The organism is Paenibacillus sp. FSL H7-689, assembly GCF_000517905.1.
Lineage (GTDB): Bacteria > Bacillota > Bacilli > Paenibacillales > Paenibacillaceae > Paenibacillus > Paenibacillus amylolyticus.
Map to the genome: position 1 here is coordinate 173,014 of NZ_ASPU01000016.1, position 57,671 is coordinate 230,684.

Below are 57,671 nucleotides of genomic sequence, written 5' to 3' on the forward strand. Positions count from 1 at the left end.
TCCTTCAAGTAACCGGACAGACTGCTCATCTGGTCTTCGGATATCCGTACCGTCATCGTGGACGTTTTTCCAGTCGTCTGCGCGCCGTTACCAGCCGCCATCGCTTGGTTCTGCATTATGCTTGTACCCATGAATCCAGCAGAGGTAGGCTGGCCTACCTTGCTGTTCATATATGCGGCTGGGCCTGTCATAGTCAGTGCCGGTGGCATATAGGCAGGGGCCATCTGGGGGCCTGTTGCAACTGGAGACGGTGCGGCCACCGTTGCTGCCGAGATCGTCTTCTCTTCTTTTTTGGAACCAAAACCAAAGAAGTTGGATATGCCATCGGTGATTTTTTTTGTTTTCTCAGAGACGTAATCGGCTGCACCTGACAATGCATCACCTACACCTTCGGTAGCACTAGACATAAAGTTTCCAATATCCTTCGCTTTGTCTCCAATCCAGCCACCTGCTGTACTTCCGGCCCAACCACCTACTGCACCACCAACCCATGTCCCGATGCCAGGCAAAAGAACGCTACCGATGGCGCTACCAATCGCAGTACCTGCTGTGCCGCCAATCATCGAACCCACCGCTCGGCCACGCTCTTCCGGAGGTGCTGTCGCTACATTCGCTACATCAGCAAGCATGCTGATAGGTCCAAGCAACCTTTTTGCTCCTTTGGCAAAGCCACTACTTAAATTATCCATCAATCCATTACCAGCCAGCATGTCAGTTAAAGATCCCAATCCACCATCCGCAAATCCTAATCTACCGCTTCCTCGTATTCTTCTACCGCCTCCCCTATTACGGTTGCGATCGGCCGGAGGAGTCGGAGTATCAGGTACAGGATTGGGTACTGGTGATGGGCCCCGGTTCGAACGATTACTAGACCTTCTACCACTTCGGTAATTTCGTCTTCCACGATCTGATCCACCACCATCCGCATTCGGTGAACGAACTCTACGGTTCTTGCCCATCTTTCCACCTGTACAACAGCAGCATTTGGATGCTGGACTTCTGGTTGGATCTGATGCAGGACTTTCTTCTTTTTTCTTTTTGAACAATTTAAAAATATCTCCTACATTAAAGGCTGCATCCTTCAAATCATTGAATGCTTGGACCGCTGCAAGTACGTTTTCCCACCACTTTTTAGGTTCTTCTTCCTTCGTATTGTTAGTAATGTTTTTGTTGTTCTGGATCATGACAGCCATAGTTGGGCCAGTTGGCCCACCTTTGCCCATCGCCACTTCGATCTTCTGCCGAACCTCAAGCGATACTGTGCCCGAAGCCGTAACCATCTGGTCCCTGAAACTGTTCAGTTTCGCCCATGCGCGATCCAACGCTGGACTGAGCTTATCAATCAACCCAATCGTCGGTGTAATTCGCAGCCTGCTGATTCGCACAGCCATACTATAAATATGCTCCAACCTGCGTCCTGTCGTTCTCAGTTCATTGTTCACCTTAATCAGACTCTGATAACGAACTCTGCCCAGACGTTCGGTTGAGCGTTGGATCTGATCTAGGTATCGAAGGGTTGTCCGCATTTCCGCATTAGATTTGGATAAACCTACAATCATTTCTGCCATTTTTTCACCTCCTAGCCTATTTCGTTATCGATTCATTTGCGAAGTTATCGCTGACATTTCCTCTTCCGAGAACGCAATTAACAGCGAGCGCTCCCCACGTGGCAAAGACCAGAACTCTCCGGGCCGGAGATGATGACGTACCCACATGTGATACAGGAACGTGGTCATCCCGCCGGAGTGAATCAGTTTTTTAGGTCTTCAATCTCCACACCGAAGCCGGACAGCTCCAGCACTTTATCACCTACGGCATCCAATTCACCAGCCAGCAACATACGACGTACCGCCTGTTCGCCACCAGATAGCTTCATACGGCCAGTAATACGGGTATCCCCCCAGCCGGACAATTCCAGGCTGCGGACTTTTAATTTCACCGTTGCTTCAGAAATGAGCAGCGCGTTAAACGTTTCGGTATCCACCTTTTCCTCGGTGCGGCCTTTGGTCGTTTTTCGAATCGTACAGCGTTCGCGAATGTGATCCACTTTGGAAGACGTCAGTCCACGCAAAGTCAACAGCAGATCCAGACGCTGAATGCGCACATTCTCCTCTGGCAGACGTTCTGCTGCTTCAAACAACTGATCCAAGATCTGTTCTTCGGACATATTTTCATTCATACTCATCGGGCGTTATCTCCTTCTTATTTCACAAATGGGTTCATCTATGCCAGCTTCCAAGCCTGTAGAGACAACAAAGAGACCGAGATCATCTCGGCCCGCATTGGTGTCCATATTAATATGAAGTAACTATGCAACCAAGCTTAAGCAACTAACTCAATCACTTGCCTATTTCAAAGTTTAGTTCGCCACAATCGGATTCAGCAATTCAAATCCTTCAAACGTAAAGCCTGTTTCTTCCGGTACTTCTTCGCCAGCTGTCCAGTTGGCAAGCTGGATTTTGTCCACCATGCAACCTCTCAGCAATACACTCTCATGTCCATACGATTCTGGGTCGTTCAGCTTGGAAATAATCTCGAATTTGGTGAAGCCGCGCTGGATCATATCGGAAGTGACTTTGTAGCCCGTCATCGTGCCTGTTCCTTTTTTCGCGCCGTTTTTGTGCACCTTCCAGTCGTTACCGACCAGGTTCAGCTCACGCTTTTCAATCTCCACACTCGCTTCCAACTTGTTAATGTTTGTCTGCCACACACCATCGATATGCAACTGACCATGGGTACCGAGAATTACTCTTGACGCATCCAACATATATTTTCCTCCTTAAAATTAAAAAATCGCGTTTTCCTTTCACACAACCTTATTGCACGTAAAATGTGCCAAACAACTGCTCCATCACATCCGTCAGCTTCACGTTCCATTGCAGGAATACCTGATCCGCTTCCGGTTTGAGAACTGGAGCAGTGCCATAATACGCCGGATCAAGAATGACATCGTAACCGTCAGCTTCAATCACATTACTCTGTGCGAGCAACGCCAAATAGGCCTTCATGGCACTAATCAGTGCTTGACGACCCTCTTCAGTATTGTTCACTTTACCGATATACGTATCTTCCGCGGAGCGCTGCAAATCCGTGTTGATCGCATCCAAAACACGAATGGAACGGATTTTTTTCCACGCATTATTCTGTCCAGCGGCTGGCGTTACCAGTGTGTTTACACCACGAAGTGCTTTCACCTGGCGTCCATCATGGAAGAAAATAAATACGCCATTCTGTACCGCCTGCTCCTGTTCTGCACGCGTCCAGCGACGTGTCACATCATCGAACGGAGTAGCTGCATAGGTTGTGGATTGGTTCAGACGTTGTCCGGCGATCAGACCTGCAACATAGGCGGATGTTTCCGCCGAGCTGTAGAATGCATCTCCAAGGCGTACGCCTGTACCGACATTAATCACACCTTCATGGTTGAGCGCAAGCGAACGTGCTGCCGCTTTTTGTGCTGCTGTAGCAGAAGTGTCATCCGCTGAGGAACCGCCAAATACAGCCACCACCGGTTTACCTTCACTACGCACACGTTTCACCCATGCCGCAAAACTCGCAAGCAGAGGTGCATCAGCCGCCTGATCCAAAGCCAAGACGTCGAATTGCTCCCCTTCCAGCGCGCCCTGTACAGCAATGTACTCTGCATTGGTCAGGTCATCGTTGCCACTTACGCCGCCTTTGAATGCCGCACCCGCAATTGTTGCAACTACACCTGCATCATCGCCAATCGCCTGAGCCGTTAACCAGACATTTTGTTCATCCGCGTTGATCTCTTTTGCCAGAGAAGCTGCTGTAATATCCGCTGTCAGGAGCGCATACAACATCCGGTTGCCTTCAAAAAGGCGCACTTCATGCTTCGTATTATCAATCACACCTGGCTGGATGGTGACGTAGAATCTATTTGCACGATCTCCCGGATACTTCGCATCCAGTTGCAGAACATTGGCATCACTGCTGTCCTTCAAAGTAAGCGTGGCTGCTTTGGCCGCAGCACTTGCTACCCGATAAGCGAGCAACTTCTTCGGCCCACCCAACAGGGCGAGCTTCAAGGAAGTATAAGCCGTACCGTTATCCAGCACATTCGCCGCATAGATACGTTCAATCGCCGCTTCGCTCCCTACTTCAACAAAAGTCCCCACAGGACCCCAGTTGGCCTTGATTGGTACCACGACCGTTCCCCGCGTACCTGCCTGAATGGCCGAGGAGGCTGCCGCCTGAAAATTCATATATAAGCCCGGAAGGACCGGACGATTCGTTTGCTCCCAATTTCCACCTGCCATTATCCCTTCACCTTCGCTTTCATAAATTGGTTAATTCGTTCTTGCGTTTCTTCAATGGAAAACGTCTCTTGCGCCGCTTCGTACAGCGCACCGTACAGCACCTCTGCCTTAACGGCAAAGAGGGCTTCTGCATGATTCATCAATTCTGCCCGTGTATACCGCGGGGCTGTCTGTTTGCTTTTTTTCACTGAGCTTGCCATTGCCATCTCACCTCATTTGTTGGACTACTAATTTCGTGAAACGATGATCTTTAAGCTTGATCTATGAATTTTTGATCCTATGAATATGAAGCTATAATATTGAAGCCACATCTATCATTTCAAAGCTATAATCTGGAACCACTCTTAAAAGTGCATGTTCAAAAAGATCGGTTTTCAGTACCGAGAAGATGGGATGAAGTTAGAAATGGAGTAGCAGAGCGTATGGAAAACTACGTGAGCAACTACATGTTTCAGAAGGAAACAATCATCGTAAGCATATGCTTTTTCGGCTGAATTCCATATTCGATGCTGATGATGCCGTTAGGCATCCTTTGTAATCAAAAGCGGGCTTTTTGAACAACCTCTAATAGAAGGTTCCTCTCGACTAACGTTTACTCCATACCTTTGCTATGGTGAATCTCACGAATCAAAGGTACATTCGTACCCGGACGGCGAATCCGCTGCTGTAGTGTCAGACGAATCTGTCCATTCAGATACGCATCGGTCTGCAGATCTGCTGTGACTTCATCCACTGTGATATATCGCGTGTTACCTTCGTGCTCTTCGCCACCCGTTTCAGTGACGGCAAGACGAGATTGCACTGCAAGTTGCTCTACCAACCGAGTAACAGTCTGGCGTGTTAGCACCGAATGATCGGTGAGCACATGCCCAATCCACTGTTGTCGAACCTCCAATGTAGAAGTCCCCGCGACAGAAGTGCTGCATCCGGCCAATCGCCATAACACAGACGGCATATCGTATCCACCGGGCCAGACATCCCCATATACCGAGAAGCCCGAACCAAGTTCCGACTGTGTCCAGTCTTGAAGCGCAGCTAACCACGCGTCCCCTGTTTCAGCGAGGACGACTCCCGAGTCTTCGGGAACATACACTCCGAACCGCAGACTCCGCGTAACCATGCCAGACCCTGCATCCACCCGGTCACTATCTGAAGAACCCAAATAGATGCAAGTGAAGGCCTCACCTGCTTCATCCACCAGCCTTACTTGATGCAACCCTTCGATTAGATCAGCTGACCAAGCTTCTACCTTTTCAGCGCCACCATCTTCCGGACGAGCGTATGGTGAGATTTTAATAATCCTTCGATATCCCGTCCAAGCAGACTTCGGCACCTCTTCGGCAAACGCAGCCACGGCACAAGGCCCAGCCAACACTTCGCCTGGCCCAGGTACATCCAGCACACGACCGCCCCAATCTGGAACAAGTACCGCGAGCTTCTGTTTCAGCGTTTTTTTAATGAGCGTACTCATTTTACTGGTGCTCATGTCAGTGTTAATCTCATTTCTCATAGACACATTCATTTCGCCCCCTTTGGCTGCAAGTTTGAGATCTGCCCACACGATGCAGCGACAGTGCAGCAGCAGTAGACTCCCCCTTTTAACTCAGAGTCTGTATTGCTATCGAACCAGTACCGGGACTACATTCACCGCATCAAAAAGACCGGCCACCTGGCCGGTCTGTACATTAGCGTATGTGCTTTCGGTGCGTCCCTTGTTATTGATCCGATAATACAATCTTACACCCTTTCATCCCTAGCGCGGATGGTGTTCCGTACGACTTCGGTGCGATTAAGGGAGACGTTCGGGTGGAAAAAAGACGATTATGGAATCATCATTTTAAAGAATACCTAAGTAAGCTTTAAGATCAATTAATTGATAAATTTATCCAAATATATTAATATTTTATTATCTAATTCATTGTGGCTTACGTAAAAGAAGGAGAAATACCTATGAGTAAAACATTCAAGATCACTTCACTTGTCATCTTAGCATTTATACTCGGGATATCCTGCTGGGCTTACTTCGGACTGCTTGGTAATCCGCTCAAGAAAAATGATGCTGAACAACAGGTAACCACTTACCTGATTGAACAGAAAGGTTACTCACCCGAACAGCTTATCGAAGTACAAGGTAATTACTCCTCAAAAAGTTCTGAAGCACCTTACGGTGCCTCAGTAACATTCGCGGATGAACTCGAAGCGAAGTACCAATATGTCATTTTCAACAACGGCGAGATTAAGCAGTACAGTCATACCAGTGATGATCCCAAACATGAGGAGCCCATGGTAAGATAACAGTTTAGTTCAGCGTAACTTGCGGGTTCAACGTAATCTCAAATGCACGGCCCCAGATGAAATCGGGATTTCCATATTCCAGCAGCGCACTGCCATACGTCGCATAGGACAATTCGTCATTACAGATCTGCTTAATCGCCACATTACCTGTCTGGAAGGCTGTTTTATTCGCAAGTGCCGTTGTGTAAGTTTGCATCAAGTCACGGAGCAATGTTTGCAAATGGGCATAGTCTTCCTCCGAGTTGAACAGCAACATATTTTGATCCGAAAGGGTAGCCACGTTGGTATAAAGCGCATGAGCTCGGGAATATGTGCGGATGTCCGCAATCGCTACCGCTTTGTAGTAATAATCCTTCAGAAAACGCTTAAACAACAGCGAGCCATGCGCATTCATAGCATCTCGCAACTTATGCTCATGCTTCTCTGTTGTGATCAATGCGTACCTCGACTGCCCCATACCTACAGCAATACCGATCTTGTTACCTGGTGTATTCCATGCACTATAACCCAGAACCCGTCCGGTATATGGACTGTTGAGCAATGCTTCGGCAACATCAACATTGGCTGGTCCTTTACCCACAAAATCAATCAACACCGAAGGCAGACCTTGCTCCCCATTCAGCGTCAATTGCTCCAACGCAGCCTGCACCTGATCCAGAGCCGTAATGGCGATAATCTCAATGTCGATGCCTGTGTTCTCTCCGGAATTTCCCGGATGACCCTTGGTCATACGATCCAGTTCGGAGGTCATGTCAAACGGGACAACTTGATCGGCTGCTACAGCCACTAGCTGTTCATTTTCCAAGCCAGCACCCACATCCGTCACCACCTCCGGTTCAGGATATGCCGAATCCGCTACAAGCACACCACCTACAATATCCACATGACGAACCACATTCTCGTGTACATCCATGTATTCATACGTGTTAATGATGGAGTTTCCGTGAGGACCAAAATATTTCACTGCGTAACGTGTCCTCGCCCCGCCTCGGAACAACTGGTTAGCCATGCGAGCGACCAAAGCGTGCCCCAAACCATCTGCATCCGGCAAGATGATAGCACGATCCGGATTTTGCCCATTGGTTCCACCCAGCCATTCATTGATCCGCGCTTCTACATATTTGATTTCATTGATCTGAACACCCTGCGTGTTGGCATCGTCGACTCCAACCGCGAGGAAATCGATATAACCTGTGCGAGCCAGCTGATCCAGAATGTACAGATTGGTTTTGAATTTATGCTGTCTTGTATTGTAATACTGTTCTTTATCAAAATAGGTCGTTGTCCCATATTCCACTCCATCCGGGGACAGGTTATAACCTTCGATAATATCCTCAAACTCAGTGTTTGTCTGACGTGGCTGCTGCATCAACGCACGGGACTCATTATATGCATCAAGCGCCAAGCCATCTGCAAACGAGGTTGTAGCCAAACGCATGATGGTATCCATTACAAATACGGGTTTGCGTGGATATTTCTGCTTGATCACACGAATCACATCCAGCAAACGCGTCGTTTCATCATCGTATTCTGGATAGGCGCCTCCTCCATCTTCACGGAGCTGACGACTGCCAATCAGACCGCCATAAGCGAGCATATCGGATGAGATTATGAATCCGTCGACCTTGGCAGCATGTTTCAGAATAAAGTCGTGAATCTTGGACGGTTTGCCATAAACCGGCGTGGAGGTGCCGAGCAGCGTTGTGCCATCTACGGTTTTCTCCGAGTCGAGACGATTCTTAATATCACTCAGGTTCGGGGTAACGATATGGATACCGGATGCTTTCCCTTGCACAATCACATCATCCAGATTCGCTGGACGATCATCGAGTGGAACATACAATACTGTTTTCATATCACGTAGCCTCCTGTTATCTGTTTAGTCTTTAATACCCGATCAGGGCAAGGATGCAATCACCGAATTAAAAAACCGGCCCCATGGCCGGCTGTACGTTAGCGTATGAGCTGTCGGTATGTCTTCCTTGCTGCTGATCCGATAATACCATTTTACTGCCTTTTCCCACTCGCGCTGATGGTAATCGGGATGAAATACGCCTGAATGTAGTCGTGTCCGGGGCGGATAATTGTCGGTTTTAATCTGGATAAAACTAATGTGTGCATTTCAATTCAAACAAGCTATACGATGATGGATTTTAGAATGATGGGTGCCCGTGTCCAAAAAGCTTGAAGTCCCAGCCCGCTAATTCTGGCGAATGGATAGAGGATTTTCTAAGGAACGTGGGACGTCTTATTTGGCATTCAGGTTCTCTTTTTAAATGATAAGGAACATCAGACACCCTATTTTCTAAAAAACCTGACATTAACGCTGAAAATGGCTGTTTATTCTAATATAACGTGTCTCAGATTCCTCATATTTCTGTAGACGCTTCAAATCCTTGAATAAGACGCCTCCGATTCGTTAGCTCTCACTCCTCTAGGCTTTGCTCCAACCGCAAACCGGAGGGGAGACCTCGAATCCGTCTGGAGCAGAGCTCTGCATGAGAAGGGAGACAATCCGCCTCTTACGATATCACGAGCGTTTCTCGCACATGAAGGACATGGGCTCGTAAATGAAGGGTGCGTTCTCGAACATGCAGCGAATGGTCTCGCAGATTCAGGATACAGTGCGCTTGCCGACTCCGGACAAATTAGGATCCGCTTCGGCTTTCAGTAGCTTGGAATATTAACGCTAGAAAACCAAAAAGCACCTGCCATCTTTGGCAAGTGCTCTTCATTTTGATTCTATACCGTTGGTTCCATATCCTTCGTTCTATATCGTTTGTTCCATATTGTTGGCTCTATCTCACGCGATGATATAACGAAAGTTCTCCCATGTTTCCGGTATAGGTTCCCCGTTCTTCGCATGGTGATAGAAGCTGAACGGGAATTTGAATACATGACCTCCGTTCCAGTCACGGGAACGTCTGTCGGTGAGCCAATATTCCAGCTCATGAGGGAGCGCCACTGATCGTTCCGCTCGTTCCAGTGGCAGCAGATCTACGGGTGATTGCAATGTCGGCATCTCCTGTTCAATATCCACATCTCGGCTTAAGCGTAGTGCCTTCACCATGGTAAGGAAAGGCGGAATGCCTTTGTGGAATAATGCCGGATAACCTAATTCATATAATATGTTAAGCGCATGTCCATAGGTGAGCATATGACCGATTAGATCATGATGCGCTTCCGCGTGATATATGGTCTGGAACGCACCAAGCTCATCCAGAATCAGGCGTGACAACTGTGTTGGATCTTCGATCTCGGGGAAACCATCGCTTTTCTCCGGCTTCAGACTGCGAATTTCTTTCATCGTTGTGTTCATCCAAGATCTTCCCGGGATGGTTCGATCGAATGAATCGATCAGTTCAACCAGCCGACCAATATCCTCCGCAGTGCCCCATCCATCCAGTTCACGAATGGCTTTCAGACTGATTGCCCCGTAGATGGCCTGGTGTCCAACCCAATGCAGCTCTCCAATCGTTCGATCCAATGCGTCCGTAATACACGCCTCGGCATCTTCCCTGGGCATCATCTCACCAATCGGAGAGGTCTGACCACGGCTGATTCCATGCTGGCGAAGCATGGCTTTTGCTTCGGCCATAACACTGCCGGCGGCAAGGGCAGTGAGACGATTTTCCCGCAACCAAAAATATGCCGCAATCGCACCCGCCCCATAATGGGCGTGCCACAGATCTCCTGTACGTTCCCGACTGGAAACGATAATCGCTAGTCCATCTTCCAACAAACGTCGATCCAAGCTTGCCACCACCCTTCATCATATGTAAACCCATCAGAGAAACTATATAAGTTGAACTAAGATCTGTCCTCTCTGTTATCGTGTAAATTTAGTTCAACTTATATATCCTAATTAATAAATAGAGCGCTTACTTCTATAACATGATGGAAATGCTCCACATATGCCCGTTTTGCCCTGGAATGCAAAGTTTAGCCGATTCGAAGCCTGCCCACGTCACGAATGGACACTTCCAACGGATAGATCTCTGCTTTTTGCGTAGAGAAAAACCACGTCCGATCCTTCTTCACCACAATAAACAGACCGTCCACATCTCCTACAGGAGCAAAGGTATCACTAACCTCACCCCAGCGCGTGAGTCCAATCTGCTGAAGCTCATTCACCGTAGACAGAACATCCTCCGTCACCAGTCCAACTTCACACACCTGTAATATATCTTGAGTCGAGAAGTCATGGTCACTCTCGTTCTGAATACGATGATGAGCAATCAGCTCAATAATATTGCCTGCCGGATCTTCGAAATAGAGAGAATGAGAGTTCCAGTTAGTAGAGTACGTCTCATCCCGATCTCCTTCTCTGCTTAAAACAACACGTGATGCAGCCCACTTCTTCGCTTGCTTGAACCGATTCGTCGGAATCGACCAGGCCACATGATAAAAGGGCTCACGATCTGTTTCACACGGTTTGAAAATCATCTTTGTCCCTCCAACCTGCAGGTTGAAGGCCTGATCCGTGGCATTGGAGACCTCCATTCCCAACGTATCACGATAAAAATGCTTGAGGTCCTCCAGCCGTGTTGTATATAACTGTAATTCTTCAATCATCATACGGTCTTCTCCTGCATCTCCTCCCACTGACTCCACGGCACCATGCCAAGTTCAGGCTTCGCTTCATCCGGGAGCATGGCGATGAATTCAAGCATATGACCATCCGGATCGTTAAAATATACAGATACCGCAGGCATCCAGCCAAAGACGTACAGTTCACCGATATCATCATTCAGGAAGTTCTGTGTCTTGATCCCTTTGTTCTCCAAGTGAGCCACCGCATGTTTCATATCCTCCAGAGATACATGAAAAGCAAAGTGCTGACGTTTCACCTCGGAAGGTTCCTTTTGCCACAATCCCAGCATGGCATTGCCTTTTCCACCAATCCAGTAGAAGGAGTTCCCACGTTCTTTCTGCCCGTAGGCATGAGGTAAACCCAGGACCGTTTCATAGAAATGATGGGATCTCTCCAGATCCGTCACGTTTAAATGTGTTTCAAATATGCCTGTAATCATAATGCTCAACCTCTTTTCCTTTTCCGATTTTTCATCTTCCTTGGTTCTCAACTCATGGTAGAATTCCGCGCATTCGTTAACGTCTGGGCCAGATTTAAAAACGATCCAATGACCCGCTGCACCCGGTCCTCTATATCCTGACTGCCTTCATACTCCTCGTATCCGTCAAATGTCGCTTCAAATCGTCTGCGTTGCGCACCACCAATGGATATCCACTCCTGGGCATTAATGCCATGCAGATTGCGAACAATCGCTTGCAGTTGTAAAAGTGAACTTACCCCCACCGCTCCACCAGAGGAGCTGATGGACAGGACGGGCTTGCCGCTGAAATGAGCCTGACTCAGGTGATCCAATGCATTTTTGAGCACACCGCTAATACTGCCGTGATACTCTGGTGTAGACAAGATGATCGCATCAGCCGCGAGCATACGTGTATTCAGATCTGCCAGATGTTCATGATCCGCTTGTTTTTCATCTGGTGCATAGAATGGGAGTGGTGTCTGATACAGATCAAACAGGCTGGCCTGATGTCCCTGACCTCGAATAATCTCCACAGCATACTCTCCCAGACGTGTACTGGTTGCATTGTTCCGATTACTGCCTGCCAAAATAACGATATTCATAAAGTCACTCTCCTTGGTTTTTTAATAATTCAAACTCTCATGTTTCAACCGATCTGTTATTTCTACTCTTATCTTACCTTTCTTTTGCATCCAAATCGTCAGCAGATAGACTTAACTTGAAATGCCAAAAAACTCAACCTTTAGGTTGAGTTTATACGACTTAAGTATGAACATATGTCGGAATTGGTCACACGACCCAGCCATTTCTTACGGCATGAAGAGCCGCTTGCGTCCGATCCGCCAGTCCCAGTTTGTCGAGCAGATGACTGACATGGGTTTTGACCGTTTTTTCGGTGATGACCAATTGAACTGCAATTTCCTTGTTGCTCAATCCTTGAGCAATCAGCCCCAAGACTTCTTGTTCACGGCGAGTGAGCATATCCAGTCCGCCAAGAGACGCTTCAGTTGATTTACCCTTCTGCTTTGGCTCCTGATGTTGACTGTCTGCTGACTGATCTGTCGGTATATCCTGTGGTTGCTGTTCATTTATAGACCAATCGGATGAAGCCATCACATGCATCAATTGACCTGCTGCGGCGGGATGCAATTCCACCTGACCTGCATGCACATTACGAATGGCTACGGCCAGATCCTCCGGTTCAATATCCTTGAGCAGATATCCTTTCACCCCTGCGCGAACAGCAGGAACGACATGATCCTGATCCGAAAACGAGGTGAGCACAATGATTCGCGTTGCCGGCAATAACGTGCGCAGCCTTCTGGCTGTTTCAATTCCGTCCATGATCGGCATATGCAGATCCATTAATACCACGTCAGGTTTTAACGCTTCCGCCTGAGCCAGTGCTTCCTGTCCGTTCGATGCTTCGCCCACAACCTTCATGTCTTGCTGTGTCGTCAAAAAAACGTGCAGCCCCCGTCTCACCATCGCATGATCGTCTGCGAGCAAAATCGTAATCGGCATCTCTTCTTCCCCCTGACTTTATACAGATTCGAACGGAAGTGGAATGACTGCCGTTATTGTCGTTCCCTTGCGGGAATAACTCACTATTTCTAAGCTGCCACCGAGCGATTGAGCCCGTTCCTTCATAATGGACAGGCCAAGGGAGCTTCCAGACGACGCTTTTGGCCTGTTCGCACCACCTTTTCCCTGATCTGTGACGGTGAACACCACTTCATGATCACTTAACTTGAGGGTGACCTCAGCAGAAGGAACATCCGCGTGTTTTCTTACATTATTCAGCGCTTCCTGTCCGATTCGCCACAATGCTTCTTCTATATTACGCGGTAAAGACCGCATTCCCGTCCGGTTCATCATCACTTGAAGCCCCTGGCTGGTACCGTATTCCTGTAGCGCATGGAGCAGCCCTGCTTCCAGTCCCGCGGGACGGAGCTGCATAATCAATGCGCGCATTTCCTTGAGAGCCTCCTGAGACAAAGCCCGAATATCCTTCATCGCTTCCGCTGCCGGGTGCAACTGCTCGGAGTCGGATAACATACTTTCCGCGCCTTTAGCTGTTAACGATAGTGAAAATAAAATCTGATTAACCGAATCATGCAGATCGCGAGCCAACCGGTTTCTCTCTTCCAGTCGTGCAAGTTCGCGGCGATTCTCCGCCAGCTTCAGACTCTCCCATGAGGCCGCAATATGTTCGGCCAATGCCTCCAGCACTTCACGGTCTGCCTGCGCAGGACCTGATGTTCCTATTCCGATCACCAGAATTCCCGTTTCCCCTGGCGTATGGTACGGAAGTGGAGCAGCAATTCCCGAGGCAATGGAATTCGCAGTCTGGTCAGGCTTGCACAGGGTAAATATCTCAGCGATCTCTGTCCCAGACAGAGATGTTACACGATGACTATTGATTATATGGTTAATGTGGCTCGTCACTTCTGAAGATAACGGAGTACTTGATAACGCTCGAACCTTATCATCTGCATGGGCTGCCTGCACAACGAACAATCCATTTTTCTGCTGAATGATTGTAGCAAAAGGCCAATCATAATGCTGCCCAAGCAGCTGTACAACTTTTAAACAAAAAGCATCAGAATTGCTGCATTCGTTCACTGCAAGACCCAAAGCCGTGCTGAACTCCCCCAGCTTGGCATACAGATCAGCTCGTCGCTGCTCCGCACGATACAATCTCATCCGTTCTACCGCACTCCCAATCTGGTACGCCACGCCCTGTAACAGCGCCAGCTCACTGTCGCTGAATTGTTCCTTGGCTGGCGCAGCCACGTTGAGCAGGCCTAGCATCTTCTCCCCTGACCTTAACGGGACGGTTGCATGGTGGGTAATATCATGGGTATCTCCCCATTGGAATTCAACGGCATCCTCCAGCCGTTTACAGTTAATGATGTTGACCGCATGATTGAGCTGACCGTCCTTAAAGCGGTTCACACACCAGCAGGTACCCGTTCGCATGGGCTCTTTATCTTCACGCAGTAATGCCGGGGGCAGATTATAATCCGAAACACAGGTATAGTCTCCACGTTCATTAATCAGAAACATCCAGCCTGCCGTTAATCCGGTCAACTCCAGTAATTTGCCGACCACGGTATCCAGCATTAAGTTCAGATCATTGGACGTATTGAGCGTTTCCGCGATTATCTTCAACGTGACCATTTCCTGCATTCCGACTTCTTCCGACATCGCAGAATTCTCTCCTTTGGCTGTACCAACTGTGGTTTGTTCAACTATTGTAACCAATCCACCTTGGATATTAAAGGATCAACTTCTTCAATCGCTCACTCAGCCCAGCTTCTGTCGCTCTTTGCGGGACACAGACAAAGGCTCCATATTAATCAGACCTCGATCTGACAGAGCCAGCGCCATTTTGTAGAAAGCACGTGTACGAATCTTCGTATACGTATCCTTGCTGACAGGCGGATCAAACACATGGTTATACACTTTATAGTCAAACACATCATCGTCTTTCAGATATCGTTCACAGACGAGTACACGTTCCTTTTCACTCAGCCGGGACACAACAAAATCAATCGTATCGCAGTATGCTTGACGCGCGCGCTGCACGTCCACATTGTAGATCGCCGTTCTCGCCGTGGAATCCCCTGTCACATTGGTTGCACCGTGGAAACGCTCGACATAACTTGCCGTCACCATAACCTCTCGTTCTTCAAATGCAATGGTTTTATAGATTCGGTATTTTTCCAGCGCAGCTTCAACAGCTGTTTGCGTTTTGCGTCGGTCCAATTCGGGTAGCATCAATTCCATATTTATCTTCCTCCTTTAGTATTCTTCATATCACTCACTCTATCGTTCACGTCATGTTGTTTTGCAATCGTTCTTTGCACGATGGCAAAACGCTCTTATTCATAGAGTTGTCCAGTTTTCCAAAAAAGTAACGACATTTTTTTAATTTCCCCCTGTTGCCTTTTGGAATCACTCCAAACTGCTATAATCCGGGGAATTCAACTTTTCAGAAGGTGATTACAAAACACACGCTCTGCCTCGACTTTACATTTTGTTCGTATAGTGTTCGTATTTCTATTTGAGGATACCACTTTCTGGAGATCGGAGTAAACCTTCATTTTGGATCGTTTTGACGATAAAATAAAACCTTCGCTCTCATTTCCTATGCCTTTTGGCATAATTGTTTCATATCTCTTTACCTAATGGTATATATACGTTATAGTACTGTTTAATTAATGAACTTCCGTATAAGTCATTTGATTTTTATAAGTTAAGATTTGGATTAGATATGCACGTTAACGGAGAGGACAGAAAGAACCTGAAGAAGCGAAGCGTTCGCCTTTATCACCGAAATTCTACCTATGAAGATATACATTCAGGAAATTCGGGGATAACAGCGATCGGAAGGTTGTTCTGTCATCGGAGTGATCTGTGCAGCACGAGCTCTCTTAATTTATAATTCAAGTACTTGTACGAATCGAAGGAGTTGGCATAATTGTGGAGCACGCTTTTGGTCCTTATATGAAACAACTGCGCGAGCAACAGGGATACAGCATCAATCAGCTCGCCGAAGCAGCCGGAATAAGCAACTCACAGATTTCACGTATTGAGAATGGGATCCGGGGTGTGCCAAAACCAGCGACCATCCGCAAGATTTCAGATGCACTCTCGGTGCCCTACACAGAGATGATGAAGCAGGCCGGTTATATTGAACCAGGGAGTGCTGCTGAACTTCAGGACGTACCGGAATGGGCTACATACAAAGACCGTCGTGATTTTAAAAAGATGCTGGAGGACGATGATGATCTGATGTTTGACGGCATTCCACTCGATGAAGAGGACAAGAAACGAATCAAGGATGTGCTGACAGGTCTGTTCTGGGAAGCCAAACAGATGAACAAACGCAAAAAGACAGACGAATCGGACAATCGCCCATGAGGCATGACCCACTGAATTTAATAAGGCAGCAGGTGAGATCATATGGATGACATCGTAACAAAGCTGATTCGAAAACACCGGACCAACTGCCCGTTCAGCATTGCCCGCGCGGTTGGAATACAGATTCGTTTCACCAATTTGGGGAAGTCCACCAAGGGACTGTACTTTCGCAAGCTCCGGCGCAGGTTTATCGTCATACACAATGATTTGCCGCCGGAGTGGCAACGGTTCGTGTGCGCCCATGAGCTTGGACACGACCGACTTCATAAAGGGATTAATCGATTCTTTCTGGAGGAACATTCCTATTTTGCTCCAGGCAAGCTGGAAAGACAGGCTAACCGTTTTGCCATTCAATTACTGACCTCCGGAGTGATGCCTGAACCGGATGAATCTTTGGAGAAATTTTGTTTGCGTACCGGACTGCCGCGTGAAGCGCAGCATTTTTTTTACACTCTTTAAGAACATACGTTCTTTCCGAAGATTATATTTTCCAACAGCAGATTTACATGTCACTTTCAGGTTACTTATTTTTACGTAATTCGCGAGATTTCCTAATAATAGTCTGTTAAAATACTATTTGAGCTGTGTAAACGCTCAAGTAGATTATTATTTTGGGAGGTTTCGGATTCATATGAAAATCTGGAAGAATTACGTTTCACTTCTGCTAACGGTCTGTTTGCTGTTTGGCAGTGTAGGTATTGCCGCAGCTGCAACGGATACCACTCCGGGCACAGGTAAACACATTACCATTCTACATACGAATGATACGCATGCCCGTGCAGTTGAATCTTCACCTGCTATGGGTTTTGCCAAAGTAGCTGGAATCGCTGACAAATATCGTAGCGAAAACCCGAACACACTCTTGCTCGATGCTGGAGATGCTGTGCATGGTACAACATTTGCCACTCTCGTGAATGGTGAGAGCATCGTAAAAGTCATGAATGAAATGGGATACCAAGCCATCGTACCGGGTAACCACGAATTCAACTATGGTTCAGATCGCCTGATCGAACTGGCGGACATGATGAACTTCCCCATGCTGAGTGCCAACGTGAAGAAAAAAGACGGAACACGTCTCTTCGATCCTTACCTCATTAAAGAGGTGGATGGCGTGAAGATTGGTATCATCGCTTTGACTACACCGGAAACGTTGTACAAAACGAATCCTAAAAACGTAGAAGGTCTTGATATTACAGATCCATCTGCAGAAGCTAAAGTTCTGGTAAACGAAATCCGCAGCAAAGTAGATGTTGTTGTGGTATTGGGACACCTTGGACAAGATGCATCCAGCACGGATACTAGCTTTAAAGTTGTTAAAGAAGTTCCTGGCATCGACGTATTCATCGATGGTCACAGCCATACTGTACTGCAAGATGGACTTGTATCCGATAACGGAACATTGATTGCAAGTGCAGGAGAATACACTAACTACGTAGGTGTCATCGATCTATGGGTAGATGGTGGTAAAGTAACGAAGAAACAAGCAACATTAATTGATGAAACGGAAGCAAAAGACATCAAACCAAATGAGAAAGTCGCGACTCTCGTAAACTCCATTCAAAAAGAACAAGAACCTATCTTGAAAGAAGAAGTAGCCAATACAGCTATTCTGCTGGATGGTAAACGTGAACAGGTACGTGCAGGTGAAACTAACCTGGGTGACCTGCTTGCAGATGCCATTCGTGATGTCAGCAAAGCCGATATTGCACTGACTAACGGTGGTGGTATCCGTGCTTCCATCGAAAAAGGGATCGTAACCAAAGGTGATATCATCACAGTGCTTCCTTTTGGTAATCAAGTGGTAACGCTTGAAGTGAAAGGGTCCGATATTCTGGCAGCCCTTGAAGTCGGTGTAGCTTCCTACCCGGAACCAAGCGGTGGATTCCCGCAAGTATCTGGTATCAAGTTCAAAATCGATACTTCCGCTGCAGAAGGTAGCCGTGTACATTCCGTAACCGTGGGCGATAAAGCCCTTGATCCGGAAGCAACGTATACACTGGCAACCAATGATTTCACAGCTGTTGGTGGTGACGAATACACCATGTTTGCCAAATATCCAACTACGGGTATGTATGGCGCGCTGGACGAAGCATTGATTAATTACATGCAGAAGCTCGGCGCTGTAGACATCAAAACAGATGGTCGGATCAGTGAAGCGGTAAAACCTGCAGTAGAGCCGGAAACTCCGGCAACAGAAACACCAGCTCCAACCAAGCCAAAACCAGAAACACCAAAACCGGAAAAACCGTCCAAACCAACACCAAGTAAACCTGCTCCAGCCAAACTACATGTTGTGAAATCCGGAGACTCCCTGTACTCTATCTCCAAACAATACGGCACAACTTGGCAGGCATTGCAGAAGCTGAACAATATCAAAAATCCACACTGGATTTATCCAGGTCAACAATTGAAATTGCCTGCAGCTTCTTAAGCTCAGCAAAGCAAAGTGCATATAGGCATGACCGCTTATAGTGCATCAGCATACCGATCTATCTTGTCATAACTAAAAGGGTGTCCCCAAAGCCAGATTACTGGTTAAGGGGACACCCTTTTGTATCTCCGTTCTTAAACATCAATCCACATCAGATACTTGAACATTTCCTGTGGACATATCCTGCTGATCCTGACAATCATCTGAGGCAAAAATAAATCCCAGCCTGGCCTTTACGGACCAACTTTATCATGTGCCTTCGACACCGAACTATATAAAAACTCTCAGGAATGACCGTGTTCATGCGTTTATTGTACATTTAATTTCGACATCTCTATCTTCTCAAAATTGCATACTTGCACATAAATCCGCCTGAGTATGATCATCTTCAGATCCTTAATCATAAAAGCATTTGTATACTGAATACAACTATCCAAATTTAGTTATTTCGTATGATATTACTCATAAAACCCTATCAATTTATATGCCTATAGCCCTCTTTTTCATGCTCTCATTGGAATTTCAGCAATCAAAATCAGCTACCGCATCATATTCGGTACTATTATATGAACTCATATAATTAGCGATTCCCCTGAATTTAAGAAGTGAACTGTTCCTTCACATAAAGCACAGCCTCCTGTGCAGTCAACCCTATTCGTTTCGATTCACCTGTTGCTGCAAGTGCGTGTGATCCCAGTTCGACCTGTCCTTCGGCTGCTCCTCGGCCAATAACGATCTGCACAGGCAATCCGATCAGCTCCGCATCCTTGAATTTCACACCTGGACGTTCATCCCGGTCATCAACCAATACCGTGTAACCGCCATCGATCAATTGTTGTTCCAGTTCGAGGGTGAGCTGACGCTGCTGCTCATCCTTCCAACTTACTGTAACCAGATGCACATCATAAGGCGCAACAGCGGCAGGCCATCTTATGCCTTCATCTCCTGCATACTGCTCAGCTATAGCGGCCATCAGGCGGGATACGCCAATGCCGTAACACCCCATGACTGGCACACACTGGCGACCATTACGATCCAGGAATGAAGCGCCCATGGCATCACTATATTTCGTCCCCAATTTGAAAATATGGCCAACCTCAATACCTTTGGTAAACACAAGTGGTGATCCACATGTTGGACAAGCATCCCCTTCCGCAGCAAAGCGGATTCGTTCTACTCGCTCCAATGCAAAATCAACCCCTGGGCGTACACCGGAAACATGCACATCCACTTCATTGGCTCCTGTAATTGCACTCTTCATCACTGCCACGTCAGCGTCCACCACCATCGGCAGATTTAGTCCAATCGGACCCAGGAATCCTACCTTCAGATTTGGATGAGCCGCAATGGCTGCATCGTCTGCAAGGATCAGTTCCTCTGCCCCCAACACCTGCTTCAATGCGATGTCATTCAGTTCATGATCTCCACGCACAAGCGCAGCGATGAGCTGACCATCCGCCACATAAAGCAGCGTTTTGATCATATGTTCAGCACCTTTGCCCACAAAAGTGGTTAACTCTGCGATCGTACGAACGCCAGGTGTCGAGATACGTACTACGTTTTCCACTCCTGAATGTTGATCCGTTTGAAGCGCGGAGTCTGCACTCGCAGAATCAGCTGGAACTTCCAAGCTTCCTTCTTTTTTCTCCATATCTCCAGAAGTCTGATAATCCGCTTTCTCCAGATTTGCAGCATATCCACAATGTTTGCAGGTTACAATTGTGTCCTCACCCACATCAGCAAGAGCCATGAACTCATGTGTTTCTCCTTGACCGCCAATGGTTCCTGCGTCCGCCTCAACACGGATATAGTCCAGACCACAACGCTCCAGAATGCGACTATACGCCGTGTTCATCGCCTGATAAGTCCGATCAAGCTCTTCCCAGTCCGAAGCAAAAGAGTACGCATCCTTCATGATGAACTCACGTCCACGCAGCAATCCAAATCGAGGACGGCGCTCATCCCGGAACTTGGTTCCGATCTGGTACAGGGTGAATGGCAGCTTACGATACGAGCTCACCTCGTCCCGCGCTAAAGCGGTTACGACTTCCTCATGTGTTGGTCCAAGAGCAAATTCCCGTGCATGACGATCCTTCAGACGCATCAATTCGGGACCATACTGTGTGTATCTTCCGGATTCTTCCCACAACTCCGCAGGCTGCATAATCGGCAGTAACACTTCCTGACATCCAGCACGATCCATCTCTTCACGAACGATCCGTTCAACATTTAACAATATACGCCGTCCAAGGGGCAGGTAACTGTATATCCCTGCTGCCAGTTGGCGAATCATGCCGGAACGCAGTAACCAGCGATGTCCCGCTGCATCTGCCTCCGCTGGCGCTTCACGTAATGTTGGGACAAGCATTTCACTTTGACGCATCATAACACACTCCTAATCTTCCTTTTTTGTTATCAAATACGGCGCATAAACAGCAAAAAGACACATCCGTCAAGGGACGAATGTGTCGTGGTACCACCCTTATTTAACTGCAAATTAATTCGTTCGCAACCTATGCGATCTGTAACATGCAGTCCTACGGGGCATAACGGGCCCTGCCGGCGGAGGTTGCAACCCTGTATGGGCATTCTCTTCCGCAGCTCGCGAGGTAGGAATTTATGAAACAGCTACAGGAACCTTGCACCACACTGTTCCCTCTCTGTTGAAGCTGGCTTGCACAATCATGTCCTCGTTATAACACTGTTATCATTTTTGACCACATTAGTTCATTTACAAGTAATTGTCAACCAATTAGTCGAATACAACTCCAGAATAATACTCCACTACATCACGAATGAGCATAAACGCATCCCCATTGGTAAGATTGTTCTTGTCAGCAATGCCAGCAAGCGTGTCGGCACTTATAAAGTTTTGTGTTTGCAAATGAGCAAGTGCCTGTTCAAGTGAAGTTTCCGTTTCTGAAGATCCCATTGCCAGACATAACATATACGCAGCCTGATCCAACGTTAAAGGTAGGGTTACGGCATTCTCCATATTTGCTAGAGCTTGGTCGGCACTGCCTGTGTAGGCTTCTGGAAACATCGCTTGCATTCTTTTCAATTTACTTAAAAATCGTTCTGGATTCATTCCTTTATCCAGTTCCCAACCATCGTTATTATAATTGCCTGAAGTCATATACATACTCGCTGCAGCCAGCAATCCCTTGTAATCCTTATGCTCCATATAATCAGGCTGTTCGAAACGATGTACTTTCAGATCCATCCCCTGATTCTCCAGCATCTTACGTAGTTCAGATGCTCGCTCTTCGGAAGTTGAGAGTTCGCGGAAGGACTCCTTATGGATATATGCCAGCTTGACCGCCGCTCCTGCTGCTTCTCCCTCTGCCATTCCCAGTGGGACAACTCTTGCACTACCGTGTGGGATTGTATCAAAACTTGCTGCACGTCCAACGACGAGCAAACCATCAACCTTTAGCGGTACAAGCGAGCGAAAAGGTACACCATATTGAATCGGACTCAACATAATCGTGCCGGGATTTCCAACACTCGTGCTCTGAATATCAATATCGTATGAGCCGTATCCAATGGCATCCCAATGATCACGATTTTCCATGACATCAGCTAATGTTAATCGGTACTCGCCATAGATATGACGTGATTCTCTCACGTAAAGCTCGTCTGCTGTTCCAGCATATTTTAACCCTGCAAATTCATCATAATTTTTCTTCAGAAAATCAACAATTAGTGGGGCTTCTTTACGCCCGATTTCCAGACCTTTTTTCACAGATATCGGATCTAACGGATCTACCCCAAAGATTTGCATCGTATTAATCAAGATTGTATCATCATTTTGTCTTCCGATATTCAGACTTCGAATCTTAATATGTTGTGGATTGGAGGATTCATATTTTCTAGCATCACCGTACCCCCAAGCACTCATCTTATCAACCCCGGTTCCCTCTCTTTCCCTAAACTTTTGCCATACCTCATCAGTAACACCGCTTAACTTGAATACAAGCGTAGAGACCATTTTGGATTTACCATCTCCAATATCTTGTCTACCTATGGAGTATGGAACTCCTGCAGCGGCTGCAATATCCGCATCTTGCGTTGCATCAATGATGGAGCGGGTTGAAATCTGAACAGTTGTTCCATCTTCTTTAGTTATGCTCATACCCGTTATTGTCGTGTGATCTCCCGTAGATTGTTCAGTAAGAGGGACTAATTCCTTAACATTCATCAACAGGTCAATATTAGGTTCAGAACGAACCATCCGATAGAAAATGTTAGCCGCTGTGTTGGTATCAAATGAACTACCCTCGATCTGGTCAAACCATTCCTGGAAAATGCCTTTGTTCAAAAAGTCAGGCTGCCGCAAACTACTCAATAACTGCGGTTGTTCAGGGGAATAATTTAGATCCAGCGTATTAAGACCTCCCTCGGTCAACAATCCTCCCAACATGTTGCGATCTCTTGCTTCCACCAGCAATACACGCATCCCATTACGAGCAGCTGATAAGGCAGCAGTAATACCTTCCGGATCCGTTCCAGCTACAATAACGTTATAGGAATCTTTCAGGTTTAGTGTAGATTGCACGTCCTCCAAAGGCTGCCATACATAATTATTATTAAATTTATAATTCTTGTTCCAGATATAGAATGCACCATATGCAGCGCTCATTAAAACAATAAACACAATGGCTATAATTGCTGTTATTTTCAATTTTCTACTAATCAAAGAAACAAACCTCCATATGTACTTTAAATTCAATAATACTAACTCGTGAAGTAGTTTTATTACTGTTATACCAACAACCGACTAACTTTTCCTCCTTTCCTACATGAGTATGCTATAAATAATAAAAAACTCCCCAACACTTCAAACCGTGTTAGGAAGTTTTGATAATAAGACGGAAAATTCTACTTTTATGTTGCCATAAATACAAACAAAACACAGGAAAGTCCCTAACTTTCCTCATTATAACGACCACTTTTTGCGAAGTAAAGACTTACCAAAACCGGAAATGGATCAGAAAGATCATTAAACACTCAGACTGTTCGTTCATCCTGACTACAATGAATTCTCTGGCGATGGCTGACATGGCAGCACGTTCCCTGTAATATAGAGAAATAGAAATCTATCACAGGTATTAATCGATAAAGGAGCTTGTCCTATGCCATATATCATATATGATCTTGAATTCACGGTAAGCCGCAATACTCGCTATTCTTCTGAAATTATTGATATCGGTGCCGTCAAAGTTACGGAAAGTGCCGATGGATTGGTCGTAACGGATACGTTCCATACGTATGTTCGTCCTTCCAATAAGTCTGTTCTTTCCACTGACACGATTCAGTTTACAGGTATCACGCAGAAAGATATTGATGCAGCCCCACTTTTTCCGGCAGCACTGAATCAATTCATCGCCTGGATGGGAAGTGACCCCTATTACATGTGTTCCTGGGGACCCGATGACCGCAGCAAACTGATCTCTCATTGTCGCACCCATCAACTTGATGTGGCCTGGATCACCAATCATAACGATCTCCAGCAACAATGGTCCCGCACCGTTCGTAAAGAAGGCAAGTTCCGTCAACTCGGACTCGCTCAGGCTCTTGAAATCTGCGGAATTGAATTTGATGGTACCCAGCATCGTGCCTTGGATGATGCCATCAATACAGCCAAGGTGTTTATGCATCAATTTGACCGTTTCACTCTGGAAAACAACTGTGCAGCCGATGATGAGGGCATTACATCCAAGGTGGTTTATTCCAGCTCCACAGAAGATGAAGAAAAAGAATCTCCATTTGGCAATCTGGCAAGCCTTTTCAAAACCAAAGAGTAACCGTCCACAGCACAGTACTTAATCGTGTTTTGGCTTAGGATAGGTGGCATTCTAATCTCAACTTTTATTGTACATTTGTTGCCAATAGTTTAGACGTTCTTTCATCTTGATGCGGCAGATCTCCGGTTCGAGAATTTCCGCATCAGGTCCATATTTAGATATCCATACAAGAAATTCGTCAACATCACTTAATATGGCTTCAAATAACAGGCTACCTTCCGGTTCAATGGTTAGGATGGGTCGTAAAAAAAATTGCTCCTGCATCACACGCTCCACAGCATGGGGTGCAAATCGAATTTTGAACGCAGTCCACTCCGTACTTCCCTCGTATGCCCAAGGAATGCGGAAGTGCGATTGCATCAGATAATCCTCTTTGCGAAACGTGCGTGGCAATATTCGTATCTTTTGTAGCCGGCTCACCTGAAATATTCGAAGCTTCTCCGACAGGTGACAATACCCTAACAGCTCAAATCTGTATTCACGAGGGATAAGACAGTAAGGATCTATACGTACGATCCCTTTTTTACCTTGAGACAGATACTCCCCTTCAATGGTGTTCTGTGAAATGCCAGCCTGAAGCAGGGTAATCATGGATTGATTCTGCGAATCGTTGTTTTCATTTTGCCATGCGGGCAATCCCGCTTTGAACAATCCACTAATTTGCTCCGACCATTCCACTCGTTCTGTTTTGTTTTTCTGACTCGCAGCAACCACTTTCTCATAAGCGCTCTCAAAAGCAGGTTTCAGCAAAGGACGAATATTCTCCATAACTTCAGTAAGATGCATGAAGGCTTGGGCTTCTTCATCAGACCAATTTAGCGGATACATGGCAAATTGGCTGATAAACATGTACCCTTGCCCGTGTCCCATATTGGCGATCGGGATATGCATTGCACTGAGGGCCTCCATGTCGCGGTATATCGTCCTTTCCGTCGTCTCGCATCGCTGGGCGAGCTCACGTGCCAGTATGCCTGGCTTCGCCTGCACCAGCGTTATAATGCGCATTAATCGGATTAGTCGGTCTGTCATTTTGCCGGACCCTCCACGATGTTGTTTCAATAAATTTGATACAACTCCATCCATTGTTTAATATGATATTGATACATACATTCGACCTTCTCCTAAACTTCACCTTCAAATATGTAGACTCTCTCTATACCGTTACCACCTGAAATCAACCCTATTCCCCTAATATCTTTTTTTCACGATCATGATATCCTGTTGTAAACGTGATCTCATAGTGATAACGCAACTTTTCAACGATCTCGGCTTCCGCGTAATAGTCCAGATCTTGCTTCCGCGCAGCTTCAATTAACAAGGCATCAGCATGACGACGTAACATATTACTTCCCTCTTGAACCCGGCCTCTTTCGTAGGCGCGCAGGGCTTGTTTGATCAGGGGCACGGTTTCACTTAATTTGATCGTCTTCTCCACCTTGGGATCTTCCGGCTGTCGCAGCATGCCCAGATGACTGGTGTACTGAATATACAACTGTTCTCTTCGTAACAATACACGTTGACTTTGCTTCAACTTCCTTGTGCTCCAGTAGGCTGAACATACGGCAGCTTTTCCTGATACACGGGGTCCCATGACGAATTCAAGCAAAATTTGTTTACTTTCTCCCTTGTACATATCCCCAAGCCTCAACAACCAGCCAATATCCGTTTCCTTGGAACGACATCCATAAATGCCTTTTAGCTGTACTCCATATTCCGGTTTGAGCAAAAGTTCCAAATCTCTTGATACAATTTTGGGTGCTATTTTCCTAAGTCTTTTGGCAGGGGCACCGTTACGCCACTCTACCATCATATATACGGGGTCGGCTCCCCCTGTCGGTATGGCCTCTTTATTCCACGAATAAGATACTTCAAAGACTGAGTTCACTGGTAGTCTCTCCCCCGATTTATGTGTATTATCTTCTAAGTTATCAGGGTGAATGGACACTATATTGTCACGGAACACATGTTCTCATTAAATTTTTCCAATATATTAGTTTTATATCCCTAAATCCGTCTCAATACGACAATAAACGACGAAAAAGCCTGGCACTAGGCCAAGCTTATCAATCACTTATCTATGACAAGTCCCAAATTAAACAGTAGGATGATCGATTCCCATTTTGTGTAAATATTGTACACCATCTACTTCGTTTACCGGTGCATAGGTGACACTGTCAATGACCAGCTTACGCCCTACTGGCTCTCCATTAACAGTGATCATAATCGTTTTGGTTGATGTGTTCTGATCTGCTGTATACATAATGTTTCTACTCCTTCATGTTCACGATCTTATATTCAATCGGATATATTGGTATCGTTCATTAAATTGCGCATTTGTGAATAGCATGCACCCGGAACTGAAGTAAAAGATCTGTAAAACGGTCCGGTGTGCTTGCCTATCGTTCTATTACCCCGCAGATTTGTAAGCTAAACAACCCCTGTGCCTAAATAATTTTATATATTTCGGGTAATAAAACGATATCATCTTGAACCCATCGTCCCGGTTTTGACGTATAATGTAAGAGCCGTATTTCAACAATAGACGACGAATTCGGCGATTGATCTATCTAACCGAAGAAAGAGGTGTTAACGATGCCAAAATCCATTCAGGGTTATTTCATTCGGGTGTTATTCACCACATGCATTCTATTTACCGTTTCGATCGCTTCGACAGTAAGTGCAGCCAGTGCCAATATTTTTACGGATATATACAGCGGATGGGAGCGAGTCTCCGAACTGCCCGGAGAAGTGAACGCTCTGCAGGAAAGTTATAAGCAAACGATGGAGCAATTAAATCAAACGTCTGCTCAGTTGGGACAAGCCCAGGCCAATGTCGAAGCATTTAAGACCCAGAACGAACAACTACTGGCTCAGAACCAGAAACTAACTGAAATGGTAAGTAAATTACAGGACGACCAGAATGCCAAAGCAGCTACCACCAAACGAATTCAGACGACGATCATCACTGTCGTTTCTCTCATATTGGGTTACTTTGTTCTGATTCGTGTGATGCGCTGGGGAATGCGTCGCCGTTCGGGCCGAGTATAAAAGAACAGGAGCAACTGCATGAACATACACCTGAACAATGCTGAAGCAAGCGGAGCAGGACAAGTCGTCACATTTTCACTGATTAAAGATGACCGCCTTCATATTTTGCATCCGCAGCAGATTGTGGCCTTCCGCGGTCCAAGTGGGAGTCGCAATGATAAATTCATGAATATCACGGGCATATATCGCAAAAAAAAGCTGATTAAATCCGAAATCACCGGACCTTGCCAATTTGTGGCTGCCCTGCCTCCCGGATTCACGATGAAGGAAGTGGAGCTAACGGAGGACAGTGATCTGCTCTATGACTTCCGCCACCTGTTCTTCTACTCTGATGGTGTAACCATGCATACCAAAATTCAGAAAATCAAAAACATGCTGATCACCCGTGATGCAGTGAAAATGAAATTTTCCGGCAAAGGCAAAATCGGATTGCTCACTCAAGGTCAGGTCTGCCAACAGGAACTTCACCCAACAGCGCCGCTCTATGTGGATGCTGGTAGCATTATTGCCTATCCCGAAAATGCACATCTGGAACTCACCGTATATGGTAACAACCTTGCCAGTCAGCATATGAATTATCATTGGAAGATGACAGGACATGGATCTGTACTCTTTCAGGCGGGACGTGAGAATCACCGCTTGGAACAGGATCTTAACGATGAGGGACTGTTCAAACGAATTCTGAAAGAAGTGATCCCTTTCGGCAATGTATTGATCAAATAAACTGATCAAATAAGCTGTTAGTTGATGGAGCCGACCAATTAGCTGCCACTATGCTCCAGTGGGGTGGTCACCACACCGTTTCATGTTATAATGGTTCAGACAATTGAAGAAGAAAATCCATGCCTGTGGCATGGGAGAGGTTCGCGAACTCCCTCTATAAGACTTGACCATGTGATGGTCAGTATAAGTCTTGCGTACACGTTGCGGTCACCATGCAATCATGTACGTAAAAAACTAAGGACACTTACTCTTGCCTGCTTTTTTGAAGCGGTTATCGAGAAGGTGTGTTTTTTGATGGATGCCAGTTCATGAACTTCTCTGTTCTTCCGACACTCTATGCCTATGTGCATGGTTTGATCTCAAGAAGATAGAGAGGTTTTTTTATGTTGAACGAAGAAAAAGCAGTCGTTGTATTCAGCGGCGGTCAGGATAGTACCACGTGTCTGTTCTGGGCCAAACAACAGTTTGCCGAAGTAGAGGTCGTCACGTTTGATTATGGTCAGCGCCACAAGTTAGAGATTCAATGTGCAACAGAGATCGCACGTGATCTGGGCGTACAGCAAACGGTACTGGATATGAGTCTGTTAAATCAGCTTGCCCCCAATGCGCTCACTCGCACGGATGTCGAGATTACGCATGAAGAAGGCGAACTGCCGAGTACATTTGTGGATGGACGGAATCTACTGTTCCTCAGTTTTGCAGCCATTATGGCCAAGCAAAAAGGAGCACGTCACCTGGTTACAGGTGTATGCGAGACGGATTTCAGCGGATACCCGGATTGCCGGGATTCATTTGTGAAGTCGATGAATGTGACGCTTAACCTGTCCATGGACTATCCATTTGTCATTCATACCCCGCTCATGTGGCTGGACAAAGCCCAAACGTGGAAGATGGCCGATGACCTTGGTGCTTTTGATTATGTCCGTGAGCGTACTCTGACCTGTTATAACGGCGTGATCGGCGATGGATGCGGAGATTGCCCCGCTTGCAAACTGCGCAAAGCCGGACTGGATCGCTATGTACAGCAACGTACTGCTGCTGAATCGGCGGGAGTGGATGTACGATGAGAGAGCCTGGAACATTCCGTATTGTAGAGCATCTGCAACGCATCGGAGAAGATATTCTGCCCACCCAGCTGCGCTACCACCGCAAACGTGTGCTTGTAAGCAAAGAATTCACCTTTGACGCAGCACATCACCTGCATTGTTATGAAGGCAAGTGCAAGAACCTGCACGGTCATACGTATAAAGTTATTTTTGGCATCAGCGGTTATCCGGGTGAAACCGGGCTGACAGTTGATTTTGGACATATCAAAGATATATGGAAAACTCAAATTGAGGGATATCTGGATCATCAGTACCTTAACGAGACACTTCCTTTAATGAATACAACAGCCGAGAATATGGTCGTTTGGCTGTTCGAACAGATGGAACATGCGCTCCAGACGGAACCCTATGCGGGGCTGACCGATGGTGGGCGGACAGAGTTTGTCCGACTCTTCGAGACACCCACCAGTTACGCGGAAGCGAGACGGGAGTGGATGATCGATGAGTAGTGTGACACAGCAGGTGAATGAGAAGGGATCTCGTAAAGAGGCTCGTATTCCCGTGATGGAGATTTTTGGTCCGACGGTTCAAGGCGAAGGCATGGTCATCGGACAAAAAACGATGTTTGTTCGTACCGCCGGCTGCGATTATCGCTGCTCCTGGTGCGACTCGGCCTTTACCTGGGACGGCAGTGGCAAGGACCTGATTCGTATGATTACGCCAGAGGATGTATGGGAAGAATTGCGCCGCGTTGGCGGCACCCGTTTCTCCCATGTTACTATCTCTGGCGGTAATCCCGCCCTGCTCGCTTCGCTGGGCGGGTTGGTTGCCCTGCTGCGGGAGAACGGCATCCGCACTGCGGTGGAGACACAGGGCTCCCGCTGGCAGCCTTGGCTGGCGAACATTGACGAAGTCACCGTCTCGCCCAAGCCACCGAGCTCCGGCATGGACACCGATTGGGCCGTGCTGGATGATCTGATCAAACGGCTGGCCGCTGGCCCGGTAGAACGAAGTCACAGTCTGAAGATCGTGATCTTCGATGAGACAGACCTGGACTATGCCCGCCGTGTGCATGCACGGTATCCGGGCACGGATTTATTTTTACAAACCGGGAACCCGGATGTGAATTCCGCTGAAACGCCAGATCTGGTGTCCTCACTGCTTGCTCGTTATGAGTGGCTGATTGACCAAGTCAGTGCCTCCGATGACCTGAACAACGTTCGTGTGCTTCCACAGCTTCATACGTTGGTATGGGGCAACAAACGCGGCGTGTGATGGGCAGGATAGGTGGAATGGGCGGCTAATGTAGGATGAGGACGAAATGTCCTCAGACAATGAAGAGAATTATACAGGCAAAATTGCCTATTTATATATACCGCGAGGCTTCGGGCTTTGACGGAAACAAGGAGCGTTTAATAACCGATGAGACAACCTGATGAGATGCAAGATGTGACGTTGCTGGGCAACCAGAACGTTAACTATACGTTTGAATATGATCCGGGAATCTTGGAGAACTTTGATAACAAACATCCGTACCGCGATTATTTTGTGAAATTCAACTGCCCGGAGTTCACCAGTCTGTGCCCGATTACGGGTCAGCCGGACTTTGCAACGATCTATATCAGCTACATTCCCGATGTGAAAATGGTCGAGAGTAAATCACTCAAGCTGTACCTGTTCAGCTTCCGTAACCATGGTGATTTCCACGAGGACTGCGTGAACATCATCATGAACGACCTGATCAAGCTGATGGACCCCCGCTACATCGAAGTATGGGGCAAATTCACACCGCGCGGCGGCATCTCCATTGACCCGTATACGAACTATGGTAAGCCTGGAACAAAGTACGAGCAGATGGCCGACCATCGTATGATGAATCATGATATGTATCCGGAAACGATTGATAATCGTTAAACTGGCGGGTAAATAAACTCTGCTATAAATAAAATCAAATTATAGGACACAAAAAAGCCGAACTCTTCAAAACCTGAAGAGATCCGGCTTTTTCTTTGGTTAGTATACACCTGTATGAGACTAAGTGTCTCAACGCAATTGGATCGCAGCGCATTCAAGTAGACTGATCTTCCTTTAGTTCTCTGACTTTTTTGACGTAATGTCTCAACATCAGCACACCAATCGATTGAAAAATGATAAATATGACGATGGCAGCAGATAGAGATTTTGGTGCAACATAGACAGCCTGAAACGTTATTACAACCATATACAAAATAGTCATCACCAACTCACGTTTGGCGGATTCATAAGGTGATAAGGATTTCATATCCATCCCTCCTCTATCCTTCTTACACATAAATATAGGTCTTCTTACAGTATACGCTAAAGTAATACGTTTTTTTTGTAAATGTACGTTTTCTCATGTTCCCCTTGTCGGTCCAATCAATCTATCCTATTATGTAACAATATGCTTACACGCATATATTACAACATCAGGCGCTGATCCCTCGTGACCGCGACCAAAGGAGAATTGTACATGTCTACTCAATCCACTTTAACCAAGGACGCCGCAGCGCGTTCGAAAGCCCCACCCGGATCGGATGCCCAAAGCACCGTTTACCGGATACTCATTGCCATTAGTTTGGTTCATCTCTTCAATGATTCGATCCAGTCGGTTATTCCAGCCATTTTTCCGATTTTGAAAGATTCCATGCATCTCACGTATACTCAGATCGGATGGATCTCATTTGCTATTAACTTTACCGCATCCATTATGCAGCCTGTCGTAGGCTGGTTTGCTGATAAAAAACCGACACCATCTATCCTGCCCATTGGCATGGGTTTTACATTTACCGGCATGTTGCTGTTGGCTTTCGCTGACAGTTATATGGCTGTCCTGATCTCCGTTATCTTTGTCGGTCTAGGTTCCGCCGCTTTCCATCCGGAAGGTTCACGGGTATCCCATATGGCTGCTGGTCAACGCCGTGGACTGGCACAGTCCATCTTCCAGGTTGGTGGTAACGCTGGGCAATCCCTTGCCCCATTGCTTACACGCTGGATCTTTATCCCGTTTGGACTGTTCGGTGCCATTGGATTTACAGGCATTGCTGCCATGGGAATTGCAGTTCAGATCTACATTGCCCGTTGGTATGGACGTATGCTGCAATCGGGAGGATACCTGCGTAGACAGGCTGCTGCCCGTCGTGCACCCAATCCTGCTTTACGTAAAAAGATTACTGCCGCCATTACGCTATTGATCTTGCTTGTCTTTGTTCGTTCCTGGTATATCGCTTCCATTGGCAGCTTCTATGCGTTTAATCTGAAAGATACCTTTGGATTGTCCACAGAAGACGCGCAGATCTATATCTTCCTGTTCCTGGCTGCTGGAGCACTTGGTACGTTCTTCGGAGGCCCCTTGGCGGACCGATTCGGCAAACGTAACCTGATCTTCCTGTCCATGGCTGGAGCTGCTCCACTGGCTCTGTTGCTGCCCTATGCGAATCTGTTCTGGACAGGCGTACTGCTAACCATTATTGGTTTTATCATGTTATCCAGCTTCTCGGTTACTGTTGTATACGCGCAAATGCTGATTCCAGGCAAAATCGGAACGGTTTCTGGTCTAATTACTGGTCTGGCATTTGGTATGGGAGGCCTGGGCGCACTCGTGCTGGGGAACTGGATTGACGTCTTCGGCGTATCACCGGTAATGCAGATGTGCAGCTTCCTACCCCTGCTCGGGATTTTCACATTCCTGCTTCCATCCGATAAATTACTCAATATCTGGGCGAAGGAAAATGGTAGTGAGGAATAAAGAATACATCAACAGATGTCCACTTTTTATTCTATATTAGATCCATTCCTTACGTGGCAGCATCGCCTTATAAGACGTTATCTTGCGCTAACGAACCTGACAGCACTTATTTGAACGAATACTGCCGGTTTCGCAATCTAAAGAATCTGAGCAACGCTATTCCCGAGAAAAAGGCCGTAAACGTTGGAATGTGCGTGTGAGATGCAGAAATAACGTGTCTGAGATTCTTTAGAAATCGGGATTAGTGAAATATCGCCCAGTAGTGTCTGCTGAGTTCGTTAGATTTCACTTTAGTCACCTACATTTGCAGTCTAAATAAAATGTTTGAACCATAACAAAAGGGTTCTTGCCAACTCTGTATTCACAGACTGGCAGGAACCCTTTTTTATATTTGTTGTTCTCGATTTAGCTTCAACCGTTTATTCCACGTCACACATGACAACGTTGCTACCTTGAGCTGTAATTAGTTCCTTCACATCTTCAAATTCAAGGAATACCGTCGCCGTATTTTCCATGGGATGAATTCCAATTTTCTGACCAACTAAATCCTTGTCAAAAACTACGGTCACGTTTTTCTGAATATTATTGAGAACCCCCATAGGGTTGACGTGCCCTTTTTCCAATCCGAGGAATTCCAACAAATCCTTTTCACTGGCAAAACTTAATTTGCGGCTAGGTATCTTTTCGCTTAAACTTCTCAAATCAACGGACTTCGTCCCAGCAATCGTCACCAGATAATAGTTGCGCTTCTTATCATCACGCAGAAACAGATTTTTAACGATATGTTCTGTATGCGGAATCTGATAAGAGAATATTTCCTCCATCGTGTATACTGCGGGATGTTCAATACTTTCGTAAACGATATTATTTCGATCTAAAAGATCATAGAAACCCTGTCTGTTTAACATATCAAATTCAACTCTTTCAATATAAATATTCTTCTATAATATAACTTCTTCTGTAATATTACTTCAAACGCTGAAGGATCAGCCGTTTTTTGTACAGCATTTTGCCTGCTTCAGCTACATCTCGAATTGTATTTTTGTTGCTCACCGAACCAAACACCATGCCTGCAATCGGCACGAGTTGGAACAGCTTCTTCCAGCCAAAAGATTCACTGTAGGAGTTAAACACTTCCCGCCACCCCTGCATCTGCGATACCACTTCAATTGGCTTGTCCGGATCGTCGTAAACGGCCAGTTCTTCAATGATCGCTTTCTTGCCTACAATATCAGCGGAAGAGAATTGCAGACATTTGACAATAAAGATGCGCTCCAGCGGCTCATCTGGATCATAACCGTAACATAGAGCCATCTCTTGCAGTACCTTCAAGGAAAGCCCCATCACCATCGGAATATCTGCCGCAATGGTTACAATGCCTCCAAAACCTGTAGCTGCTCCCTGAGCCGCGGCAAACTTGGTTCGACTCTCGGTGATGTTATCAGCCACCTGGTCCAGCACCTGAAGTGGCAGATTCTCTACACTATGAATCTTCGCTGTCCCCTCCGCTTCAGCATCCTGCTCCAGACGATAGGTCGTGTCCATCATGGAATAACCGGACCTCTCAGCTTCCTCTTGCAGCAGCTTGGCTACTTTTTTCTTTTGTACGAGGAACTTGCCCCCATTCTGCACATACTGACCCACGTCGTTCAGGGAATCTCCGATCTTCTGTTTCAGAGCTTTAGGCATCACTTTATCCAACATCGCAAAGGGCAAACGCCCGATTTTATCCCAAATAAACAAGTCTTTCTGTTGTTTCTCCCATTTTAAAATCTGTTCAAGTTCCTTGTCCAACGTCTCGCGTGAATCCATATGTGATCCTCCTAATAGGTTCTGCATCGTAATCTGTATCTTTCTCATACGCAGAAATCATCGTTGTGGTTGCTTTGTTTTGTGTCCAGGACACATATGTTCAGACCACTCTATCTTATCGTTTACATACAGAAGAGCCCCTAATCAGCATCACTCGCTAACTAAGGGCTCTCGTATGAAAGGTTACACGACCTCTTATTTTGCTTCTGCTACTGCTTTTCCATCTGGAACCGGAACACCGAAGTCAGGTGTGCCATCTTCACGCCAACGAATCACCTGAGCACGGGCGTGACGGTTCGGATCATACAAGGGATCACCCTCAATGTCTTTGTAATTACGCGCATGATAAATCAGAATATCGGTCTTGCCATCCGGCGACACCGTAAAGCTGTTATGGCCAGGACCGTATTGGCCGTTCGCTTCACAAGTCTGGAATACCGGCTCGGGTGATTTCACCCAGCTGGCCGGATCAAGCAAGTCGGCATTTTCATCTGCGGTGAGTAGACCCATACAATAATTGTAATCAGTCGCGCTTGCCGAGTAGCCGATAAACAAGCGCCCATTCCGATGCATCACGGCTGGGCCTTCATTCACCTTAAAGCCGATGATTTCCCAATCGTACTCAGGCGTAGAGATCATGACCTGTTCGCCGCGCAGCGTCCATGGGTTTTCCATTTCGGCAATGTACAGGTTCGAGTTCCCCACAATATCAGGATCTTTCTGCGCCCAGACCAGATAGCGAATCCCCTTATGTTCAAAGGTTGTTGCATCCAGCGCGAATGATTCCCACCGTGTGTGTATCTGTCCCTTTTCTACCCACTCTCCTTCGAGTGGATTCGCGGAATCGTTCTCCAGGACATACATACGGTGATCGAACAGACCTTCGTTGGTCTCACTGGTGTGAGCCGCAGCATAATGTATGTACCATTTGCCATCAATAAAATGAATCTCCGGTGCCCAGATGTTGGCACTCATGGGCCCTGTGTCACGCTTCGTCCAAGCCGTTACCGGTTCAGCATCTCTTAACTCTTCCAAAGTCTCTGCTCGCCGGATCTCAATCCGGTCAAAAGCTGGCACGGAAGCGGAGAAATAATAGTAACCGTCTGTATGACGGTACACCCACGGATCAGCGCGCTGCTCCAGAATGGGATTAGTAAATGTAATGGAATCAGTCATGGGAATGCTCCCCTTTCAAATGTTGTTTGGCTCGAAGTTTGGGGATGTAACCCAATTGCGAAAAAGCGAAAACCCTTTTGGGGTGGTGCACAGCGGACGTTCGGGGGTGGCAGGGCCTTGGTGCTCTCTTGGCATCCGATTTCTCTTTCCACCGCTCTTGGCGGTTGAAATCGGATGCCAAACTCGCTCCTGCGGCTCCTTCCTCCCCCTCACTGCTTGTGCACCCTCAGAGCGGTAGCTCGCTCTTACCGCGCTCGCTGGGTTACAACCTCACTTCGAGCCTTTTTGGTGGCTCGGTCTTATGGGGTTGACCACTTCGCAGGGTCAACTCTCCCCATATTCAGTAAACGATTGGCCTCAGACATAGTCCAGCACAGATGAATCTTGAGTGTCTAAAAGCTGCAACACCTTGGCGTTAGCGCACCTTAACATGCCAACTTTGTCATGCACAGCGGACGTTCGGGGGTGGTAGGGCCTTGGTGCTCTCTTGTCCTCCGATTTCTTTTGCCCACCGCTCTTGCGGTTGAAATCGGATGCCAAACTCGCTCCTGCGGCTCCTCCCTCCCCCTCACTGCTTGCGCACCTGCCCGCTCTTACAGCGCTCGCTGCTCGCCCCTTACTCCTCCGCTGCGCTGATCTGCTTGCCCCAGACCGCCACACCGTGGTCATCGAGGCCTGTCACCACAAGCGTGGGCTGGCTTCGCTCCCAGTCCCAGGACGGGAGCAGCTTCAGCTCTTCTATGGAGGCTCCGCCCCATGGGCTTTCTTTCCACTTCAACGTCAGTGTTCGTTTGTCATCAAAGGTCCAGGTTCCTGAACCTTTTTCGCTTTTAATTTTACCGTTGCTTGTTAGGGTATAAGGCACGGCTTGAATCTGCCCGTCCACGGACGGATCAAGCGCCATACCTTCCCACTCCCCCGCAATCATGGACTTCGGAATGTCCTGTGCAGTCTCACCTGCATAACGTTCAGGTGAAACGACAGGCCAGCCGTCCTTGGTCCATAACATTTTGCGTACATGCAGATATGGCCAGTTTTTATCCGTCTCGCCCCGTGCATGATGCACGATGTAATAATCGTCTCCGTCCTTCAGAACGGAGTTATGTCCAGGCGCAACCCAGCCCTCACCTTCCGTGAAGCGATAACCGCCGAGAATTTTGGTGCCGATCTCATATTGCGGCAGGTACTCTGTATCCAGCATGTTATTGCCGTTTATGTCCGTGTACGGTCCTGTGATTGAATCAGCACGCGCAACCCGCACGTTATAATCTTCGAACAAGGAATCATACGAGACGAACAGATAATACTTTTTGAATTCCGGGTTATACACAATGTATGGACCTTCCACTGCGCCCTCTTCGGTAGCACGATCACGAGCGGCAATACGGGTACCATAACCCTCTTCCTTGAATTTCCCCGTGTCCGGATCAAGTGGCGCAATATAGATGCCGTCAAAGAATGAACCATATACCATCCACGAATTGCCCTCAGCATCTACGATGGGATTAGCATCAATGGCATTTAATTTGTCCTGTTCATTCGCAGAAGTTTTCACAACCAGTCCTTCATCAGTCCATGGACCTTCGGGAGATGAGGATGTCTGAAGACCAATAGCCGACTGGGTACTGCCAAAAGAAGAAGCCGAATAATACATCCGATAGGTATCACCAGCCTGAATCACATCCGGTGCCCACAGATTGACTGCACCTGTCCAATCCAGCGCTTCTTGCGGAATGCCCGGCAGAGCCTGACCTACCCACTTCCAGTGGATCAGATCATCTGATTTACGTACCATGACGCCGGGTTTCGCTTCTCCTGCTACACGAACGTCTGTGGAATAGACGTAGTATCCCTGGTCTGTTTTGATAATGGCCGGATCATGCGCATTGTTCACCGTCCAGCGTGATTCATCGTCCAAAATGGAAGTGTCATACAACTGAGTATCTTGAGGAGCTTCAGGAAAGACGGGACGGGACACCGTTTCTCCTGCTCCAGAACAACCAGTAGCTCCAACAACCAACAATAACAACATGGAAGCAACCACTCCTTTTCCTGAATTCGACCACCGTCGGAATTTCTTCCGCTGGTTCATCCCTTCACTCCCGAAATCGCAACCGACTCAATAATCTGTTTCTGGAAGATCAGGAAGATGATTAATACAGGTAACAGAGCCACAATCGACGCCGCCATAATAAGCGGGTAATCGGTTTGAATCGCATACGTAGCATTAAAGTTCGCTATAACGAGCTGTAACGTCTGCTTCTCCGGTGAATTCAGATAAATAATCGGTGCCAGATAGTCGTTCCAGATGCCCATGAACCAGAGAATCAGCTGTGCAGCAATCGCTGGTTTGATAAGCGGGAACGTAATACTGGAGTACAACCGAAAGTAGGAACTACCATCAATCTTGGCCGCCTCAATAATCGCATCAGGTACACTAAGCAGGTATTGGCGCAGGAAGAAGATCATGATTACGTTACCGAACAGGCCAGGAACGATCAGTGGCAACAGCGTATCCACCCAGCCCAGCTTTGCAAACATGATGAATTGCGGGATCATGACTGTTGGATAAGGAATCATCATGGATGCCAGCAACGCGAGAAACAGTTTGTTTTTGTGCGGGAATCTTAACTTGGCAAAAGCAAAGGCAGCGATACTGGACGTAAACGTACCCACCACCGTTACACTCACCGCAACGATGAGGCTGTTTTTGATCCCGCTGAGTAGGGGACCGGCTTCCCAGATTTCTTTATACTTACCAAATTGGAACACTTCAGGTATCCATACAGGCGGAAGCGCGAACACATCCTGCTTCTCCTTCAATGACGTGGACAACATCCAGATCAGTGGTGCAATCATCGCAATCGCCCCAATCGCGAGTACGATAAAGATGATCGAGTTTGTTAATTTCCTCTTTTGACTGTAAGACATCTCCGGTTCACTCCTTTCCTTGACAATCAATCCCCATCATAGGCTGATTTTTCGTTCATTTTGAATTGCACCAGGGTAATGACAAAAATGAAAATACCAAGAATCATGGCCATCGCTGAGGCATAACCCATCTGCAAGTTACTGAAGGCTTTCTGCCAGATGTAGAAAACGATCGATGCCGAAGAATATTCAGGACCACCCGTAGGTGTCATAATGTTCATCTCGGTGAAGATTTGGGAACCGCCAATGATATTTGTAACAATGAGGAAAAAGGTAACCGGCTTCACCATAGGCCAGGTGATATTGCGGAAGATTTGGAACCCGTTCGCTCCATCCAGCTCAGCCGCTTCGTAGTATGTACGTGATACACTTTGCAGTGCCGCCAAGTACAATAACATTGTGTATCCCAGACCCTTCCACACCGTCATAATAATCAGAGCCGGTTTGACCGTGTCTTTGTTCGCGAGCCAGTTAGGCCCTTTAATCCCAAACAGATCAAGGAACTGGTTCACCAGACCGTAATCTCCGTTATACGCCCAGTTCCACATGATGGACACCGCAGCGAGGGAAGAAATAACTGGAATGTAATAGATCACACGGAATGTCGTTGTGCCGGGAATTTTACGATTCAGACCCATTGCCAGCAACAATGCGAGCAACAATCCAATCGGAATACCAAGCATCAGGAAGAATGTATTAAACATCGCTTTGTAGAAGAGGTCATCCGTGAGCAAATCCTTGAAGTTGGCCAAACCGATAAAGTTCATCTGTCCCAGTCCGTCCCAATCCGTAAAGGAACCATAAAGGGAGTAGAGGAACGGGAACATGACAAAGATCAGCAATCCAAGAATCGGAGGTAAAATAAACAGATATCCGTACAGCATCTCTTTGCGATACAAACTCGATTTCGTAATCACGGCGTTCACCCCTGTTTCTAGTATCAGCATGTGGCATTCTTCGATTGAACCTTGTCGATCAACGAATGCCACATGCCCGTATGGAATCCAATAAGTTCCAATACGAATGATGCCAGCAGCATGATTGCAGGCTGCCGGCATCACCCTTTCCTATCTACTATTTCTGAGATTTCTTTTCTTGTTCAACCGCTTTGTCGAGCAGTTTTTGCATTTTCGGTTGTTGCTGCTTCACATAGTCTGCGGCTGTAATCTTGCCATCCAATACCGGCTGGATGTCCGTGAAGAACAGGTCATACCATTCCGCATTGTACGTGTAGTTACCTGGCAGAGCCCGGCCGTAATCTTCAACAATATCAATGAATTCCTGTTTGTTGGCTGGTTTCGTGGATGTATCTTTGGCCCACTCGTCTGCCATATCAAGCAAGTTCGGAATTTGTACCTTGGCATCTACCAGTTGCTGCATGCCTTCCTTCGAAGCCGTAAGGTAGTTCACCAATGCTGCTGCTTCTTCTGGATGTTTCGTTTTCGCGGATACTCCGATTCCCAGAGATCCAATCCACGTTGCCGATTTGCCAGTCGACCCCGCAGGGAAAGGCAGCAAATCATAATCGAAAGGTAATTTCTCAAATGTACTCATATCCCATGGGCCTACAGGGAAGAAAGCCATTTCACCTTTCATCCAGCGTTGATACGTATCCAATGTTTGCGCTTCCTCAATGGAAGGTGTAATTTTGTATACGTTCTGCATATCCGCGAAGAATTGCAGTGCTTCAGCGAATTTCGGATCATCAATCGTTACTTTTGTTTTGGTCTCATCCAACCAATCCCCACCGTTGCTCCATACAAAGGATTGCAGTGCCCACTGTACGTTGAATCCAGTACCGTATACATCCGGTTTACCATCTCCATTGGTATCCTTGGTCGCTTGCTGGTTCACCTTGATGAACTCTTCCCATGTGTATGGTTTATCCTTGTCAGGGAGTGGGATGCCCTCTTTTTCAAACAACGTTTTGTTGTAGCCCAGTGCAAATGGCCCCAGATCCTTCGGCATACCGTAGATATCACCTTGACCTGCCATTTGGCCGTCATAACGATACAGGTCCACGCCGTATTTCCAGATATTATCGAGATCAACATCCGGATTGTTTTCAATATACGAAGTGAGGTTCATCAGCACATTGCTGTTCACATACGCTTTCACGTCACCCGGATTGATATAAAATACGTCAGGCAAGCTGTTGCCTGTAATTGCCGCTCTTAGCTTGGTTGCATATTGATCCGCAGCCGTTACGATAATTTTGACTTTCACACCCGGATGATCTTCTTCGAATTTCTTGACCACCGCTTGGTATGCTTTCTGCTCATCAGTACCGCCGCGGAACATAAACGTTAACTCCTTGTCCCCACTTGCACCGCTGCTTCCTCCGCAACCTGCGAGTACCAGCGCACTTACCAGCATAAGAAGCATAAATGTGACCCAATTCTTTTTCTTTACCATCTGAACCCCTCCTGATCTGGACTTGTAACCGTATTCAATTGGATGAAATAAGATTTCTGTTGTTAAATTTATCAAATCCAGATCACTTTAGTCAACACTTTTATAAAACATTTTATATTTATATAAAATAAATCAGTATTTCGGCCAGCCACTCGAGTCCCAAAGCAAGTCATTAATCAGCAATTTCGGATTGCCATTATCCTCTGCATCATAGGCATGTCTTGCGATGACATTGCCGTTGTACACGTCCTGACCACCTGGACCTTTCCATTTTACATTGCCTGTATCCAATATCGTTCCGCCACCATTCAGCATATTAACTCCGTTTTTGTCCACATAAGGGCCTGTTATACTGGTCGAACGTCCATAGACCATTTTGTAGGTACTGTTCACACCTTGGCAGCAAGAATCAATGGAAGCAAACAGGTAATAGTAGCCTCCACGATATACAATACTTGGTCCTTCAATAGCACCTCCGTTATTCGGGCGCGCAGCAATGGAAGTTATACTTCCCGTCGGTTTCATCGTGTTTTTGTCCAGCTTGACAATCTTCAGGCCACTCCAGAAAGAACCAAAGGCCAGCCACGGATTGCCTGAAGCATCAATGACCAGATTTGGATCAATGGCATTATAATTATTGGCGGTCGTGGTTTGAAGCACCAATCCTTCATCCTTCCATTGCCCTGCCCCAATGCTGTTCGCAGAAGCAAGACCAATCGCAGACCGATTGGAGCCAAAGGTGGAGATCGAATAATAGAGCCATACTTTTCCGTTATACTGCTCTACATCCGGTGCCCATACATCCAATCCGCTTTGTCCCGGAACGGCAGAAGCCCACCAGGATGGCTTACTTAAGAAGATTTGTGGAACACGATACCAGGACGAACCATTATCGGATTTCAATACTTGAATGCCCGGGCCGGTTGAAAAGGTGTACCAGGAACTGCCCTCTTTGATAATCGACGGATCATGAACAGCCGTATCTCCGGTCAGATTCCAGAATGCCGCCAAAGCTTTTGACTGACCTGCCAGCAGTAATACCATCACAAGTAATGCCGGTAACGCCAACCGTTTCCACTTAAACCTCTTCACATTGCTTAACTTTTCCAAACCAAACTCCACCTTTCCTGTTCAAATGGTTAATTAGGTTCATGAAGTATTGAATCAATTTAGGTATAATAGGATTATAAAAGCGGTTACATGACATTTCAATGGTATATTTCAAATATATGTGAACTGATTAACACTTATTTTAACCGGAATAGTGGACAAAATATAGGTTATATTTTCGTATTTGCGCTATATACAAGGGTTTTGGCTTCTATTTCTCCACCCTTCCCTTCCATGAGGGAATGATTTATAATTATCTGAAATAAAACATATAAATGTGCAAATGTCTGTGTCGAAGACTTTGTTCAGAACGGGGAAAGGAAATCCACCTATGATTTATATTAAAGATCTGATGTCGGGTGTGAATATCTTCAAAGCGCTCAGTTCGGAAATCCGGATTCAGATCATCGAGCTGCTGGCCAAGAACCAAAGTCTTAATCTCAATGATCTTGCAACCAAGCTTGGACTGAGCAATGGCGCTATCACAATGCATATCAAGAAGCTTGAAGAGAGCGGATTGATCGAGATCAACACCGCCGTTGGCAAACATGGAATTCAGAAGATATGTTATCTCAATGAGGAAAAATTGATGGTTGATCTGCGTTCACAAGAGATTAACAATCGTTATGAGGTGGAAATTCAGGTCGGTCATTACAGCGATTATCAGGCTGCACCTACATGTGGTCTCGCTACCCGGGACAGCATTGTTGGAGAGTTCGATGATCCGCGGTACTTTGCTGATCCACTGCGAATTGATGCGGAGATGATCTGGCTGGCCGAGGGTTATCTCGAGTATCGGATTCCAAACTATCTCAAACCTAATCAGTCCTTTAGCGAAATTCAGTTGTCGATGGAACTGGGATCGGAGGCCCCTGGCTTTTGTGACAATTACCCTTCGGATATTTACTTCTATGTCAATGGGATTGAGATTGGCTGCTGGACAAGTCCGGGGGATTTTGGCAATACACGCGGTACCTTTAATCCGGAATGGTGGCCTCCCCACTTGAACCAGTACGGCATGCTGAAGCTGATCCGGATTACACAGGAAGGCAGCTATATCGACGGATGCCGCATCTCGGATGTGACGTTGGACCAGATTGGGCTGGATTACAAAAGCGATATTCACTTCCGCATTGCGGTTACGGACGCACCTTTGAACAAACGGGGCTTAACGATCTTTGGTAAAAACTTCGGAAACTATGGACAGAATCTGCTCGCTCGGGTTCTCTATAACGTGCAAGAAGAGTAGAGCTGGCTCTGTCTATTCACTCGATATGAAGTTCGATCGATCTGCTAACGTAACTGTTCAACACAACAACAATCATGTGTCTTCGAAAGGGTGCTATCCAGCACTCTTTTTTTTGTTTCCTCTCGCCTAAGAACTTGTCCAATCATGTTGGAACAAAACATACTGGATGATATGACTCCTATAGCCCCTCTGTAATCCTCCATGTTGTTTACCCGGCGTGATATAATAATGGCCTGTAATGACAAAATGGAATAACGGGCGGGGATACCTTTTGAAATTGGAGCGATTAATCTCAATCATATACAAACTGCTGAACCACGAAGTATTGTCTGCTTCCACCTTGGCGGAAGAGTTTCAGGTGTCCCCAAGAACGATCTATCGGGATATTGATGTAATCTGTGCCGCCGGCTTCCCGGTCGTCTCCCATCAGGGACTCAAAGGCGGCTACGGCATGATGGACGGATACAAGATGGATAAAAGCTTGCTCGGTTCTTATGATGTGGATTCCCTGATCACGGTTCTGAGCAGTCTATCCACAGTATTCGAAGATGCACGTGCACAAGGCACGATTGAACGTCTGCAAACGATTGGACCGGAGCATCAAACCTCAAGACTATCGGTGGATCTGGAGACTCGCCGAACAGAACCTGATGCCCTTCCTCATCTGCGTAAAGGTATTACGGATCATCAGGTTGTCCGTTTTGACTACATCAATACAAAGAATGAACATACACCCCGCCATCTGGAACCGGTAAGACTCCATTTTAAATATCGTAATTGGTATGTATATGGATTTTGCCAGACACGGCAGGATTATCGCGAGTTCCGACTGTCCCGGATGATGAACGTGCAACTGACATCGGAACACTTCCAACCCCACCTTGAGCTTCCCCAAGAGACGGTTGGGTCAGATCCGTCATGGCAAGATCAGGTAAGTGATGTGGTATTTCGGGTGAACCCGGAAGCGCTCGCGGAAGCCATGGATCATTTTCAACAGGCAGATAAGCAATTTCACGAGGATGGAAGTATGACAATGCGTATCTCGGTTCATCAACCGTTACAAGCCAAGTGGTTATGGTCGTTTCTACTTAGTTTAGGCAGTGGCGCCGAGGTACTTGAACCGATTGAATTAAGAGACATTCTGAAAGAACAACTTCGTAACGCACTTAAGCTCTATGAAGAAGTATGACACGCTGTTGTCATACTTCTTTTTTTATAATCATCTCAGTAAGTTCATCTAATCCATCGCCAAATTAAAGGAGACGATCATCAATGAATCATCCGGAACAAATGTATAACTACCACGCATGGGCCAACCAAACCATCCTGGGCAGAATCAAGGAACTGCCCTCTTCTGTACTGAGTCAGGAAGTGAACAGTTCATATCCAACTATTGCTCACGCACTCAGCCATATCTATACAGTGGATAAGATGTGGTATCTGGTGTTAACTGGCACCGGGATGCCCGAGGCACTGCAAGCATGCATACCACTCAATAGTGAAATTCACGGTTCTGTGGATGAGTACTTCCAATGTTTTACCGACCTGTCGGCACAATACAGTGAGTGGTTACGAGACCAAGCTGATCTGGAGCAAACCATTCTACTCAATAATCCATTTGCAGGAGTTCGTGAAACCAGCTTATCGGATATCGTCATCCATGTGGTTAACCACGGAACCTATCATCGAGGCAATGTTTCTACCATGCTGCGTCAATTGGGGTATGCCTCCATCATGAATGACTATTCACTCTTTTGGTATCAGGAACCGGCTCAAGTATAGTTGACAATCGGATGGAAAATGTAAATTGTATCCCCATGACGTCGAGGGATGAATTGAGAAATTGGTTGCAGACACATGGAAAAGTTGAGAAATCTTGCTGGGTAATAATAAGCATAAAACCCGTGCCGAATACCCTGCTGTATTTGGACGTGGTTGAGGAGTCGCTGTGCTTTGGCTGGATCGATGGAGTCAAAAAGAAAATATCCGAGACTCAATTAGCACAGCGATTATCTCCTAGGAGTAAACGTAGCTCATGGACTGAATTGAACAAGGAACGTGTCCGTCGTCTTGAAAAGTTGGGCTTCATGCATGACGAGGGTAGACAGGTTCTTCCTGTTATGGAGCCGACTGCTTTCATAATTGATGGTGTGATCGAACAAAGGCTGAAAGAAGACCATCAGGTTTATGCAAATTTCATGGCCTTCCCTACCCTGTATCAAAACGTTCGGATCGATACGATCCAAAGTGTTAAGAATCAGCCAGCATTATTCCAGAGCAGATTGGATAAGTTCATAACCCACACAAAGGAAAATAAAATGTACGGTCAGTGGCATGACAACGGACGGCTCTTGAACTATTGAACTCCCCCTTTTCCCTGAGACAGCAGACAGGACCTCCCTATGAGGAGGCCCTGTTTTGGTGTTTTATATTCGGTCATGTATTAATGAGTCTGCCTGTATGTTTTGGGAGACTTGCCAAAGGCTTTCTTAAACTGGCGGGTGAAATAATTACTGTCGTTAAATCCACATTCATACGAAATTTCCGTGATGGACAGATTCCCGTTTTTCAACAAATGACATGCCTTCTCCAGACGCAACTTTTGCAGATAAGAGATCGGGGTCATCTGATAATAGGATCGAAAAATCCGATTCAGATGCCTTATGGAGATATTCGACTTCCCCGCAATATCCTCTAGCGACAGTGGCTCCAGATAATGATCTTCAATAAATGAAATGGCATTTGCCAGATGCATCAGATTATTACCTTCGATCCCTTTCTCCTGCGTATCATATTGCCTCGACAAATAAACAACCATCTCCGTAAGACGTGAGATCAACATCGTCTGATACCCTTGCTGTTTACTCTGATACTCCTCAATCATGAACGATATCAGTGATTCTACATACTCCAGACTGGAAATGGATAACGCCAATTTACTCGGAAAGGAGTGAATATTACGATAAAACGGTTCCAAAACAAACAGCGCTTGGAAGCCGTTAGATTTTCTCAGATCGGGCCCCGCCGAAGCAAGCATCTCGGGACTGAACATAATGTTACAGATCCTAAAATCATGAGGGTCTTTATACGCATGATGGGTGTCGCCATTAATCACAAATGCGTTCCCTTTTTTAATAAAAAATTCCTCGGTGTTCACCACATGGGTTGCATGACCATTCAGAACAATCACAAGTTCCGTAAAATCCATATGATTATGAAGCTCCATGTCCTCAACATGTCCACCGTACTGAATAAAAAACGGAAATTGTTGATGGTCCGAGGTAAACCATCTCAAATATGCATTACTCAAAAGCATCCCCCTCCGCAAACCATGTTGGGTTGAATGTCTATATCATGCTATTCCAGGACCGAAAAATCAAGGTTCCATATACTTATAAGCGTTATAATTCGCCTTGTAGCAGGGATTTTCAATGTGTCCAGATTCATACTAAACTCTCGAAATGAATAGGAGCATAAATGATGAAATATACCAATCCGGTCATTCCGGGGTTTTACCCAGATCCAAGTATCTGCCGTGTAGATGAAGACTATTATCTGGTAACCAGTACCTTTGAATATTTCCCTGGTGTGCCCATCTTCCACAGCAAAGACCTTGTGAACTGGCGACAGATCGGCCATGTCCTCACAACAACTGAGCAACTCCCTTTAGCGAACGCAGGCAGTTCTGGCGGTATTTTTGCCCCAACACTCCGGTACCATGGTGGCTGGTTCTATATGACAACAACCAATGTCAGCGGCGGCGGAAATTTTTATGTACGTAGCATCCAACCTGAGGGACCATGGTCTGCACCGATTTTTGTTGATCAGGGTGGCATTGATCCCTCTTTTCTCTTTGATAAAGATGGACCTGTGTATTTTCAAACGGCCTGTAACGGCGTTGAAGGTGAGGGCATCTATCAATCTGAGATAGACATCACGACCGGAGCCAGACTAACCGATAGTCGATTGATCTGGACTGGAACCGGAGGAGCAGCCCCCGAAGCTCCCCACATGTATAAAATAAACGGCCTCTATTATCTGATGATCGCCGAAGGTGGAACCGAGTATGGCCATATGGAGACCATCGCTCGGAGCACAGAGCCATACGGACCATTTGATCCGTGTCCTCATAATCCGATTCTGTCCAATCGGAGCATGAAATCCAGCATTCACGCAACCGGTCATGCAGACCTTGTCCAGATCCAGGATGGAAGCTGGTGGGCCGTATGTCTGGGCCTTCGTCCAGCAGGTTACCCCATGCGACACCATCTGGGACGCGAGACCTTCCTTGCACCTGTCACTTGGACGGATGACGGTTGGCCGATAATCGGTGTGGACGGACATATTGAACCAGAGATGACCGGACCTTCATTGCCTGAGCATCCTTGGTCACCTCGGGCTATACGGGATCATTTTGACGAACCAACTTTGGACATGAACTGGATCTTCTTACGGAACCCGGCTCCGAATAGTTGGACACTCACAGAAAATCCCGGGCAACTCATCCTGCGGGGTCAGCCGGTTTCACTCGATGATGGACAAAATCCAGCCTTTGTTGGGCGTCGATTGAGCCATTTCTTATGCAATATGGCCACCGAGCTGTGTTATGAGCCATTTGCGAGCGGTGAGGAAGCCGGATTAACCTTATTTATGAATGATAAATATCATTACGATTTGGCTGTAACACAGGTCTATGGGCAGAAGAAAATCGTATTGCGGCGAACCGTCGGCTCTCTGCGAACCGAACAGGTGCTTGACTGTGACACGGGGCCGGTTGTATTACAAATCAAGGCTGACCGTAATCACTTCACGTTCCTCTACCAGCAAGGTTCATCCGATGCCATCGAAGTGGGTTCAGGGGAAACACATCTGTTATCTACCGAAGTAGCAAGTGGTTTCACAGGTGTGATGATCGCCATGTACGCTTATGCTCCATCGGGGGAGTGTACGCCTGCAAGTTACGATTGGTTTGACTATGAACCTCTGGACGAATAATCAAACCGCAAGATCCAATACCTTTCGATCAGGTTCGTACTATGTAACCTCTCACTAATTTACCTTTCGCAGAAGCGTCGTGAATCTGGAAAGTCTAACGAACCCAGCACACGTTATTCGACGCTATTTCACTGATTGGGATTTTTAACGAATCGTAGAAGCATTATTCCTGCCTTTTATATGCTTTCTCTGTTGTTTCCAGTCTTATTTGCGGGAATAACGCGTCTCAAGTTCGTTAGAATTGCATAACCACTATAAACGTCCAAATAAGGTGCGCTGAGTTCGTTAGCGTATCTCACCTTGCATTAGTTGAATGCTGGATGTTAGTGATTGGTGTCGTCCTCTCCATCAACGAAAACCCACCCTCCATGTACGCATGAAGAGTGGGTTTTTAAGTTAAGCTATATTCTGTTCATTGACGTTGTGCTTAGCGCAAGTTTGATATCTCAAAGAATAATTTACTTACCAGAAGGTTGAGCTTCTGCTGTATACCCTGTTGGGATATCCGTTTCTGCAGTCACATTGGTGATAACCATGGGATACATCATGTCTGGATCAGGTTGAATAATGGAATAGAGCACGATGGCGCGTCCATCCTTCTCCAATTTCACATCATCAATCTTCAATCCATAACCAGGGTGCGGCATTTCAGCACTGAGTTTAACTTTGGTTGTTTTGTCATCAACCTTGGTCGTTGTTACTTCAGGTACAATCGCTTGTTGGCCTTCACCTGGATTGGTTGGAGTTGGCTCTGCTGAGCCGCCATTGCCGTGTTTATCCACAAATTCGAGTGCATTGAAGATCATGCTTGCAGCCTCCATACGGGTAAGCGACTGATCTGGACGGAAATTCCCGTCCTTATCCAGTTCAATGATGTTCATGTTCAGCAGGTTCTGGACTGCAGATATGGCGTCCTTACCGATTTTATTTTCGTCCTTAACAAGATTATACTTCATGATGACCGGATAATTCCCGGTTGTGTTAATCCCTTCATTCAGCAAAATGACAAACAGTTCACGTGTCATCTTGCCCTGCGGGTTCACTTCAACCGGAATGGACAGTCCATTCTGAGTAGCGGCCTGCACCGCATCGGCATACCACGTATCCGGACTGATTTTATTCTGAGCGGATGCTTCCGCAAATTCATTTTTCAGACCAAATGCATTCACAATCAGTTGAACACCCTGTGGCTCGGACAATGCAAGATCTGGACGGAACAGATCCGCCGTTACTCCGTTAACAATACCTTTTGATTTCAATGAATCCACAACCGACTTCTGACCTTCATCCTTCACATCTGTGAAAGCAAATACCGATGCACCTCCTGCTGTCAAAGAAACGCAGAGCGCAAGTGTTGCAGCCAAACCTTTTTTATGTTTCATTTCCTGGCACCTCCATATGATTAGTAAAGCCTATTTTTTACCTCTTCATTCCTACAGACGGGGCATCCTTAGAAAATGTTTCAGTAATTTCGACATCTGGTGAATACAACACGAGAACACTGCATAGAGCTCCTTCCCGACGTCGATAATCCGATCACCTGCTTTTTGCTAACTGGCTTCGTTGACATCCCATCGGATTAGCGCAAAAATAAGAATAGAGAAATCTATCGGATGACGGATAAACAACGAACTGGATCGCATACAGTAAGAGGGCACGACGCGCTAATAACAGGTGTCGGCCCTTTTCTTGACTCCACCTGCCTGAACTGACTTCACCTATAACAAAAGGAGAACAACGCTTATGTCCAAGAAAGGATTACTCCGCGGTTATGTTGTGTCGAACTGGCCTGTTTATCTGGTTGCTGTTCTTCTGATCATCGCCTCCAATGTCGGGCAAGCTTCCTTGCCCCGCTTACTCGGTAGCTTCACGGATCAGTTGATGCAGAACTCTCTTCAGATGCAGACGGTCGTAAGGTACAGCCTGTCCCTTCTAGCTATTGCCATCGGGTATAATCTGCTGTTCGGTACCGGGCAATTCATGATTATGAAGCTCGGTCGACGCTTCGAATTCATGACACGTGAGCGTATATTCAGTAAGTTTTCCGAACTTAGCGAACATTATTTCTCCAAACAGGGGAACGGAAAGCTGCTCAGTTATGTCATGAATGACGTTACTTCCGTACGTGAAGCGATATCCAATGGTGTGACACTCATGACCAATGCCACCTTCCTGCTGTTGTCCTGCATTGTCATGATGTTGCTAAGCGGGATTCCGTTGACTCTCATTCTAATCAGTGTTGTCCCTTTGCTGGCGATTCCATTTCTGGTCGTGTTTTTTGGTCCGCGGATTCGCAAGCGCTCTCGCGACGTGCAGGAAGCTCTTGCAACCATGACGGAATCGGCGGAAGAGCAGCTGGGTGGCATTCGCGTAACCAAGACGTTTGCCATCGAAGACAGTGCTCGTGCACGCTTTGGAACCACCGTCGATGAGATCAAGAGTAAACAGCTTCGACTCGTTCGTCTGTCTTCGTTGTTTCAAGCATTGCTCCCGCTGCTGGGAGCCATCTCATTGGTCGTTTCTCTGCTTGTCGGAGGTATTATGACCATGCAGAATTCTATTACACTCGGAAGTTTTGTCGCCTTAACCTTATATCTGCGCATTATTATGGGACCGCTTCAACAGATCGGCAATGTTATTAATACCGTTCAGCGCTCAGGCGCATCACTGGAGCGGGTGAATGACCTGCTCAGCGAAGTAGCAGATGTACGTGAACTTCCTGAAGCCACAGCGCTCCAAACCGTACAAGATATCACCATGGAGAATCTAACCTTCTCCTATCCTGGCAGTTCATCTCCTGCTCTCCAAAACATTCAACTCAATATCCGTGCCGGGCGAACGGTCGGTATTGTAGGCAAGACCGGCTCAGGTAAAAGTACCCTCGTTAAGCTATTGCTGCGTACATATGAACCACCTGAAGGAACAATTCGCATCAATGGTACCGATATTCGGCAGTTGTCGCTGGAAAGTCTAAGATCGCGCATCGCCTATGTCCCTCAGGATGGATTCCTGTTTAGTACCACCATCCGAGATAACATCGCATTTAGCGACCGGGAAGTATCGCTGGATACAGTGGAACATAGTGCACGGCAAGCCATGATCTATGATAATATTGTCCGTTTTCCTGATCGCTTTGATACACTGCTTGGCGAACGTGGACTCACCCTGTCTGGTGGACAGCGTCAGCGAACCAGTCTTGCAAGAGGACTGATCAAACAAGCACAGTTACTTATTCTGGATGACAGCATGAGCGCGGTTGATGCTGTCACCGAGAGTGGTATTCTGCGTAGCCTGCGTGAGATCGGCAAGGGCAAGACTACATTAATTATCTCTCATCGCATCAGCGCGGTCCGTCATGCGGACGATATTATCGTTCTGGATGAAGGGCGAGTCGCTGAACAGGGAACACATGCGCAGTTGATGGCTGCCAAGGGGTTATATGCGGCCACCTACCGTTTGCAGGAGGAGGGATTACACCATGTCTAACCCTAACGCTGAACTTCACCCAGATGCAGAGGCCGATCAGAGTAAACGAACTTCGTTTAAGGCAATGATGGCATACGCCAAACCGCATAAATGGGCTTTTGCCGGTATCTTTTTCTGCTCACTGCTTGGCATATCGGCAGATCTGCTGCAACCCTATCTGGTGAAGATCGCCATCGATGATCATCTGGCCGTGGGCCAGACCAGTGTGGGCTTTCTCGTTCAGCTCGCAGCCATCTTTCTTGGGCTGGCTGTCATCAGTTTTATTTTTACCTATATCCAGAATAATCTGTTGCAGCATGTGGGTCAGAACATTGTATCCCGGATCAGAAAGGACCTGTTCAAGCATATCTCCAAGATGTCCATGTCCTTCTTTGACCGTTTTCATATCGGCAGTCTGGTCACGAACGTATCCAGTGATACGGAGACCATCAGCAGCTTTTTCACTCAAGTACTGCTCAGTCTGATTCGGGATGGTATGATGCTGGTGCTCATTATCGTCTTTATGTTCCAACTTGATCCTGTGCTGGCGAGTTACTCACTGATCGTTCTGCCTGTCATTGCGGTGGTTGCGGTATTATTCCGTAGTCGATTGCGAAAAGCTTATCAAAATGCCCGTACGCGTCTTTCCCGTCTGATCGCATTTACGGCGGAGAACCTGTCCGGTATGTTTCTGATTCAGGCTTTTCACCAAGAGGAAGAACAGAAGAAACGTTTCTCGGAACAGAACGCACTTCACCTGAAAGCCAACATTGCTCAAGCCCGCTCCAATGTTATCTTCAACCGAACGTTTGATATCCTTGGCAATGCGGCACTGGTCATGATGGTCTGGCTTGGAGGTCGCGCCGTACTGGGTGAGTCCCTGCAAGTCGGGGTATTATATGCGTTTATCAGCTATATTCGTCAGTTCTTTCAACCGATTAACCAGATTACGATGCAATGGAATACATTCCAGTCCACGACCGTATCAATGGATCGCATCTGGAACATTCTGAATACACGGCCTGAAGTTGCCGATCCCAAACCCGTGATGGCCTCCTCGCTGGAACCACAAAATGTGATGGGCCAGATTGATTTTAACGATGTGTCGTTTGGTTATCGGGCAGACCGGCCCTTGATCCAACAGATGAACCTGCACCTCTATCCGGGTGAAATGGTAGGTATTGTAGGCACAACAGGCGCTGGCAAAAGCACACTGATCTCCCTGCTCAATCGCTTCTATGATGTAGACAAGGGCAGTATCGAGATTGATGGTACTGATATCCGGCATCTGCCGCAGGCTAAGCTTCATCGGATCGTGGGTCTGATTCAACAGGAACCTTTCCTGTTCTCCGGTTCCATTATTGATAATGTGAGGATGTTTCGTGAGGATATTACGCGAGAGCAGGCAATTGAGGCCTGCCGGTTTGTCGGAGCACATGCGATGATTTCACGTTTGCCTCAAGGATATGATACACATCTATCCGAACGCGGAAGCGGACTATCCGCTGGGGAGCGTCAGTTGATTTCATTTGCCCGAATCGTGGTGTTCCAGCCCCGAGTACTCATCCTGGATGAGGCAACCGCCAATCTGGACTCACACACGGAACAGCTTGTGCAGCAGGCGTTGGAATCGGTATCCCAGGGACGCACCACCATTGTCATTGCTCATCGCCTGTCCACAGTGATGCATGCCGATCGAATTCTGGTGATGGAAAATGGGGAGATTGTGGAGGAAGGACCGCACCAGGAACTAATCGCAGCCAAAGGTGTATATGCAGACTTGTACACCCATGCGCGTGATGCAGGTAAAAATTCAGCTATATCAGGGTAATGAACCTGAGTTATAGTAAATACAGAACGTTGAACATGCCGCTCTGCTTATGCAGGCGGCACGTTTGGCATATCGATCAGCATTGTTAATTAGGAGGAACATCCATGCAACAACCCGAAACACCCAAGCGTGACCATCAGCAGATTCTTTACCAACGCAGCACAGCTCTATGGAAGGGAAGTCTATGCTTCCTGTTCCTTCTCTTGTGCGTGAGCTTATTATGGATCATCGTGGACGGACAAGCCGAAAGACTGGAGACCATATACTATTCCATTGCAGCCGTGCTGGGTATGTGGTTGATCGGACCGCTGTTCTTCATGTTTGTGTCACGACTAACCAAAACCCCTGCCGTGTTGTTATCCTGGGATGATGATGCATTGAGCACGGGCAAACGGAAGATTGCTTGGAGCCAGATTCGCAAAGTCGAACTCGCCTCACCTGCCCGCAGCAAGTGGCTCCTGTCTGCTTCTCCCATGTTTGTCCTGTACTTAAAAGACGGCACACGGTCTCATATTCAGACAGATCATCTGCTGAGCAAAAAAGAGCTGAACCAGGCTGTGACTTTGCTTCAGGAGACTTTGCAGGAACAGAAGCAGGATCGTTGAGTACCGGGATGGATGAGGACAAGCTCCCCACACATCACTGTGATTTCTCTACACCTATGGACAGGCTGACTTTGTAATTGCCGTAAGGCAACAACGCTTCAAGTAGTTGGCCAAGCTGCTCTGTGGTGCCAGTCTGCACTCTCATCAAATAACAGCCTTCTCCGCTGACACGATGGACTTCAACGATGTCCTCACGTTCAGCAATGAATGTACGAAAGGCGGCATGTCTGTCGCCGGAGTTCAAGAAAACTGTGACAAAGGCCTGTAGGCCGAGGCCAAGGCGTTCCGGGTTCCATTTTACCGTGTACCCTTCGATTACACCCAGATCTTGCAACTTGCGCACTCTTGCACCAACGGCCTGTCCCGTGAGATGAACCTCTTCACCGATCTCTTTGTGAGAACGTTTGGCATCCTGAATCAGAATCTGCAAAATACGTATATCCGTGTCATCTATCATTTCATTCATCTTGCTTCAGCAATCCTTTCACGGTGAAATTAGCGTGGCCTAATTCCATTCATCATGTTATGTACGCCGTTAAACGGGTTGTATACCATATAGGGTAATACTATTAAACAACTCGAAGGAGTGCAAATATAATGAAAATCCAATTGATTCGCAATGCTACACTGTGGCTGGAATACGGAGGGCTGAACATTCTCGTTGATCCGATGCTGATGGACGTCGAAGTCATGCCTGCATTCCCGAACACACCGAATGAGCTACGTAACCCGAGAGTCGGTCTGCCCGAAACCGAAACGGATTATCTGAATCCGGATCTGTTGATTGTGACACACACCCATGTGGACCACTGGGATGAATCCGCGGCGAAACAACTTGGCAAAGATATTCCTCTGATCTGCCAGCCTGGGGATGAGAATGTATTTCTGGGTGCCGGATTCACGAATGTAACAGCTGTAGATGAAAAACATGAGCATCACTCTGTCCGATTTGCCCGCACATCCGGGCATCATGGCACAGGTGAAATCGGTGAACGTATGGGCAACGTGTCCGGTTTCGTACTTGAAGCAGATGCAGAACCTGTCACCTATATTGCGGGGGATACGATCTGGTGTGAAGAACCTGCTGAGGCCATTCGCCAATATACGCCTGAAGTTATTGTCGTGAATGCCGGAGGTGCACGCTTCGTGGAGGGTGATCCCATTACGATGGACGGCCCTGACGTTGTCGCTGTGAAGCGCCATGCGCCATCTGCTCATGTCATCGCTGTGCACATGGATGCGATTAACCATTGTGTGATGTCTCGTACGGATCTTGCGACTTATCTGGCATCCGAGCAGTTGGATGGTCAGGTGCTCATCCCACGTGACGGCGAAAGTTTTGAGTTTTAAATTGAAGCGGAAGCTACGCTGAATCAAAGCGGAAGAGAAATAACCTTTTCACACAGGTGGGTGGATTGTAACGAACTCAGCACACGCTATTAGTCTGTTTTCAGCTAATCTAATATTCTAACGAATCCTAGACACGTTATTTCCGCTCTGGGCATGCTTTTCCCGAGATTTATCCATCTTTTTGTCAGGTTAACGTGTCTCCGATTCGTTAAATTTCTAATATAGCAATAATCGGCACAATAAGGTGTCCTAGGTTCGTTAGCGCGTGCGTATGGCAGGACCATGTAATTCATTTCAACACACGCCATTACCTAACTTATATGCTACCTTGTCTGCCACTTCATTACTCATGCCTCCCATGCATTCCTTTTCCCTATAAAATACAACGAAAAAAAAGCTGGATGCGATGAACTCGCACCCAGCTTTTTTGATTGAAGAAACACGCTAATCCGCTGTTCGCTGGCTTCCTTCTCAGGCATCAAGCCTGCCTTTGCGCTCCAACGTGTCCCATCCCTTTATGCTAATCCATTACTGCACTTTCAAACGAATCACGTTCCATGATGCTTTCGCCAAGCTCGCCGTAATCAGAGTATCAGATACAACTGCACCCCCGCGATTATGAGGAGCAACGCGGTTTGGTTGTGCTGCCGTATTAGATGCTTTGAGATCATCACTTTCCAGCACGATATGCTCGATCACGGTACACTTCCCGAAGCTGCGCAGGTCCACTTCGAGCGGAAGGGATTCTTCCAGATGACGGTTGACTGCAAATACAGTCACTTCACCCTGCTCTTCGTTATGAACCGCAATAGCTTCCAGATAAGGAACATCCGTGATTTGTTTTGTATCATATTTTGGAGACTGGATCAATGGTACCAATGCTGTTCCACGTCCGAAGAGAGATGTATGCATGAATGGATAGAAGATTGTCTGTCTCCATGAACCACCACCCGTATCTGTCATGATCGGCGCAATCACGTTAACGAGTTGTGCCAGACAGGCCATTTTAACCCGATCCGCATGTTTGAGCATACTGATCAACATACAACCAACAAGCAGTGCATCCTCATGATTGTAGATATCCTCAAGCTGTGGCGGAGCAATCTGCCAAGGGTCCATCTTCGAATCATTTTCATTGGAGTGATACCATACATTCCACTCATCAAAGGAGAGATACATCGTCTTTTTGCTGCGTTTCTTCGCTTTGATATAATCACAGGTCGCCTTCACGGTATCGATAAAACGATCCATTTCAAGCGAGCGTGCTAGGAACGTTGGTGTATCCTGCTCTTGATTGTCGTAGTATTGATGCAAGGACAGATACTCGACGTGATCATACGTATGATCCAGCAC

Annotated in this window: 53 protein-coding genes (2 of these 53 only partly in view); 21 read left to right on the top strand and 32 right to left on the bottom strand. The window is 46.8% G+C overall.

Going from position 1 to position 57,671, the window contains the following annotated elements:
* The 6 genes from C170_RS15810 to C170_RS15835 form a co-directional block, all read right to left on the bottom strand.
* On the bottom strand, nucleotides 1-1,568 hold the 5' portion of the coding sequence (locus C170_RS15810; protein WP_036611425.1) for a hypothetical protein. 172 nt of this gene lie to the left of the window's left edge; only the first 1,568 of its 1,740 coding nucleotides appear in the window; the start codon lies at nucleotides 1,566-1,568; its stop codon lies off the left edge, out of view.
* Nucleotides 1,569-1,750: 182 nt separating this feature from the next.
* Nucleotides 1,751-2,185, bottom strand: a complete 435-nt coding sequence (locus tag C170_RS15815; RefSeq protein WP_017690174.1) for a phage tail assembly chaperone — start codon at nucleotides 2,183-2,185, stop codon at nucleotides 1,751-1,753.
* A 174-nt stretch (nucleotides 2,186-2,359) separates the two neighbouring features.
* Nucleotides 2,360-2,767 carry a phage tail tube protein gene (locus C170_RS15820; protein ID WP_036611426.1) on the bottom strand — a complete coding sequence of 136 codons (408 nt, stop codon included), beginning with the start codon at nucleotides 2,765-2,767 and terminating at the stop codon, nucleotides 2,360-2,362.
* A gap of 49 nt (nucleotides 2,768-2,816) precedes the next feature.
* Nucleotides 2,817-4,280: a phage tail sheath subtilisin-like domain-containing protein gene (locus C170_RS15825; RefSeq protein ID WP_036611427.1), complete on the bottom strand. Its 1,464-nt coding sequence runs from the start codon at nucleotides 4,278-4,280 to the stop codon at nucleotides 2,817-2,819.
* Nucleotides 4,280-4,480 (bottom strand): hypothetical protein, encoded by a 201-nt coding sequence (locus C170_RS15830; RefSeq protein ID WP_017690177.1) that lies wholly within the window; start codon nucleotides 4,478-4,480, stop codon nucleotides 4,280-4,282. Before C170_RS15830 ends, C170_RS15825 begins: the two co-directional genes overlap by 1 nt.
* 392 nt (nucleotides 4,481-4,872) lie before the next feature.
* Nucleotides 4,873-5,796 carry a hypothetical protein gene (locus C170_RS15835; RefSeq protein ID WP_143781248.1) on the bottom strand — a complete coding sequence of 308 codons (924 nt, stop codon included), beginning with the start codon at nucleotides 5,794-5,796 and terminating at the stop codon, nucleotides 4,873-4,875.
* A gap of 434 nt (nucleotides 5,797-6,230) precedes the next feature.
* Between C170_RS15835 and C170_RS15840 the strand changes: the two genes are divergently transcribed.
* Nucleotides 6,231-6,575, top strand: a complete 345-nt coding sequence (locus tag C170_RS15840; protein ID WP_036611431.1) for a YfjL-like protein — start codon at nucleotides 6,231-6,233, stop codon at nucleotides 6,573-6,575.
* A 4-nt stretch (nucleotides 6,576-6,579) separates the two neighbouring features.
* Here C170_RS15840 and C170_RS15845 read toward each other — a convergent pair whose 3' ends face one another.
* The 8 genes from C170_RS15845 to C170_RS15880 all read right to left on the bottom strand — a co-directional run bounded on the left by C170_RS15845 (nucleotide 6,580) and on the right by C170_RS15880 (nucleotide 15,421).
* The gene (locus C170_RS15845) at nucleotides 6,580-8,430 is read right to left on the bottom strand and encodes a DUF4127 family protein (RefSeq protein WP_036611433.1); all 1,851 of its coding nucleotides are present in this window, start codon (nucleotides 8,428-8,430) and stop codon (nucleotides 6,580-6,582) included.
* A gap of 948 nt (nucleotides 8,431-9,378) precedes the next feature.
* A complete protein-coding gene (locus tag C170_RS15850) occupies nucleotides 9,379-10,338 on the bottom strand; it encodes a hypothetical protein (protein ID WP_036611434.1) in 960 nt (319 codons plus the stop codon).
* Nucleotides 10,339-10,517: 179 nt separating this feature from the next.
* Nucleotides 10,518-11,153: a VOC family protein gene (locus tag C170_RS15855; protein ID WP_036611436.1), complete on the bottom strand. Its 636-nt coding sequence runs from the start codon at nucleotides 11,151-11,153 to the stop codon at nucleotides 10,518-10,520.
* Nucleotides 11,150-11,608 (bottom strand): VOC family protein, encoded by a 459-nt coding sequence (locus tag C170_RS15860; protein WP_036611437.1) that lies wholly within the window; start codon nucleotides 11,606-11,608, stop codon nucleotides 11,150-11,152. Before C170_RS15860 ends, C170_RS15855 begins: the two co-directional genes overlap by 4 nt.
* Nucleotides 11,609-11,655: 47 nt before the next feature.
* Complete coding sequence (locus tag C170_RS15865; RefSeq protein ID WP_036611439.1) at nucleotides 11,656-12,231, bottom strand: NADPH-dependent FMN reductase; 576 nt, start codon at nucleotides 12,229-12,231, stop codon at nucleotides 11,656-11,658.
* A gap of 187 nt (nucleotides 12,232-12,418) precedes the next feature.
* Nucleotides 12,419-13,153: a response regulator gene (locus C170_RS15870; protein WP_036611442.1), complete on the bottom strand. Its 735-nt coding sequence runs from the start codon at nucleotides 13,151-13,153 to the stop codon at nucleotides 12,419-12,421.
* 18 nt (nucleotides 13,154-13,171) lie between these two features.
* Nucleotides 13,172-14,839, bottom strand: a complete 1,668-nt coding sequence (locus tag C170_RS15875) for a GAF domain-containing sensor histidine kinase (protein WP_036611443.1) — start codon at nucleotides 14,837-14,839, stop codon at nucleotides 13,172-13,174.
* 99 nt (nucleotides 14,840-14,938) lie between these two features.
* Entirely contained in the window at nucleotides 14,939-15,421 is a 483-nt protein-coding gene (locus C170_RS15880) for an ArpU family phage packaging/lysis transcriptional regulator (protein ID WP_036611447.1), read from the bottom strand.
* A gap of 693 nt (nucleotides 15,422-16,114) precedes the next feature.
* On the opposite strand from C170_RS15880, the gene C170_RS15885 reads away from it, so the two are divergent.
* The 3 genes from C170_RS15885 (at nucleotide 16,115) to C170_RS15895 (ending at nucleotide 18,989) form a co-directional block, all read left to right on the top strand.
* Nucleotides 16,115-16,558 carry a helix-turn-helix domain-containing protein gene (locus C170_RS15885; protein WP_081745955.1) on the top strand — a complete coding sequence of 148 codons (444 nt, stop codon included), beginning with the start codon at nucleotides 16,115-16,117 and terminating at the stop codon, nucleotides 16,556-16,558.
* Nucleotides 16,559-16,600: 42 nt separating this feature from the next.
* Entirely contained in the window at nucleotides 16,601-17,017 is a 417-nt protein-coding gene (locus tag C170_RS15890) for an ImmA/IrrE family metallo-endopeptidase (RefSeq protein ID WP_017690190.1), read from the top strand.
* A 172-nt stretch (nucleotides 17,018-17,189) separates the two neighbouring features.
* On the top strand, nucleotides 17,190-18,989 hold the full coding sequence (locus C170_RS15895; RefSeq protein ID WP_036611451.1) for a 5'-nucleotidase C-terminal domain-containing protein: 1,800 nt from the start codon (nucleotides 17,190-17,192) through the stop codon (nucleotides 18,987-18,989).
* Between the two features lie 598 nt (nucleotides 18,990-19,587).
* On the opposite strand, the gene C170_RS15900 is transcribed toward C170_RS15895, so the two are convergent.
* Both C170_RS15900 and C170_RS15905 read right to left on the bottom strand, forming a co-directional pair.
* Complete coding sequence (locus tag C170_RS15900; RefSeq protein WP_036611454.1) at nucleotides 19,588-21,372, bottom strand: proline--tRNA ligase; 1,785 nt, start codon at nucleotides 21,370-21,372, stop codon at nucleotides 19,588-19,590.
* 369 nt (nucleotides 21,373-21,741) lie between these two features.
* Complete coding sequence (locus C170_RS15905) at nucleotides 21,742-23,688, bottom strand: FAD-dependent oxidoreductase (RefSeq protein WP_036611456.1); 1,947 nt, start codon at nucleotides 23,686-23,688, stop codon at nucleotides 21,742-21,744.
* A gap of 436 nt (nucleotides 23,689-24,124) precedes the next feature.
* Here C170_RS15905 and C170_RS15910 point away from each other — a divergent pair, with 436 nt between their 5' ends.
* Nucleotides 24,125-24,796 carry a 3'-5' exonuclease gene (locus C170_RS15910; protein ID WP_017690193.1) on the top strand — a complete coding sequence of 224 codons (672 nt, stop codon included), beginning with the start codon at nucleotides 24,125-24,127 and terminating at the stop codon, nucleotides 24,794-24,796.
* Between the two features lie 57 nt (nucleotides 24,797-24,853).
* Here C170_RS15910 and C170_RS15915 read toward each other — a convergent pair whose 3' ends face one another.
* The 3 genes from C170_RS15915 to C170_RS31165 form a co-directional block, all read right to left on the bottom strand.
* Complete coding sequence (locus C170_RS15915) at nucleotides 24,854-25,825, bottom strand: helix-turn-helix transcriptional regulator (RefSeq protein WP_036611602.1); 972 nt, start codon at nucleotides 25,823-25,825, stop codon at nucleotides 24,854-24,856.
* Between the two features lie 151 nt (nucleotides 25,826-25,976).
* Nucleotides 25,977-26,681, bottom strand: a complete 705-nt coding sequence (locus C170_RS15920) for a hypothetical protein (protein ID WP_017690195.1) — start codon at nucleotides 26,679-26,681, stop codon at nucleotides 25,977-25,979.
* A 207-nt stretch (nucleotides 26,682-26,888) separates the two neighbouring features.
* Complete coding sequence (locus C170_RS31165; protein ID WP_200868507.1) at nucleotides 26,889-27,056, bottom strand: hypothetical protein; 168 nt, start codon at nucleotides 27,054-27,056, stop codon at nucleotides 26,889-26,891.
* A gap of 332 nt (nucleotides 27,057-27,388) precedes the next feature.
* On the opposite strand from C170_RS31165, the gene C170_RS15925 reads away from it, so the two are divergent.
* From C170_RS15925 to queF, 6 genes are all read left to right on the top strand, one after another.
* On the top strand, nucleotides 27,389-27,844 hold the full coding sequence (locus C170_RS15925; RefSeq protein WP_036611459.1) for a hypothetical protein: 456 nt from the start codon (nucleotides 27,389-27,391) through the stop codon (nucleotides 27,842-27,844).
* A gap of 18 nt (nucleotides 27,845-27,862) precedes the next feature.
* The gene (locus C170_RS15930) at nucleotides 27,863-28,567 is read left to right on the top strand and encodes an AIM24 family protein (RefSeq protein WP_036611462.1); all 705 of its coding nucleotides are present in this window, start codon (nucleotides 27,863-27,865) and stop codon (nucleotides 28,565-28,567) included.
* A 386-nt stretch (nucleotides 28,568-28,953) separates the two neighbouring features.
* Nucleotides 28,954-29,634 carry a 7-cyano-7-deazaguanine synthase QueC gene (gene queC / locus C170_RS15935; protein ID WP_036611607.1) on the top strand — a complete coding sequence of 227 codons (681 nt, stop codon included), beginning with the start codon at nucleotides 28,954-28,956 and terminating at the stop codon, nucleotides 29,632-29,634.
* Nucleotides 29,631-30,122 (top strand): 6-carboxytetrahydropterin synthase QueD, encoded by a 492-nt coding sequence (queD, locus tag C170_RS15940; RefSeq protein WP_036611465.1) that lies wholly within the window; start codon nucleotides 29,631-29,633, stop codon nucleotides 30,120-30,122. The genes queC and queD overlap by 4 nt, the downstream gene beginning before the upstream one ends.
* Nucleotides 30,115-30,888 carry a 7-carboxy-7-deazaguanine synthase QueE gene (gene queE / locus C170_RS15945; RefSeq protein WP_051447222.1) on the top strand — a complete coding sequence of 258 codons (774 nt, stop codon included), beginning with the start codon at nucleotides 30,115-30,117 and terminating at the stop codon, nucleotides 30,886-30,888. The genes queD and queE overlap by 8 nt, the downstream gene beginning before the upstream one ends.
* Before the next feature lie 147 nt (nucleotides 30,889-31,035).
* Nucleotides 31,036-31,527 (top strand): preQ(1) synthase, encoded by a 492-nt coding sequence (gene queF, locus C170_RS15950; protein WP_036611468.1) that lies wholly within the window; start codon nucleotides 31,036-31,038, stop codon nucleotides 31,525-31,527.
* Nucleotides 31,528-31,681: 154 nt separating this feature from the next.
* Here queF and C170_RS15955 read toward each other — a convergent pair whose 3' ends face one another.
* Nucleotides 31,682-31,894 (bottom strand): hypothetical protein, encoded by a 213-nt coding sequence (locus C170_RS15955; RefSeq protein WP_036611471.1) that lies wholly within the window; start codon nucleotides 31,892-31,894, stop codon nucleotides 31,682-31,684.
* A 210-nt stretch (nucleotides 31,895-32,104) separates the two neighbouring features.
* On the opposite strand from C170_RS15955, the gene C170_RS15960 reads away from it, so the two are divergent.
* On the top strand, nucleotides 32,105-33,379 hold the full coding sequence (locus C170_RS15960) for an MFS transporter (RefSeq protein ID WP_036611474.1): 1,275 nt from the start codon (nucleotides 32,105-32,107) through the stop codon (nucleotides 33,377-33,379).
* A gap of 419 nt (nucleotides 33,380-33,798) precedes the next feature.
* On the opposite strand, the gene C170_RS15965 is transcribed toward C170_RS15960, so the two are convergent.
* The 8 genes from C170_RS15965 to C170_RS16000 all read right to left on the bottom strand — a co-directional run bounded on the left by C170_RS15965 (nucleotide 33,799) and on the right by C170_RS16000 (nucleotide 42,757).
* Nucleotides 33,799-34,287: a prolyl-tRNA synthetase associated domain-containing protein gene (locus C170_RS15965; protein ID WP_036611476.1), complete on the bottom strand. Its 489-nt coding sequence runs from the start codon at nucleotides 34,285-34,287 to the stop codon at nucleotides 33,799-33,801.
* Nucleotides 34,288-34,345: 58 nt separating this feature from the next.
* Nucleotides 34,346-35,191, bottom strand: a complete 846-nt coding sequence (locus C170_RS15970) for an EcsC family protein (protein ID WP_081745957.1) — start codon at nucleotides 35,189-35,191, stop codon at nucleotides 34,346-34,348.
* Between the two features lie 195 nt (nucleotides 35,192-35,386).
* Nucleotides 35,387-36,367: a glycoside hydrolase family 43 protein gene (locus C170_RS15975; protein ID WP_036611481.1), complete on the bottom strand. Its 981-nt coding sequence runs from the start codon at nucleotides 36,365-36,367 to the stop codon at nucleotides 35,387-35,389.
* A 616-nt stretch (nucleotides 36,368-36,983) separates the two neighbouring features.
* Nucleotides 36,984-38,399 carry an arabinan endo-1,5-alpha-L-arabinosidase gene (locus C170_RS15980; protein ID WP_036611611.1) on the bottom strand — a complete coding sequence of 472 codons (1,416 nt, stop codon included), beginning with the start codon at nucleotides 38,397-38,399 and terminating at the stop codon, nucleotides 36,984-36,986.
* Nucleotides 38,400-38,455: 56 nt separating this feature from the next.
* Complete coding sequence (locus C170_RS15985) at nucleotides 38,456-39,298, bottom strand: carbohydrate ABC transporter permease (RefSeq protein ID WP_036611483.1); 843 nt, start codon at nucleotides 39,296-39,298, stop codon at nucleotides 38,456-38,458.
* Nucleotides 39,299-39,324: 26 nt separating this feature from the next.
* Nucleotides 39,325-40,215 (bottom strand): carbohydrate ABC transporter permease, encoded by an 891-nt coding sequence (locus C170_RS15990; RefSeq protein WP_036611613.1) that lies wholly within the window; start codon nucleotides 40,213-40,215, stop codon nucleotides 39,325-39,327.
* A gap of 157 nt (nucleotides 40,216-40,372) precedes the next feature.
* The gene (locus C170_RS15995) at nucleotides 40,373-41,713 is read right to left on the bottom strand and encodes an ABC transporter substrate-binding protein (protein WP_036611486.1); all 1,341 of its coding nucleotides are present in this window, start codon (nucleotides 41,711-41,713) and stop codon (nucleotides 40,373-40,375) included.
* A 132-nt stretch (nucleotides 41,714-41,845) separates the two neighbouring features.
* A complete protein-coding gene (locus C170_RS16000) occupies nucleotides 41,846-42,757 on the bottom strand; it encodes a glycoside hydrolase family 43 protein (RefSeq protein ID WP_051154000.1) in 912 nt (303 codons plus the stop codon).
* Between the two features lie 397 nt (nucleotides 42,758-43,154).
* On the opposite strand from C170_RS16000, the gene C170_RS16005 reads away from it, so the two are divergent.
* From C170_RS16005 to C170_RS16020, 4 genes are all read left to right on the top strand, one after another.
* Complete coding sequence (locus C170_RS16005) at nucleotides 43,155-44,072, top strand: ArsR/SmtB family transcription factor (protein WP_036611489.1); 918 nt, start codon at nucleotides 43,155-43,157, stop codon at nucleotides 44,070-44,072.
* Between the two features lie 271 nt (nucleotides 44,073-44,343).
* Complete coding sequence (locus C170_RS16010; RefSeq protein WP_036611491.1) at nucleotides 44,344-45,261, top strand: helix-turn-helix transcriptional regulator; 918 nt, start codon at nucleotides 44,344-44,346, stop codon at nucleotides 45,259-45,261.
* 83 nt (nucleotides 45,262-45,344) lie between these two features.
* Nucleotides 45,345-45,854, top strand: coding sequence for a DinB family protein (locus C170_RS16015; protein WP_036611495.1), 510 nt, complete (start codon nucleotides 45,345-45,347; stop codon nucleotides 45,852-45,854).
* Nucleotides 45,855-45,865: 11 nt separating this feature from the next.
* Nucleotides 45,866-46,435 (top strand): YdeI/OmpD-associated family protein, encoded by a 570-nt coding sequence (locus tag C170_RS16020; RefSeq protein WP_036611498.1) that lies wholly within the window; start codon nucleotides 45,866-45,868, stop codon nucleotides 46,433-46,435.
* Between the two features lie 80 nt (nucleotides 46,436-46,515).
* On the opposite strand, the gene C170_RS16025 is transcribed toward C170_RS16020, so the two are convergent.
* Nucleotides 46,516-47,382: a helix-turn-helix domain-containing protein gene (locus tag C170_RS16025; RefSeq protein ID WP_036611501.1), complete on the bottom strand. Its 867-nt coding sequence runs from the start codon at nucleotides 47,380-47,382 to the stop codon at nucleotides 46,516-46,518.
* Nucleotides 47,383-47,552: 170 nt separating this feature from the next.
* Here C170_RS16025 and C170_RS16030 point away from each other — a divergent pair, with 170 nt between their 5' ends.
* A complete protein-coding gene (locus tag C170_RS16030; RefSeq protein WP_036611503.1) occupies nucleotides 47,553-49,067 on the top strand; it encodes a glycoside hydrolase family 43 protein in 1,515 nt (504 codons plus the stop codon).
* 458 nt (nucleotides 49,068-49,525) lie between these two features.
* Here C170_RS16030 and C170_RS16035 read toward each other — a convergent pair whose 3' ends face one another.
* Nucleotides 49,526-50,449 (bottom strand): S-layer homology domain-containing protein, encoded by a 924-nt coding sequence (locus C170_RS16035; protein WP_047841909.1) that lies wholly within the window; start codon nucleotides 50,447-50,449, stop codon nucleotides 49,526-49,528.
* A gap of 361 nt (nucleotides 50,450-50,810) precedes the next feature.
* On the opposite strand from C170_RS16035, the gene C170_RS16040 reads away from it, so the two are divergent.
* The 3 genes from C170_RS16040 (at nucleotide 50,811) to C170_RS16050 (ending at nucleotide 54,968) form a co-directional block, all read left to right on the top strand.
* Complete coding sequence (locus tag C170_RS16040) at nucleotides 50,811-52,553, top strand: ABC transporter ATP-binding protein (protein WP_036611505.1); 1,743 nt, start codon at nucleotides 50,811-50,813, stop codon at nucleotides 52,551-52,553.
* Complete coding sequence (locus C170_RS16045; protein ID WP_036611508.1) at nucleotides 52,546-54,363, top strand: ABC transporter ATP-binding protein; 1,818 nt, start codon at nucleotides 52,546-52,548, stop codon at nucleotides 54,361-54,363. The genes C170_RS16040 and C170_RS16045 overlap by 8 nt, the downstream gene beginning before the upstream one ends.
* Before the next feature lie 104 nt (nucleotides 54,364-54,467).
* Nucleotides 54,468-54,968, top strand: coding sequence for a hypothetical protein (locus C170_RS16050; RefSeq protein WP_036611511.1), 501 nt, complete (start codon nucleotides 54,468-54,470; stop codon nucleotides 54,966-54,968).
* 34 nt (nucleotides 54,969-55,002) lie between these two features.
* On the opposite strand, the gene C170_RS16055 is transcribed toward C170_RS16050, so the two are convergent.
* Entirely contained in the window at nucleotides 55,003-55,434 is a 432-nt protein-coding gene (locus C170_RS16055; protein ID WP_036611514.1) for an Lrp/AsnC family transcriptional regulator, read from the bottom strand.
* Between the two features lie 131 nt (nucleotides 55,435-55,565).
* Between C170_RS16055 and C170_RS16060 the strand changes: the two genes are divergently transcribed.
* Entirely contained in the window at nucleotides 55,566-56,318 is a 753-nt protein-coding gene (locus C170_RS16060) for an MBL fold metallo-hydrolase (protein WP_036611517.1), read from the top strand.
* Between the two features lie 528 nt (nucleotides 56,319-56,846).
* Here the strand turns inward: C170_RS16060 and arfA are convergent.
* On the bottom strand, nucleotides 56,847-57,671 hold the 3' portion of the coding sequence (gene arfA / locus C170_RS16065; RefSeq protein ID WP_051447223.1) for an arabinosylfuranosidase ArfA. 681 nt of this gene lie beyond the right edge of the window; 825 of the gene's 1,506 nt are visible here — the last part of the coding sequence; its start codon lies beyond the right edge, outside the window; the stop codon is at nucleotides 56,847-56,849.

Coding starts and splice junctions, on each gene's coding strand:
- queE (WP_051447222.1), top strand. CDS start 30,115: ATGAGTAGTGTGACACAGCAGGTGAATGAGAAGGGATCTCGTAAAGAG.
- C170_RS15860 (WP_036611437.1), bottom strand. CDS start 11,608: ATGATTACAGGCATATTTGAAACACATTTAAACGTGACGGATCTGGAG.
- C170_RS15910 (WP_017690193.1), top strand. CDS start 24,125: ATGCCATATATCATATATGATCTTGAATTCACGGTAAGCCGCAATACT.
- C170_RS15930 (WP_036611462.1), top strand. CDS start 27,863: ATGAACATACACCTGAACAATGCTGAAGCAAGCGGAGCAGGACAAGTC.
- C170_RS15820 (WP_036611426.1), bottom strand. CDS start 2,767: ATGTTGGATGCGTCAAGAGTAATTCTCGGTACCCATGGTCAGTTGCAT.
- C170_RS15840 (WP_036611431.1), top strand. CDS start 6,231: ATGAGTAAAACATTCAAGATCACTTCACTTGTCATCTTAGCATTTATA.
- C170_RS15970 (WP_081745957.1), bottom strand. CDS start 35,191: ATGGATTCACGCGAGACGTTGGACAAGGAACTTGAACAGATTTTAAAA.
- C170_RS31165 (WP_200868507.1), bottom strand. CDS start 27,056: ATGTATACAGCAGATCAGAACACATCAACCAAAACGATTATGATCACT.
- C170_RS15870 (WP_036611442.1), bottom strand. CDS start 13,153: ATGCCGATTACGATTTTGCTCGCAGACGATCATGCGATGGTGAGACGG.
- C170_RS15875 (WP_036611443.1), bottom strand. CDS start 14,839: ATGTCGGAAGAAGTCGGAATGCAGGAAATGGTCACGTTGAAGATAATC.
- C170_RS16000 (WP_051154000.1), bottom strand. CDS start 42,757: ATGGTATTACTGCTGGCAGGTCAGTCAAAAGCTTTGGCGGCATTCTGG.
- C170_RS15955 (WP_036611471.1), bottom strand. CDS start 31,894: ATGAAATCCTTATCACCTTATGAATCCGCCAAACGTGAGTTGGTGATG.
- C170_RS15915 (WP_036611602.1), bottom strand. CDS start 25,825: ATGACAGACCGACTAATCCGATTAATGCGCATTATAACGCTGGTGCAG.
- C170_RS16055 (WP_036611514.1), bottom strand. CDS start 55,434: ATGAATGAAATGATAGATGACACGGATATACGTATTTTGCAGATTCTG.
- C170_RS15900 (WP_036611454.1), bottom strand. CDS start 21,372: ATGCGTCAAAGTGAAATGCTTGTCCCAACATTACGTGAAGCGCCAGCG.
- C170_RS15975 (WP_036611481.1), bottom strand. CDS start 36,367: ATGACTGATTCCATTACATTTACTAATCCCATTCTGGAGCAGCGCGCT.
- C170_RS16020 (WP_036611498.1), top strand. CDS start 45,866: ATGGAAAATGTAAATTGTATCCCCATGACGTCGAGGGATGAATTGAGA.
- C170_RS15925 (WP_036611459.1), top strand. CDS start 27,389: ATGCCAAAATCCATTCAGGGTTATTTCATTCGGGTGTTATTCACCACA.
- queD (WP_036611465.1), top strand. CDS start 29,631: ATGAGAGAGCCTGGAACATTCCGTATTGTAGAGCATCTGCAACGCATC.
- C170_RS15855 (WP_036611436.1), bottom strand. CDS start 11,153: ATGATGATTGAAGAATTACAGTTATATACAACACGGCTGGAGGACCTC.
- C170_RS15965 (WP_036611476.1), bottom strand. CDS start 34,287: ATGTTAAACAGACAGGGTTTCTATGATCTTTTAGATCGAAATAATATC.
- C170_RS16040 (WP_036611505.1), top strand. CDS start 50,811: ATGTCCAAGAAAGGATTACTCCGCGGTTATGTTGTGTCGAACTGGCCT.
- C170_RS15960 (WP_036611474.1), top strand. CDS start 32,105: ATGTCTACTCAATCCACTTTAACCAAGGACGCCGCAGCGCGTTCGAAA.
- C170_RS16045 (WP_036611508.1), top strand. CDS start 52,546: ATGTCTAACCCTAACGCTGAACTTCACCCAGATGCAGAGGCCGATCAG.
- C170_RS15895 (WP_036611451.1), top strand. CDS start 17,190: ATGAAAATCTGGAAGAATTACGTTTCACTTCTGCTAACGGTCTGTTTG.
- C170_RS15890 (WP_017690190.1), top strand. CDS start 16,601: ATGGATGACATCGTAACAAAGCTGATTCGAAAACACCGGACCAACTGC.
- C170_RS16005 (WP_036611489.1), top strand. CDS start 43,155: ATGATTTATATTAAAGATCTGATGTCGGGTGTGAATATCTTCAAAGCG.
- C170_RS15980 (WP_036611611.1), bottom strand. CDS start 38,399: ATGTTGTTATTGTTGGTTGTTGGAGCTACTGGTTGTTCTGGAGCAGGA.
- C170_RS15825 (WP_036611427.1), bottom strand. CDS start 4,280: ATGGCAGGTGGAAATTGGGAGCAAACGAATCGTCCGGTCCTTCCGGGC.
- C170_RS15865 (WP_036611439.1), bottom strand. CDS start 12,231: ATGAATATCGTTATTTTGGCAGGCAGTAATCGGAACAATGCAACCAGT.
- C170_RS15880 (WP_036611447.1), bottom strand. CDS start 15,421: ATGGAATTGATGCTACCCGAATTGGACCGACGCAAAACGCAAACAGCT.
- C170_RS15995 (WP_036611486.1), bottom strand. CDS start 41,713: ATGGTAAAGAAAAAGAATTGGGTCACATTTATGCTTCTTATGCTGGTA.
- C170_RS15845 (WP_036611433.1), bottom strand. CDS start 8,430: ATGAAAACAGTATTGTATGTTCCACTCGATGATCGTCCAGCGAATCTG.
- C170_RS16030 (WP_036611503.1), top strand. CDS start 47,553: ATGAAATATACCAATCCGGTCATTCCGGGGTTTTACCCAGATCCAAGT.
- queF (WP_036611468.1), top strand. CDS start 31,036: ATGAGACAACCTGATGAGATGCAAGATGTGACGTTGCTGGGCAACCAG.
- C170_RS15815 (WP_017690174.1), bottom strand. CDS start 2,185: ATGAGTATGAATGAAAATATGTCCGAAGAACAGATCTTGGATCAGTTG.
- C170_RS16015 (WP_036611495.1), top strand. CDS start 45,345: ATGAATCATCCGGAACAAATGTATAACTACCACGCATGGGCCAACCAA.
- C170_RS16035 (WP_047841909.1), bottom strand. CDS start 50,449: ATGAAACATAAAAAAGGTTTGGCTGCAACACTTGCGCTCTGCGTTTCT.
- C170_RS16050 (WP_036611511.1), top strand. CDS start 54,468: ATGCAACAACCCGAAACACCCAAGCGTGACCATCAGCAGATTCTTTAC.
- C170_RS15985 (WP_036611483.1), bottom strand. CDS start 39,298: ATGTCTTACAGTCAAAAGAGGAAATTAACAAACTCGATCATCTTTATC.
- C170_RS15830 (WP_017690177.1), bottom strand. CDS start 4,480: ATGGCAAGCTCAGTGAAAAAAAGCAAACAGACAGCCCCGCGGTATACA.
- C170_RS16060 (WP_036611517.1), top strand. CDS start 55,566: ATGAAAATCCAATTGATTCGCAATGCTACACTGTGGCTGGAATACGGA.